Here is a 57,140-nt window from a genome sequence, read left to right as displayed (position 1 = left end):
ATCGACTCCGCAGTGGCAGACGGCCCGCAGTCGGTCATCCTCGAACAAGTCTCGTTCGGCATCGCCGTGCGGATGGCGGTGATGAGTATCGTCGCCCAGAACAACGGAAATAACGGGTAAGCGCGCCATGAAACTGCATCTGAAGGGTGGCCGCGTGATCGATCCTGCAACGCGTCTCGACCGCGTGCAGGACGTCTTTATCGCCGACGGCGAACTGCTGACGCTCGATGCATCGCCGGCCGACTTCACGGCCGAGCGCACCGTCGACGCGAAAGGGCTGGTCGTCGTGCCGGGCCTCGTCGATCTGTCCGCGCGGCGGATGACGGCGTCGAGCGAAGCGACGGCGGCGCTTGCCGGTGGCGTGACGCGCGTGGTGTGCCCGCCCGACACCGATCCCGTACTCGACGAGCCGGATCTCGTGGAGATGCTGCAATTGCGCGCCCGCGCAACGCATCTCGCGCAGGTTCATCCGCTGGGCGCGCTGACGGTCGGCCTCGCGGGCCGCGAACTCACCGAAATGGCGCAACTGACGCAAGCCGGATGCATCGGGCTATCGCAAGCGAACGCCGCAATGGCCGATAACCGCACGCTGCTGCGCGCGCTGCAATACGCCGGTACGTTCGGGCTGACGGTCTGGCTGCGGCCGCAGGATGCGGCACTCGCGGCGGGTGGCGTGGCCGCGAGCGGTGCGGTGGCGTCGCGTCTCGGGTTGGTCGGCATTCCGGTCGCGGCCGAGACCATCGCGCTGCATACCATTCTCGAACTCGTCCGCGTGACCGGTACGCGCGTGCACCTGTGCCGCCTGTCGTCGGCGGCTGGCCTGGCGCTTGTGCGCGCGGCGAAAGCCGAAGGATTGCCGGTGACGTGCGACGTCGCCGCGCACCATCTCCATCTCACGGACATGGACATCGGGTACTTTGACGCGCAATACCGGCTCGATCCGCCGCTGCGTTCGCAACGTGATCGCGAAGCCGTGCGCGAAGCTACCCGAGACGGTACGATTGACGCTGTTTGCTCGGACCATACGCCGCTTGCGCCCGACGCCCGACTCGTCCCGTTCGCTGAAGCCGAGCCAGGGGCAACGGGCCTCGAACTGCTCCTGTCGCTGGTGTTGAAGTGGGCCGACGAGTCGCGCGTGCCGCTCGTCGACGCGCTCGCCCGGGTGACGCACGGTCCCGGCCAGCGATTGGCGGCGGTGGCGCCGGGGGCTGGCCGTTTGTCGCCGGGCCACGCGGCGGACGTTTGCGTGTTTGCGCCGTCGACGTACTGGACCGTGTCCGCGCCGCAGTTGCGCAGCGCCGGTCATAACACCCCGTTTCTGGGATACGAACTCCCGGGCCAGGTACGGCTCACGCTGGTCGGTGGCCACGTGGCGTACGAAGCCCCTTGCGTCTAGGATGCGATTGCCGTGCTGTTGATCAAAAAACTTCGTCTTGGCCTGCATCTCGCGCGCGGCATGTTGACTGCGGCGACGCTGTTTCCGTTTCTGTCGCAGGCGCAGAAGGATCGTCGCATCCGTGCATGGTCGCAGAAGCTGCTGAAATTGTGCGGCATGCGTCTGGAAGTGGAGCAGCACGCGCCGGTGCCGGAAGGGGGCGTGATGCTGTTGTGCAATCACGTGTCGTGGATCGACATCTTTGCCCTCAATGCGTGGCAACCGGTGCGTTTCGTCGCCAAGGCGGAGATTCGTCACTGGCCGCTCGTCGGCTGGTTGTGCGTGCAGACGCGTACGATCTTCCTGCAACGCGAGCGCCGTGCCGATGCGCGCCGAATCATGCATTACCTGGCCGATTGTCTGCGCGACGGCGACGTCATCACCGTCTTCCCTGAAGGCACGACGACGGACGGCCGCAGCCTGCTGCCGTTCCATGCGAATTTGTTGCAAGCACCGGTCACGACGGGTAAGCCGGTCCAGCCGCTGTGTCTGTTCTACACGGACGCGGCAAGCGGACGCCACACGATGGCTCCGGCCTATATCGGCGAGACGAGCCTGATCGAATCCATCGACATGATTTTGCGTGCGCCGCCGATGACGGTGCGACTGTCGATCGGCGCACCGCAATATCCGCAAGATGGCGAGCATCGCCGCGAGTTCACGTTGGGCGCGCAGCAGGCCGTGGGCGCTGCATTGCAGGGCTTCCTGCCCGAAGCCGTGTTGCCGGAAAGCGGCTCGGTCGGTTCGCGTGCGTCGGGACTGGGTGACGACGAGAGCGATGCCGTGCAGGCGGTTCAGGCCTGATTTGGCCGAACGGAATGAAAAACGGCGCCTGCGGGGCGCCGTTTTCGTTTGATGCTGAGGGGGACGTGTCGGACGTTCGCTGCGTCGATCACTCGCCTTTGCGTTTGGTCCCTTTGTCTGTCTTGTCGGCCTTCTCCAGTTTGCGCGCGGCCTTTTCGACCTTACTGAACTTATCGAACTTATCGAGCTTCTCGGCTTTCGCCGCCTTCAGTGCGTCCTCTGCCTTGTCGGCCGTCTTCATCTTGCTGCGCTTCTTGTCTGCGAAGGCAAGCGGGTCGCGAATCTGCGGGCAGTCGATCTGAATCAGCTCGCGCCCGGCGGGCGCGTCGGCGAGTTTCACCGCCGTGAGCTTGCCGCCCCAGACGCAGCCTGTGTCCAGACCGAGGATGTTGTCGCGCATCACCAGCCCGAGCGCCGACCAATGCCCGAAGACCATCGTGACGTCTGCCGTGCGACGGCCCGGGGCGTCGAACCACGGCTTGAGCGTTTCGGTCGAGGCGTCGGCACCTTCCTTGATCTTGAAGTCGATCCGTCCGTCGGCTGAGCAAAAGCGCATCCGCGTGAGCGCGTTGATCGTGAGTCGTCGGCGGTCTTCGTCGCTCAGGTCCGGCTGCCACTGGTCGGGCTGATTGCCGAACATGCGCGAGAGGAATGTCTTCCAGTCGTCGCTGCGCAGTTGCGTCTCGACATCGCGCGCGAGCGAGACGACCTGCTCGGCGTCCCACTGCGGCAGCACACCGGCGTGCACCATCAGATGCCCGTGGGCGAGATGGGCCAGCGGCTGACGGCGCACCCAGTCGATGAGCGCGTCACGGTCGGGCGCGTTGAGAATGTCGTCGAGGGTGTCGCTGCCATGCGCCTGACGCACGCCTGCGGCCACGGCCAGCAAATGCAGATCGTGATTGCCGAGTATGGCGGTGACACGATCGCCCAATGCAATGACCTGACGCAGGGTATCGAGCGAGCGCGGGCCGCGATTGATCAGATCGCCGGCCAGCCAGAGATCCGCGTCCTGCGGGAGGCGCTCGAGTAGTTGTTCAAACGACGTTTGGCAACCTTGGAGGTCGCCGATGGCATAGATGTCACGCATCGCAATGGTGGCGCTGTCTTGTCTTGTTGTCCCGATCAGGGGGCTTCCGTGTGCCGCGGCCGCGCACCTTGTCAGGTGCGTCGCCCCCCGTGGTCATTCATTTCTTGTAGATCAGCCAGCGCGGCACTTTGAAGCGGACGATGCTCAGGTACAGCCACACATACGTCACCATGAAGGCGACGCAGCACAGTGCGAGCACCACGCTATGCCGCCAGAAGACCGTCGCCGGGATCACTGCCAGCAAGCATAGCAGCCAAAGGTACGGAGAGGTCAAGGAATTGCGCTGTGTGAGCGCACTCGCCGTGCGTGCCCCGGCCGCCCAGCGCATCAGTCGTTTGTAGACCAGCATGTGCAGATGGACGCCGTCGGGGATGCCGGGCGACATGCCGCGCACGAAGCGCTTGCGATAGATCGAGAAGCAAACTTCGAAGGCCGGGTAGATCACCATCAGCGCGGGATACCACGGCGAGACCTGCGGGTTGCGCATGACCAGCAGCACGGCAATCTCGGCCAGCATGAAGCCAAGGAAATAGGCCCCGCCATCCCCCAGAAAAATCAGTCCGCCGGGGAAGTTGAAGATGAAGAAACCCAGGATGGCGCCCACCATGATCATCGACGTGGTAAGCACGATGGGGTCCTGCACCTGAAACCCGACATAGCCGAGCGACGCGAACATGATCATTGCGACCATGGCGGCGAGTCCGTTGAAGCCGTCGATGATGTTCACGGCATTGGCCATGCCTGCCACGCACAGCACGGTGAGCGGCACCGACACGGCGGCCACGATCAGGGCGCGGTCGACCACGCCGATGTCGACGCGGGTGATGTGAATGTCGAGCACGAGCCACGCGAGCAGCGCCGCGAACATCGTGCAGACGAGGCGTACCGTCGGCGATACCTTCTTGGTCAGATCTTCGATGAAGCCGGACAGGAACGCAGGCAGGCCGCAGGCGACGAGCAGCAGAATGTCGCGCGACACTTTGGGGTAGGAAAAGCCGAGCGCCGTGGCCGCGACGAGCAGGCCGGCGAGAATGCCGACACCGCCGATGCGTGGCACCGGACGCACGTGAAACTTCTGCACGCCGGCGACATCGCTATCGCCGGAGAAGCGGGAGTGAACGTGCGCGTAGCGAACGATCAGCAGCGTCGCGACGAACGACACGACGAGGGCGATGGCAAGACTCAGCATGATACGGGAAGGGATCCGAGAATCCGAAAATACTCTGCAATGACGATATGTTCGTCGAATTCGCGCGCTACTTTAGCACGCCCGGCGTCACCCATTTGCGCGAGCGCGGCCGAGGATGTCCCGGCCACCGTGCGCAGACAGGCGGTCAATGCGGCGGCGTCGCGCGCAGGCACGAGATGCCCGGTGACGCCGTTATCGATCACATCGCGGCAGCCCGGCACGTCGCTAGCGATGAGCGGCCGGCCCATCGCACTAGCTTCGAGCAACGTGCGCGAGAGGCCTTCGCGGTACGACGGCAGCACCACGCAGTGGGCGTTCGCGATGAAGGGTCTCACGTCGCTGGTCGTGCCGAGGTACTCGACGACGCCTTCGCGTTGCCAGGCCTCGACTTCGCTGCGAGTGATGGCCGTGGGGTTCTCGACGTCTGCGGCGCCCAACATCTGAAACGCGATATGTGGCATTTGCGCACGCAATGTTCGCGCGGCTTCCACGTACTCCAGTACGCCTTTGTCGCGCAGCAGTCGCGCGATGAGCAGGAACCGCATCGGCGACGGCGCCGTGTCCTTCGCGGTGTCCGACGCGGGCCACGGGGCTTGGGCGAAATGGGTGAGGTCGACACCTTCGCCCGGGAGCAGACGTGTCTTGGCGAGGGCCACGAGTCCTCCATCTACAAAGGCACGATGGTCTTCGACGTTGAGAAACCAGTTCTCTACCGTGTGACGGAACGCCACACGGTAGAGCTGCCGCGCCAGTCGCGTCGTCAGCGATTCACGAATGAAGACATAGCCCAGGCCGGTCGTCATCGACACGGCAGGGATGCGTGCGAAGTGCGCGGCGATGGAACCGTAGATATTCGGCTTGATGGTGTAGTGAAAGACGACGGCGGGCCGCACCTCCCGGTACAGCCGATAGAGCCGCCACATCAACCCGAGGTCTTGCACCGGGTTCTGACCTTTGGCCGCCATCGGCACGCAGTGGACGATGCAACCCATTTCGGCGAGCCGAGCGGCGAATTCGTCGTTGGGCGCGGCGACGTGCACCGGGTGGCCCGCGGCTAGCAAAGCGGCGATGGGGCCACGCCGGAAGTTGTAGATCGACCAGAAGGTGTTGGAGCAGAGCAGGACTGGAGATGCTATTGATGTTGCCATGACGAAATCAGTTGCCCGCGCGTGGCATGGCGCGCAGGTGCGAGTAAATGTCGAGCCATCGCGTCACGATGGCGTCGAGCGAGAAGTGCGTGACGATGCGCTCGCGGTTGGCCGTGCCGATAGCCTGACGTGTTTCGGGACTGACGCGCAGTTGGCGAAGCAGGGCGTCGCCGAGGGCCTGCGCATCGCCGACGGGCACCAGCATGTTGTGTGCGCCATCGTGTTGGGCATCGCCCAGCAGTTCGCGAACCCCGCCGCAGTCCGTCGACACGATGGGCAGGCCGCTCGCCATCGCTTCGCCGACCACCAGCGGCAGCCCCTCCCACGCGGACGACATGGCATACACGTCGGCCGCTTGCATCCACTGTGCGATGTCGTTGCGACGGCCGAGCAACGTCACGGCGTGCGCGAGGCCGAGGGCGTCCACGTGCGCCTGCACAGACGCACGCAACGGGCCTTCGCCCGCGACGAACAGTCGCGCTCGCGGCAGGGCGTTTGCGACGTGCGCGAAGGCGTCGATCAGCGTTGGATAGTCCTTCGCTTCGACCATCCGTCCGGCGGCGAAAACGACCAGGGCGTCAGCGTCCGGCAATACGTCGGACGCATCGCGCCAGGCCGCGCGTGCCTGCGCGTCCGGATGGTAGCGCCCGGTGTCGATACCATTGGGCATGGTGACGATGCGCGTGGCGGGCGCGGCCCGTTGCGCGACGAATGCGGCGACAGCGTCGTCGCTCACATTGGTCGTCAGATCCGTCCATCGATCGGTGAATTGATACGCGAGCATGCGCGCGCGGCCGCCTTCGTTGCGGCTGTGGGCGCTCGTCACCAGCACCGGCACGGGCGCAAACCATCGTGCGACACGTGCCATCAGGTTGGCGTGGACCATGTGGGCGTGCACGACATCCGGTCGCCAAGTCCTCAGATACGCCGCAAACCGGGCCAGCGCCCCGATCAGCGACCCCGGCGATTTGCCCGCTTTCAGTTCGACGAGCGTGAACTGCGGCGACGTCAGTAGCGCAATGGCGCATGGGCCCGTCAGCGAGACGAGCGTGACGTCGTGGCCGCGTGCGAGAAACCCCCGCGCGAGATCGGCGACCTGCGTTTCCGCGCCGCCGAGTTGCAGCCCCGTGACGAACAAAACGATCTTCATCGCGTGGCCTCCGTGGCGGGGAGATTGTTCGGCACATCGTCCGTCCATAGCGCTTCCCAGCGCTCGGCAATGGCATCCGCACGGAAGTCCTGCGCGTGCGCGTAGCCGGCCAACCCGAATTGACGGCGCAGCGCGGCGTCGCCGATCAGTCGACGCAGTGCATCGGCCAATGCCGGAATATCGCCGTCGTCCACGACGAGGCTGTCGACGCCGTCGTGCAGCAGGGCGCGCGGTCCGGCGTCGGCCGCGAAGGCGACGACCGGTAGCGCATACGCCTTGGCTTCGAGCAGCACCAGTCCGAAACTCTCGCGTCGCGACGGCAGGCAGTAGATCGACGCGCGTGCGTAGTGTTGCGCGATGTCGGACACGGCGGGCAGCAGCCGGACGGTGTCGCCAACGCCGGCGTCGCGCGCCTTCGCGAGCAGCGCCTCACGCAATTCGCCATCGCCGACGATATGCACCTGCCAGCCCGGCGCGTCGGCGGCGATGCTCGTCCACGCATCGATCAGTCGATCGAAGCCCTTATCGGCGATGAGACGGCCCACGGCAAGAATGCACCGCTCGTCGCCGTGTGCAGGCGGCGTGCCGGGCATCGTGATGCCGAGCGGATTGGCCACCGTGACGAATTGCGCATGCGCGTCGGGATGATGCGTCTGCCAGGCGCTGCGGTCCGCATCCGTGAGCACGACGACCGCGTCGTAGCGACGCGCGGCCAGCGCACGGGCCCATCGACGTGCGCGACGGCCGAGGTCGCTCGCATACGTGCTGTGCTCCCACGCGATGCGCCGTAGCGGCAGGCCCAGCGTTGCGGGCACGGTGAAGAGCGCGAGCATCGGGTCGACGTCGATCATCACCTCGATGCCATGCTCGCGAACATAGCGCCGCACCTGCCGAACGATGGACACATAGTGACGTTTGAACGCCCGGCGTGCAGCGAATAGCGCGTGATGCGCGACACCGGGGGCGAGCGGGAAGACGGGGGTGTGACCCCACAGCGACAGCACGTGGACGCGATGGCCGCGCGCGGCAAGGGCGTTGGCCAGCGTCGCTGTGGCGCGTTCGGCGCCGGCGAAGGCGGCGAGCGTGCCCGTGAACAGGCAGATCGTGCGTGCGCAGAGCAAAGGATTCATGACATTGGAGCCGGAAGTCGTCATCGTCTCAATCCCGCCGAAGCAGCCACACGCCGAGCATCAGCGCGGCAGCGTAGCCCGCGCCATAACCCAGCGCCCCGGCCAGTGCACCGAGCTGCGGTGCCAGACTCCGCACGACGACGAATGCCACGACGCCCGCGCACAGCCATTTCGCGATCACCCAGCGGCCAGCGCCGCGACGCACGAGCGTGAGGTTCAGGGCGGCGTCGGCGAACACGAGAATCCCCATGAGCGCCGAGACGCGCAGGATCTGCGCCGATTCCGCGAACCCTGCGCCGTATATCAGATGCACGATCCACGGCGCGAGCACGGCGATCGGTATCGCCAGACTGGCACCCGCGGCGACCATGAGCCAGACGGCGCGGACCGTGTTGCGTCGCGCCGTCAGGTTGTCCATCGTCTGAAAAATCAATTGCGGTGCGAGGGAGTTTGCAATGATCGGTGCGACGAGCACAAAGTTCTCCGTGACCTGCATGGCGGCTGCGTAAGCGCCCAGTTCCGAGAGCGGAATGATCGGCTTGAGTACGAGCTGGTCGATGCGCTTGAACAGGATCATCAGCATCAGCCCGCCCCAGAACGTCGATCCGCTTGCGAGCAGATCGAGCAGCAGGCGGCGGCGCCAGACGACTGCTGTCTTCGGCGAATGCCGCAGGTAGTAGCGCACGAGCAGTGCGGCGGCCACGACCGCCTCGACGGCGTAGACGACAGCGAAAGCCGCCACGTTCGCATGGGTGACGAACAGCACCGCGACCAGCGCAAGCTTCACGAACAACGCGCAGAGGTTGGCCGTCACACTGGGCCGGTTGAAGGTGCGGGCTTGCAGCCAGGCGATCACGATGCCCGACGGCTCGCGGAACCACAACGCCACCCCGAGCCAGAGCGCCACGACGACCAGATCCGATTCCGCAAAGCCGACGACATAGATCGTGAGGATCGTATAGGCGACGGCGGCCGCCGCCAGCCGCAGCACGAAGGCATGCGCAATGACCGTGCGCTGTTCGTCTTCCGGCTTGCCGACCAGTCGGGGCACCACGACCTCGCTGCCGCACAGCAGCGTCAGCGACGCGGCGAGAAACACGAGCGATTGCGCGTACTGAAACAGGCCGAACTGGGCCGCGCCGAGACTGCGCGCGAGCAGGCCCGAGACGGCAATGCCGCCGGCGATCTGTGCACCGCGCTCGGTGAGCATCCAGAGGATGTTGCGAAAGATGGTCCGATAGGTTCGGTAGGGCATGGGGCGCTCGCGCGTCTCACTCGTTATCGAGATAAGCAAAACCGGCCTTGTGAGGCCGGTGCGGTGAACCGAAACTGGGACTGTCGGCGCTCGCCTGCCGGCGGGGCTACGGTCGGTAAGGCGAAAGTAGGCGCTGGCTGACAAGGGTTTTGGGAAATGCCGCAGTGCGGCGAAGTCCCGTATAATTTTAGCGTAATGCAGCCGCTCCCGGCCGGGCTTCCCGCCGGGATTTGCGTTTGTGATGCTAGCGGCTCCGATAGCTCTTTTTGGGCGCTTGACGGCGATTTTCGCCGACTGCTCAGCTTTCTCCCCCTCGTTTCCGAGAGACTCTTTCCCATGACGCAAACCACGCAAGTTTCGCCTGCGATTTTCAAGGCTTACGACATTCGCGGCATCGTCGGCAAGACGCTGGATGCCAATGTCGCGCACCTGATCGGACGCGCTTTCGGCACGGCGCTGCGTCGCGAAGGTGGCAACGCGGTCGTCGTCGGCCGTGACGGCCGCCTGTCCGGCCCCGAACTGGTCGGCGCACTGTCCGACGGCCTGCGCGCCGCTGGCGTCGATGTGGTCGATATCGGCGTCGTCGTCACCCCGATGGTGTACTTCGCCACGAACGTGACGCTGCACGGCCGCGTCGTCGACTCCGGCATCATGGTCACAGGCAGCCACAACCCGCCCGACTACAACGGTTTCAAGATGGTGCTGCGCGGTCGCGCGATCTACGGCGACGCGATTCAGGGTCTCGCCAAGCTGATCGAGGCGCAGGACTTCGAAACGGGGCAGGGCACCTACACTGCCGACGAAATCGGCGAGTCGTATCGCGCGCGTATCGTCAACGACGTGCATCTGGCGCGTCCGATGAAGATCGCCGTGGACTGCGGCAACGGTGTGGCGGGCGCGCACGCCCCGGCGCTGTTCCAGGCGCTCGGCTGCGATGTCGTCGAACTGTTCTGCGACGTCGACGGCACGTTCCCGAACCACCACCCGGACCCGGCGCATCCCGAAAACCTTCAGGACCTGATCCACACGCTGCAAACGACCGATGCCGAAATCGGTCTGGCGTTCGACGGCGATGGTGACCGTCTCGGCGTGGTGACCAAGGACGGCCAGATCATCTATCCGGACCGTCAACTGATGCTCTTCGCCGCCGAAGTGCTGAGCCGTAATCCGGGCGAGAAGATCATTTACGACGTGAAGTGCACGCGTAATCTCGCGAGCTGGGTGCGCAAGCACGGCGGCGAGCCGTTGATGTGGAAGACGGGCCACTCGCTGGTCAAGGCCAAGCTGAAGGAAACGGGTGCACCGCTCGCTGGCGAAATGAGCGGCCACGTGTTCTTCAAGGACCGCTGGTACGGTTTCGACGACGGTCTGTACACCGGTGCGCGTCTGCTCGAAATCCTCTCGAAGTCGGCCGACCCGAGCGCTGTGCTCAACGCGTTGCCCAACTCGATCTCGACGCCGGAGCTGCAAATTCCGCTGGCCGAGGGCGAGAACTTCGCGCTGATCGACAAGCTGCGCGAGACCGCCAGGTTCGACGGTGCGCAGGACATCGTCAAGATCGACGGCGTGCGCGTCGAGTACCCGGACGGGTTCGGTCTTGCGCGTTCGTCGAACACCACGCCGGTCGTGGTGCTGCGCTTCGAAGCCGACAGCGACGCCGCCATCCAGCGTATTCAGGACGATTTCCGCCGCGCGATTCTGGCCGTCAAGCCCGACGCCAAGCTGCCGTTCTGAAGCCGCAGGGCCGCCATGAGCCTGCGCTTCACGGCCGCCTGAATGGTCACCTAAGCCTGACCTGAGGGTCACCGGGCCGTCGTTGGACGATGGCCCGGAATGGCCTTGTAAGGCGGTTGTCGCGTAGTTCATGGCCGGGCGAGGGCGTCAATCATGATTGGCGGGCCGGGACGGGGTAAAATCGCGGTTTTGCTCACGAGGCCCGGCCGAACCGCCGGGGCGTTCGGTTGCAGGTTCTGATCGTCAAAGTCTCGTCGCTCGGCGACGTCGTCCATAACATGCCCGTGGTGCAGGACATCCTGCGCCAGTATCCCGACGCCCAGATCGACTGGGTCGTGGAAGAGGGATTCGTCGACCTCGTCAAACTCGTGCGCGGTGTGCGCCGGGTCATTCCGTTTGCCTTGCGCCGTTGGCGCAAGAAGCCGTTCGCGGCACGCACCTGGCAGGAGATCGGTGCGTTTCGTCGCGCGTTGCGTGAAACCCCTTACGACTACGTCATCGACACGCAGGGTCTGGTCAAGACCGGCTGGATCGCACGCACCGCACGTGGTGCGGTCTGGGGACTGGGCAACCGCACGGAAGGGGCCAGCTACGAATGGCCGGTGCGCTATCTGTATCGGCACATGGTGCGCATCGAGCCGCACACGCACGTGGTGACGCGTTCGCGCCTGCTGGTGGCCGAGGCGATGGGCTTCAAGCTGCCGGGCGAGATCGACTTCGGCATCGCCACCGAGCGGGCCGATCACAGTCAGTGCCCGGAGCGACCGTACGCGGTGTTCGTCCATGCGACTTCGCGAGACGACAAGACCTGGCCGGAAGACGACTGGGTCGCACTGGGTCGCGATCTCGCTTCGCAGGGATTGCTCATCGTGTTGCCGTGGGGCAGCGCTGCCGAGCGTGAGGTGTCGTTGCGTCTGGCCGCTGCGCTGGGCGAGCACGCCTGGGTGCCGCCGAAGATGAACCTGTCGCAGGTCGTCGGCCTGATCGATCGCGGGGCGATCACCGTTGGCGTTGACACTGGGCTGGTACATATCGCCGCAGCGCTGAATCGTCCGACCATCGAGCTATACAATTTCAGCACCGCGTGGCGCACCGGCGGGTTCTGGTCGCCGCGCATCGTCAATCTCGGCGACGCCGAACACAAGCCGACGCTCGTGCAGGTGCGCGACGCCGTGCAGGCGCTGGCACCGGCGCTGACCTCGCCGCCGATGTCGTCGCCTGCCGGGGTGCCGAGTGGCACTGCCGCGTCTGAGGAGGACTGAATCGCATGAATCAAAACACCCAAGCTAACGACGCCAGCGAATCGGGCGAGCGCAGCCAGATCGTCACCGTCGCCTCGGGCGACTGGCAGGGCGCTCAGTTGCCGGTTGCGCGCGAAACGCTGGTGGCCGACGTCGAAGCCGGCAAGGTGCTGTACTTCCCGCATCTGGCCTTCGCCCTCGACGCCGCCGAGCAAACGTTGCTCGATCCGAAAATCGCCGATCCCAAGCGCAAGAACATCAGCCTCGACCCGAAGACTGGCGTGCTCGTGGGCGTTGCCGCCGACGACGCCACGCAGCGTGCCGTTCACGCACTGGTCAAGCGCTACTACACGCAGGCGTGCAGCCTGATCGACGGGCTGATGCCGGAGTATCGCGGCAAGCTGCGCGCCGCACCGACGAGCCTGCGACTGCATCAGGTCGAGACGCGACAAACCTCGTGGCGCAAGGACGACAGCCGTCTGCACGTCGACGCTTTCCCCTCGCGTCCCAACTACGGCGAGCGCATTCTGCGCGTGTTCACCGATATCAACCCGGCCGGTCAGCCGCGTGTGTGGCGCGTGGGCGAGCCGTTCGAGGACGTCGCGAAACGCTTCCTGCCGAAGGTGCCGACACAGTGGCCGGGCTCGGCGTGGCTGCAAAACGCCGTGGGCATTACCAAGCGCCCGCGCAGCGCCTACGACCACATCATGTTGCATCTGCACGATGGCATGAAGGCCGACATGGGGTATCAGCGCGACGCTGACCAGCAGACCATGCCGTTCCCGCCGGGCAGCGTCTGGATCTGCTTCTCGGATCAGACGTCGCATGCGGTGATGTCCGGCCAGTTCATGATGGAACAGACCTTCTTCCTGCCCGCCGACGCGATGGTGCACCCCGAGTGCTCGCCGCTGGCGGTATTGCAACGTCTTACGCATCGCGCGCTGATCTGAATGTTGCTGCGTCTCGTCTATCGCGCGCTCTGGTGGATCGTCGCTCCGCTGGCGGTGGTTCGTCTGTGGTGGCGCGGCCGGTTCGAGCCGGGCTATCGCCGCCACATCGGTGAGCGTTTCGGCTTCTACAGTACGCCGCCGTACACCGGCCGTCCGCTGATCTGGGTGCATGCGGTCTCTGTCGGGGAGACGCGTGCCGCGCAGCCGCTTATCGACGCGTTGCTGGCGCGCTATCCGTCGCACGGCGTCTTGCTCACGCACATGACGCCGACGGGACGCGCCACGGGCGAAAGCCTGTTCGGCGATCGCGTGGTGCGGTGCTATCTGCCGTACGACATGGTCGGTCCGATCCGGCGCTTCCTGAAGCACTGGCGGCCGAGCGTCGGCATGGTGATGGAGACGGAAGTCTGGCCGAACCTGATCTTCACTTGCCGCGAAGACGGTGTGCCGCTGGTGCTGACCAATGCCCGCATGTCGGCGCGCTCGTTCCGTCGCGCGGCGCGCTTCGGCGACGCGACTAAACCCGTCTACGGCGGATTCAGTCGCGTGCTGGCACAAAGCGACGCCGATGCCGAGCGTCTGCGCATGCTGGGGGCCAGCGACGTCGATGTGATGGGCAACCTCAAGTTCGACATGACGCCGCCGCCTGCGCTGCTGGCGCTGGGCGCACGCTGGCGCGAGCGCTTCGGCGACCGTAAGGTGTGGCTGGCGGCGAGTACGCGCGACGGCGAGGAAGCGCAGGTGCTTCAGGCGCGTGCGATGCTCGCGTCCGCCTCCGACGTGGGACGTCGCTCGCTGCTGGTGCTGGTGCCGCGTCACCCGCAACGTTTCGACGAAGTGGCGGCGATGCTCGAAAAGGTCCGCCTGAATTACGTGCGCCGCAGTGCATGGCCGGACGACGACACGCCGCTGCCAGCCGACGTCGACGTCGTGCTGGGCGATTCGATGGGCGAGATGGCCGCTTACTTCTCGGCCGTCGACGTCGCGTTTATCGGCGGGAGTCTGCTGCCGCTGGGCGGCCAGAATCTGATCGAAGCATGTGCGGCGGGCACGCCCGTGGTGTTCGGGCCTCACATGTTCAACTTCACGCAGGCCAGCGAAAACGCGTTGGCAGCTGGCGCAGCGCGGCGTGTGAGCGATGCCGGTGAGCTGGCGTCGACGCTCGCCGACCTGCTGATCAACGACGACAAGCGGCTGGCGATGCGCACGGCGGCGTTGCTGTTCGCGAAGCAGCATCAGGGGGCGACCGCCCGTACCGTCACCGCACTGGGACGCTGGCTCGATACCGGATTCGTTGCACCGCAGGAGTGAATCGATAAGCCGTTGCAACGCCGACGTCGGAAAGCAAAAAGCCTCGCATGCCAGAACGGTCATGCGAGGCTTTTTGCTTTGATGCAGACGATGTCAGCGACGTAGCGGCGCTGTCGTACCCGGTCGCACACCGCGCGCTGGCAGAGCGGTGCCTGCGTTTGCCGGGGTCGCTTCGCGGGCACCGGCCATGGCGGCGGAGGCGTCCGGATTCTCGGTCAGCAACGCGTTGAGCAATTGCAAGTCCGTATCGACGAGCGTGGCGGCGCTGGCCTTCAACTGGAGGCTGGAGAGCAGCGTGCTGTAGCGCGCCTTGGCGAGATCGCGCCGCGTGGTGAAGAGCTTGTCTTCGGCGTTGAGCACGTCGGCGTTGATACGAATGCCGACCTGGTAGCCGAGCTTGTTCGATGCGACCGACGACTGCGCCGATTGTTCGGCCGCTTCGAGCGCCCTGACCTGCGCCAGTCCGCTCGACACGCCGAGGTACGACGTGCGCGCGCTCAGCACGGCCAGACGTCGTGCATCGTCCAGATCGCTCTGCGCCTTGTCTTCGAGCGCCAGCGTCTGACGCATCTTGCTCTGCACCGAGCCGCCCGAGAAGATCGGGATGCTGACCTGAATGCCGATCTGCCCCGCCGAACTCGGCCCCGTGCCCTGACTCGACGGACTGGACATCGCGGACGACAACAAGCTGTTAGCGTTGCCGACGTTCGAATGCGCACCGGCGGCCACCAGATCGACGGACGGCATATAGCCCGACTTCGCCTTCGACGTTTCGCGTCGCGCGATTTCCAGCGTGAGCGATTGCAATTGCACGCCGTAGTTGGCTTGCTCGGCTTGCGTGACCCAGTCGGCGACGTTGTTCGGTTCGGGCGAGGGCAGTGTCGAACCGGCACGCAGCGTGGCGAGCGAGCCCACGGGATGGCCGACGATGCGCGCGAACGCGGCACGGCGCACGTCGAGCGTGTTCTGTGCGGCGATTTCCTGAGCGGTGGCCTGATCGAAGCTGGCTTGTGCTTCGTTCGAGTCGACGATGGTGGCGTTGCCGACTTCGAAGTTGCGTTTGGCCGACGCAAGCTGTTCCGCGATGGCCTGCTTGTGCGTGCCTGCGAGGGCGAGATCGTCCTGTGCGGCGAGCACATCGAAGTAGGCCGTCGCCACGCGCAGGATCAGATCCTGCTGCGCCTGCGCGAATGCGGCCTCGGCGCTCGCAACCGTCAGCTTGCCCTGCTGGTAGGACTGCCAGCTATCCCAATGGAAGATGGGCTGCGTCAGTGCAAGGCTGTAGCCGCTGCTGCCGAACGTGTTCGAGATGTTGCCGGAGCCGTAGTGCGTGTTGACGGCCCCGTAGCGCGCTGTGACCTGCGGCAAAAGCGCGGCGCGGGCTTGCGGCAGCGCTTCGATGTTCGCGAGGTACGACGAGCGTGCGCTGGCGATGAGCGCGTCGCGGCCCTGGGCTTCGCTGTAGAGCTGGAGCAGGTCGGTCGCGCTCGCGGGTGCTGAGTGACCAATGAGGGCAGCGAGCATCGTCGCGATGGCGAGGACGCTCGCAGAGCGGGCATTGAGGATGCTGCGGGTGTTACGGGGTGGGCGTGCGGACGCACGCTTGTCCGCGCGCAGCCGCGCGGCCAACCTCGGGGGGCGCATGGCCCTGACTCAGTAAGTCGGCATCGACGGATCGACCTGGCGTGCCCAGGCATCGATTCCGCCGTCCAGATTGAACATCTGGGTAAAACCTTGTTGTTCCAGGAACATGGCGGCGCGGGCGCTGCGCATGCCGTGGTGGCAAATGCACACGATGGGCGCATCGGCGTCGAGTTCGCCCTGACGCGCCGGCACGTCGCCCAGCGGCACGTTCTTGCTCTGGGCGATGTGGCAGGTCTGCACTTCCCAGTCCTCACGCACGTCGAGGAGCGTGGGTTGGCTGCGGTCCCCGTCCTCGAGCCACTGGGCCAATTGCGCCGGTGTAATGTTTTGCATGATGTTCTACGTGTGTCGAATCGATGGCGTCCGGCTCTCGTCGAGCCGCCTGGTCGTCCCCAAACGAACAAGCATGGAACCGGTCCGCTCGCGGCTTCAGGGAGCGCCGTTCGCTGTCGAAGGGCGCGTCCCCGGCAGCCGGGCTTTAGAACTTGAAGCTCGACGGTTGCGGGGCGACCAGATAGGCCACCTGCGTCTCGAACAGGTTTTCGCGACGGAACTCGGTCTCGGACATGCGCGTGATGAGCACGGCTTCCATGACCGGGCTGCCGCCCACGAAGGCAGCCAGACGGCCGCCGACCTTCAGCTGGTTCTGGAACGCTTGCGGCAGTTCGGCCAGCGCGCCCGAGATGCAGATCACGTCGTACGGTGCGGCGGCGCTCCAGCCCTGCGCACCGTCGGCGTTGACGACCTCGACGTTGGTCACGCCATTGGCGCGCAGCGTTTGCTGGGCCGACTGCGCGAGGTTCGCGTCGAACTCGACGGTCGTCACGTGATGCGCGTTGTAAGCCAGCAGGGCGGCCATGTAGCCCGAACCCGTGCCGATTTCGAGCACGTTCTCGTTCTTCTTCGGCGCGAGCGCTTGCAGAATGCGCGCTTCGACGCGCGGGAACATCATGTGCTGGCTCTTGTTCGGGATAGCGGCACCCGAGAGCGGCAGTTCGACGTCGGTGAACGCGATGTCGCGCAGTGCCGTCGGCACGAAATCTTCGCGCTTGACGACTTCCAGCAGCTTGAGCACGTCCTGATCGAGCACGTCCCAGGGACGAATTTGCTGCTCGATCATGTTAAAGCGGGCCTGTTCGTAATTCATTTCGATTACTCGTGGGTAGTAGGCAAACACAACCCGGCATTTTACCAGTTCCGGACGGCAGCCATGATGACGTGTGAACTTTTGCCGCAAATCGGCACGCAAGCCGGGCAGATATGACCGGCCCGGGGCTCAGGCGGCTTTGTCCGGCGGTATTGAAAGCGCGGGCGAGTCCGCCCGAACCTCTGTGCCACGCTGGGCGACGCACTGTAAATACGCCCCGCACATCGTGGCCATCTGGTCGGCGATCTGGCGGGAGAGCGTCTCCGAGCAGGCGCCCACGGGCGCGCGGTTCTCCAGAATGGCCTTGATCGGCCCCGACATGGAGTTGAGGAAAACGAAGGCCACCGTCTCCGGATCCTCGAAGCGCGCGTTGTGTGCGGTCTTCAGCATGCCGACGACGGCCGCGTGCATGCGCGCCGAGGCCCCCGCGAACACCTCCCGCCCGTCCAGATCCTCCGAGAGCCGGTACAGCGCCTGCGCCTCTTCGATATCGCGCATCTTCGCGCCGACATAGGCCTTCGCCAATTCCTGCGCCATCGTTTCCAGCGGTTTGCCATGCGACGCATGACACGTCTGCTCGACCGAATCGACGATACGGTCGATGTGACGCTCCAGCACCGCGTAGAGCAGCACCTGCTTGTTCTGGAAGTACTGATAGAGGGTCCCAACGGACACCCCGGCGCGCTCGGCCACCCGGGTGGTGGTCAACTGACGCCCGCCATCGAGCAGCAAAACCTGAAGCGCGGCTTCGAAAATGGCGTCGATGGTGACCCGCGATCGCGCCTGTTGCGGCGATTTACGGGGTGTTGCGGGTGGTTGACCGGCCGGTTTCATATGCGAATAGAAAATCTGAAGGATTCTTCATAAACTCGATGCTAACAAATTTGCGTGCGGCCGGGCGCAGAACAACGGGAATTCGACGGGAGCAGTGATGAAACGGGACGCTATCGAACATACGGTACGCGAGGACGCCGAACGCCATCTGGGAAGAGTGGCGCTGGTGACTGGCGCGACCCGGGGAATCGGATTGGAAGTGGCGCGTGAGTTGGCCGAAGCGGGCATGACGGTGCTGGTCGGCGCACGCGATGAAGCAAAGGGGGACGAAATCGTCGCCCCGCTGCGCAAGGCGGGTTTTCAGGCGGAAACGCTGGTGATCGATCTGCTGCGCCCGGAGACGTTGCACGCGGCGGCCTACCGGATCGGGCGTTATCACGGACGGCTCGACGTGCTGGTCAACAATGCGGGCGTGACCGATCCGCGCGACGACACGCCGGAGAAGGCGTCCATCGAGGCGGTCGAACGGGTCTTCCAGACCAACTTCTTCGGCACCTTGCGCGTCACACAGGCGATGCTGCCGTGGCTGTCGCGCTCGGACGGTGCGCGCATCGTCAACGTGTCGAGCGGCCTCGGCTCGCTTGCGCAGAACAACGATCCGGCGTGGGAGCATGCGGCGTTCCGGCAGATCGGGTTCAACGCATCGAAGGCCGCGCTGAACATGTTGACGGTGCAACTCGCGCACACGTTGCGCGAGACATCGATCACGGTGAACTCCGTCGACCCGGGCGCACCAAGCGATCTCACGGTCGACGCGAGCGGCAGGCGCGGGCGTCAGGGGCTGGCCGAAGGCACGCGCAGCGTGGTGATGCTCGCGCTGGGCGAACGCGGCCCGGTGACCGGTGGTTTCTTCGCGCTGTCGGGCACGCTACCCTGGTGAATGCTGTGGTGAAGGCTGTGGCCAATGCCGAGGGCAAGCAGGTCGGGTAAAATCCGCCCCCATGAATTGCCGACCCCATTGCGCGGCCTGTTGCATCGCGCCTTCCATTTCGACGCCGATTCCCGGGATGCCCGACGGCAAACCGGCGAACACGCGTTGCGTGCAGTTGGATGAGGCGGATCGCTGCCGCATCTTCGGTAGCCCGCAGCGTCCGGCCGTGTGCGGATCGTTGCAGCCTTCGGTGGAGATGTGCGGCGACGATCGCACGCAGGCCATCGCCTGGTTGTCCCATCTCGAAGCGATGACTGCGCCCATGACCGCCTGAGGGCGCCATCGGGTAGTGGCAGCGCCGGACAAACCTCAATTCCTGTCGTATCCGAGTGCTATAGTCGCGCGTGTCGGGCCGAATGCGCCCTGAAGCGGAACGCGAAATGCCGGGTAGCACTCATCCAGATCGTCCCATTCCTCAGCAGTGCGATGCGAGCGCGTCGGTCACTGTCTCGCGCCGTCGCTGGCTGACAATGACCGGTGCGGCTGCGCTGGCTGCAGGCCTCGCAGCATGCGCAGGCTTGCCGTTCGGCAACGATTACACTTTTTCAGAAAGCCAGTTGCAGCGGGCGCTCGAACGCAAGTTTCCGTTCGACCGTCGTGTGCTGGCCGTGCTCGACGTGAATCTCACGCATCCGCGTCTGACGCTGCTGCCTGATCGCAACCGTCTCGCCGTGTCCGTCGATGCCACCGTGACGCACCCGCTGGGTGGCGCGCCGCTCACCGGTACGCTCGCCATCGACAGTGCGCTCGCGTACGATCCGGCCACGCTGTCGGTCGTGCTGCGCGACCCCGAGGTGGAGACGTTCACCATCGACGGTCTGCCCGAGCGCTGGTCGCGTCAGTTGAACGCGGCCGGGGCACTCATCGCGACGCAGTTGCTCCAAGGCGCACCGATCTACACGTTCAAGCCCGAGCAACTCAACATCGGCGGCGCGATGCGTCAGCCGGGGGCGATCACCGTGCTCTCGCACGGCGTGAACGTCAAGTTCGACACGCCCTGACGTCCCACCGATTCCGCGCGAACGCACTCGCCTGAACCTACGAAAACGCTCTTAATCCACGACTCCTCAGGAACTCATTGCATGGACTTGTTGCTGGCGCTCAAAGCCGTCATTCTCGGTGTGGTTGAAGGTCTGACCGAATTTCTGCCGATCTCGTCGACCGGGCACTTGATTCTGGTCGGCAGTCTGCTCGACTTCAATGACGAGAAGGGCAAGATCTTCGACATCGTGATTCAGTTCGGCGCAATTCTGGCGGTGTGCTGGGAGTTTCGCGCAAAGATTGCGCAGGTCGTGTTCGGGCTGGGTAGCGATGCGAAGGCGCGTCGCTTTGCGGTGAACGTGATCGTCGCGTGCGTGCCCGCCATCGTGCTGGGGTTGTTGTTCGGCAAGCATATCAAGGCGGTGCTGTTCAACCCGCTGGTCGTGGCCACCGCGTTCATCGTTGGCGGCGTGATCATTCTGCTGGTCGAGCGCCATAACCGTAGCAATGTCGAAGCGGGCAAGCTGCCGCGCGTGAATTCCATCGACGAGCTGTCGACGCTGGACGCCCTGAAAGTCGGCTTCGCGCAATGCCTCGCGCTGGTGCCGGGCACGTCGCGCTCGGGGGCGACGATCATCGGCGGCATGATGTTCGGGCTGGAGCGTCGTGTGGCGACCGAGTTCTCGTTCTTCCTTGCGATCCCGATTCTGTTTGGCGCCACCATTTACGAACTCTACAAGTCGCGCTCCATGCTGGAAGTCACGGACTTCGGTCTGTTCGGCATCGGCTTCGTGTTTGCGTTCATCAGCGCGTTCATCTGCGTGCGCTGGCTGCTGCGCTACATCGCGTCGCACGATTTCACGGCGTTCGCCTGGTACCGCATCGTGTTCGGTATCGTGGTGCTGGCATCGGCGTACAGCGGACTCGTGGTTTGGGCTGACTGATTGCACGTCGCCGCACGTTGCATGCAAGAAGGGCACCGAAAGGTGCCCTTTTGCTATCCGTCAGTACCGACGCGACGACGTCGATGCCGCTCAGCCGCGCTTGCGGAAGACCAGATCCCACACGCCGTGACCGAGGCGCAGGCCGCGGTTCTCGAACTTCGTCACGGGACGGTAATCCGGACGCGGCGCGTAATCGGCCGCTGTGTTCTCGAGCGACGCTTCGCCGCCGAGCACTTCGAGCATCTGCTCGGCATATTCCTGCCAGTCCGTCGCGCAGTGCAGGTAGCCGCCCGGCTTCAGACGCGAGGCCAGCAATGCCACGAACGGCGGTTGCAGCAGACGGCGCTTGTGGTGACGCTTCTTGTGCCACGGATCGGGGAAGAACACGTGGACGCCGTCGAGCGACCCTTCCGGCAGCATGTGCTGGACGACTTCCACAGCGTCGTGCTGGATGATGCGCACGTTCGAGAGCGGTGTCGTTCCGATGAGCTTGAGCAGCGCGCCCACGCCCGGCTCGTGTACTTCCACGCCGAGGAAATCGTCAGCCGGGCGCACCTTCGCGATGTGCGCGGTGCCGTCGCCCATGCCGAAGCCGATTTCCAGAATGCGCGGTGCGTCGGCGCGATCGAAGGCCGTCGGCCAGTCGAGCGTTTCAGGCGCGTACGGCAGTACGAACTTCGGGCCGAGTTCTTCGAAGTAGCGTTTCTGCGCTTCCGAGCTACGTCCCGCGCGACGCACGAAACTGCGGATGCGGCGCGGGTGCGCTACACCATCCGGGCCGACGTACGTGTCGTCGTCTTCCGAAGAGGTCGTTTGCGACGCGTCGAGTTCAGCGTCGTCGTGGGCCGGGAGCGAATCGTCGGCTGGCGGTTGTCCGTGGTTCGTCATGGGAAACAAAAAGCCGTCTGGAACGACGGCTTGTCGAGGAAACTGCGGCGGGCGGTGCGGACAGCGCCCAACACGATGATTTTTCAAAGGATTTTCCCGCGCCTTGGCGGCGGGAACGGGCTCGATTATCCACCGGAACGCCCTTCACTGGCAAGTTGGCGCCCGCTTCGCGTCCCGGCTTGATGCTGCCTGACGTCGCGAGGGCACGCCACCGTCAGCGGGCCTTGGCGCGCGACGGTTTGGCGCTGGCTGCCACGCGGGCCGCGCTCTTGTTGCCAAAGACGCCCGTCGTTTCCATGTCTTCGAGCCAGGAGAGGGCGTCGGCGTGACGCAGGAAGTGACGCAGATAGTCGGGCGACACGTCGTGCATGAGCGAGAGCGCACGATGCACAAGATGGCTGGAATTGAGCGGACCCGCGTTTTCGGGCACCTGCGCAAGCGACTGGCGCAGATTGCCGTCGGTGCTCAGCTTCGACCACGTTTCGCGGAAGTATTCGAGGACGTCGAGGTCTTCGAAGGCGTCGTCCGTCGCGATGACGGTCGGCGTGATGGCGACGGGAATCGGTGCCGGTTGGGTGACGGGGCGCTTCGCGGGCGCGGGCGCGTCAGAGGCCTTCGCCGTGGACGACGGTGCCGTCGGCTGAACGCTACGCGTCGGCCTCGATGTCGCGGGCGATGCCGACGACGTTGGCCGTTCGCCGGTGCCCATCTGTCGCGCGATGTCTGCCGTCAGCGTGACAAGCGGTGACGCGGCACGTGATGCTCCGGGATCGCCTGCGGTAGTCCGGGCATTGGCAAGCGACGTAGCGAAGTCGTCCACCAGCACCTTCAGACGCGCTTCAAGCACGCGCCGCACGTCGCCTCGATAGGTGAGCATGCGCGTGCAAAGCGCTTCGATACGATGAAAGCGAGTCGGGTCGCGCTTGTCGGCACCGGCTTCGCGCCAGGCGGCGAGTTGCGTAGTGGTCGGATCGACCGGATCGGCATGCGACACGACAAGCGTGTCGTCTTCGGCGGCGTCGTTCGTTGGAGAGGGCGTTTGCATGCTCATCGCCGTACCGTCACGCTTTCGGTTTGCCAGCGTTACCCGCGCTGCTGCGCGGCATCGGTGCAATTTCTACGCGGCGGTTCTTTGCGCGTCCGGCTTCGTCGGCGTTGGACGTCACCGGCTGTTCCGCACCGAACGCGGCCGAGAACACGGAGGACGGCGGCACCCCGGCGGCGATCAGCTCGCGCGTGACGGTCAGCGCCCGTTGTGCAGACAACTCCCAGTTGTCGGTAAAGCGGCGGTTCGTCTCGCGCACTTGCTGGTCGTCGGTGAAGCCGCTGACCATGAGAATTTCGTCGCTCGCGCGCAGATAGGCGGCCAGCGGCGCGGCCAGACTGCGCAGCACTTCGCGGCCCTGCGGCTGCAACTGATCCGAGTTCAGCGCGAAGAGCACGTTGCCGCTGATACCGATGCGCCCGTTCACCAGCGTCACACGCCCGCCCGCGAGCGGTCCGGCGAGCGCTTTCTCGAGCGTTTCGCGGCGCTGCGTCTCGACCTGGCGCTCCTTCACTTCACGCTCCAGCTTCGCGGACAGTTCGATCTGCACGCCGATCACGCCGAGCATGATAAGCACGAACGCGCCGAGCATCACCGACATCAGATCGCCGAAGACGGCCCACGTCGGCGCAGCGGCGCCTACGTCGCCCGCCTCTGTGATATCCGCGTCGAATTCGTCTCTCATGCTGCCACGCTACCCGGTTGCATACCCGTTTGCCCGCGCGTCTGCGCGAGATCCTGAAGGTTCTCGAGGATCTGCTTTTGCGACATCACGCTCAGCTCGACCACTTCGCGTGCCTGTGCGACGTAGTACCCGAGTTGTTCGTCGCTGCGCGCCATCGACTTGTCGAGTGCGGCCTCGATGCGTTGCAGATGTTCCAGCAGTTGCGTGTTCGATTCGCCGAACGACTGCACGGCGGCACCGAAGGCGTCGCCGAGGCTGGCGATTTCCACCACGCTGCCGGTGACCTGTGCGGACGCTTCCGTGAGCTTCTCCGTTTGTGCGGCGATGGCGTCGCCGAGGTTCGCGCTCGCGCGCTCGAGCAGTTGCGCGGAGGTCGTGACGAGTTCGTCGACGGCGGCACGTTGTTCGTTGCCCGCGTGCTTGACGGTGTCGAGCAGCGTGCCCAGCGTGTCGAGCAGTCGCGAGCGCTCTTCGAGCATGGCGTTGTCGCGGACCATGCTGTCCGAGAGCTTTTGACGCAGTTCGCCGATGATTTCGGCGGCCGCCTTCGGGGCTTCCGAAGCTGTCTGCACCAGACGCGAGATTTCCGCGATGGTGTCGCTGGCGTTGGCGCGCGTCTGCTCGGACATCTCCAGCGCGGTGCGGGCAAGCGTGTCGCAGATCGCCTGTTGCTCGCTGGCCGTTTGTGCGCCGACCTGCTGCCATTCCGAGCGCAGCGTGGACAGCGTGCCTTCGAGCGTTTCCGTCCAGACGGACAGGCGCTGCGATTCGCGCTCGGCGGTAGCGTCGTGATGCGCGGTGTTGGCGGCGCTGAGCGCTTGCAGCAGCGACGCACTGTGTTCGGTGAAGGCGCTGGTCGTCGCCGCGACGAGTTGCTGATTGCCGTCGGCCAGACGCTCGCTCGTCCGCGCGTGTTCGGCGATGGCGTCGCGCCAGGTCTGGGCGACGTTGGCGGACGTCGAGTCCAGTTGCGTCGAGACGTTTTGCAGCAGTTGCGTGGCCCGCGATTCGAACGTTTCGGCGAAGCGTGCGAGGGCGGTGGCGAGATCGGTGGCGAGTGCATCGTTCGCCGATTGTTGCGCGGCGAGGGCCTGCTTCCATTCGCCCGACACGACCGCAGCCGTCGCCGACACGCTGTGCATTGCCCCTTCCGTGCGCTGGCTTACGCCGTCGATCAAATGGGCGGCGCGTTGCTCGAAGGTTTCCGTGAAGCGGGCGAGGGCGGCAGCAAGTTCGGTGTTCAGTGCGTCGTTGGCCTGCTTTTGCAGTCCGATCGATTGCTCCCATGCCGATGCGACGCGCTCATGTGCGCCGCTGACATTGCCGCTCGCGGCGTCGAGCTTGGCTGCGACATCCGCCAGCAAGGCGCTTGAGCGTGCTTCGAACGTCTGCGCGAAGCGCTCCAGTGCCGCGCCGAGGGACTGTGTCAGCGTGTCGTGCGATTGCTGTTGCTGGCCGAGCGCTTGCTCCCACGCCTGGGCGACGGTGGTCTGCGCCGTGGCGATGCTGCCCGTTGCGCTGTCGAGGCGCGTGATGACCTCGCCGAGCAGGCTCGCGGAGCGCGCCTCGAACGACTCGGTGAATTGCGCAAGCGTTGCGCCGAGTTCTCTGGCGAGCGCGTCGTTGGTTTGCTGCTGCGTGGCGAGCGACGTTTGCCATGTCTGCGCGATGCCCGCGTGTGCGGCGTTGACCTGTCCGGTCGTCGTGTCGAGTCGTGCCGCGACATCGTCGACCAGCCTGGTCGAGCGCGTCTCGAAGGTCTGTGCGAATTGCGTGAGCGCCGCGCCGAGGTTTTCAGTGAGCGCGTCGTGAGTGCGTTGCTGCGTGGCGAGCGACGTCTCCCAGGTCTGGGCGACGTTCGCGTGGGCGGCGTCGATGCGGCCCGTGGTGGCCTCCAGGCGAGCCGCGACATCGTCGACCAGCCTGGTCGAGCGCGTCTCGAAGGTCTGCGAGAAGTGCGCGAGTGCCGTGCCGAGGTTTTCGGAGAGCGCATCGTTGCTGCGCTGTTGCGCGGCGAGCGACGTTTCCCACGTTTGCGCGACACCGGTCTGTGCGCTGCTGACCTGTGCAGTTACGGCCTCGAGTCGTGCGGCCACGTCGTCGACCAGTCGCGATGAGCGGGTCTCGAACGTCTGCGTGAAATCGCCGAGTGCCGAGCGCAGATCGGTGGCGAGCGTTTCATTGGTGCGCAATTGAGCGTCGAGCGAATCTTTCCAGACGCTGGCAACGCGCGCCGTCGTGGCTTCGAAGCGATCGGACAGGCCGTCCATACGGTCTTGCACGGCGCTCGACACGGTCTGATGCCACGTGGCGGTTTCGCGCGCGAGGCTCGCCATCGTCGCTTCGACTTCCGGACGAATCGCTGCACCGGCGGCGCTGGCCGTGGTGGCGACGCTGTCCTTCAGATACTGCTGCATCGCGCTGGTGAGTTGCGCGTAAGACGCATCCGTCTTGGCGTGCAGCGCGTCCTGATTGGCGACGAGGCGCTCGCCGAGCGCCTGACTCTGGCGCTCCATCGCGGCCATCATGTCTTGCAGACGGTCGACCAGTGCGGGCATGACCGTCGCTTGTTGCTGAAGCAGTTGCAGCGTGGTTTCGCGTTGATGCTGCTGTGAGAAGCCGCGCAGTGTCGTGACGATGCGTGCGTCGAGCGATTGCACGACCTGTGCGCGTTCCTTGCGCGCGAGTGCGGCGAGCAGGCCGAGCATGGCCGACGTCGCGACACCGGCGACCGACGTCCCGAATGCGAAGCCGAGTCCCTTGACCGGCGAGGCGAGCGAGGCACGAATCGCTTGCAGATCGGTCGCGCCTTCGAGCGCGATGCCGGTGCCGCGCAGCGTGGCGGCCATGCCGAGGAAGGTGCCGAGCATGCCGAGCAGCACGAGCAGGCCGACGAGGTACGGCGTGAGCGCCGGGCCGGGCAGGCCAACACGTTCGCCTTCCACGCGCAGACGCACGGCGGTGCGCAGACCGACGGGCAACGTCTCAAGCCACGCGGGCAGGGACGCGGGCGGTGCGCCTAGACCGGAGACGGCACTCGCAAGGGCGTTCGTCGACTGGTGAAAGCGTTTGAGTTCTAGCGCGCCGAAGAGATAGACGGCAGCGATCAGCAGGGCGATCGCGAGCGCGAGGGTATTGGTGCCAGCATAGCCGATGGCGATCCAGCCGACGACGGCAAGACCTGCGACAAAGGCAATGAGATCAACGAGGTAGCGTGGCAAACGGGTCATGTTGTCCGGGTTCACTAACGTTTTCGCCGGGAGCGACCGAGGCGAGGGCAGCAATCAGCCCTTCAATCGGTTCCAGGCGGATATCCAGTTCTGCGAGCAAAACGCTCTGCATATCCCGGTGGAAGGTGTCTAGCCAGGTGCCGGCGGGCGAGAGCGGCGGCGCACCGGGCACGCGCGGGGCCGCCATCGCGGCCTGCTCGGTGTCGCGCAGACGCACGAAATGCCCTTCGAGCAGATTCGGCACGCTCGCGAGCAGTGTGCGCTCACGTGCGCCCATCACGCGTTCCATGACGGCGTCGACGCTGGCGAGACGCGCGGCGTCCGGCGACATCGTGGCCAATTGAGCACGAAGGCGGGTGCGCAGGGCGCTGATCGCCGTGTCCATCGTCTGCTGCGACGTCGCGTAGCGCTGGCGATACGCCGGAAACTCCGCGAACGAGGCGGCCCGTTGACGCTCGGCCGCGCTCAGCGCACGAATCTGCCCGCCGGGCGCGGCCGCTAGCCCGCAATCGCGGGCGATGGCGGCGGCGAGGTCGACGCGCACACGTGCGAGTTCGTCTGCCGGGCTTTGCGCAGCCGAACGCGCGCCGGGCGTTGCCGCCGACGGGTTGGCTTTGAGAGCCGACGACAAAGCGATGGCGTCGGTCCAGCCCAGCCACTGGCTCAGACGGTCCGAGAGCGACGGCGCGGCCTCCGGGGGCGCGAACGAACTCAGGCGGGCCAGCGAGCGTATGAGTGTTGGGGCGCTGATAACGGGACGCCGGGACACTTGCACCATTCCACTGGGGGGGTCGAAAACCCAGCAGTTTACACTGCGCGCGCCCCGCGTCCGCCACTGGCTGCCCTATCGGGGGATTGACGCGCGAGCAAAGCGCCCGAGTGCCCACTGAAACCCCTGCGCAAGCCCCGCCGGACGCCGACTGTGATTTATCTCAGTTTTCAGGTACCGACCCGAGGTTTATCTTTCACTCAACCCGCGACAAACGCGAAACAAACGAAACGAAACCGGAGGTGTGAAATGACTGCAATCGGACCGATCTGCGACGCACTGGTAACCGTAGGCACGTGGGCTGGCCGGGCTGCGCCGGTGGCCAAGTTCTTCAACGACGTGATGGCGCTGTTCTGAAATTTCCCGCGACTAACGCAAAACAACGAATCAAAACTGGAGGGGTGACATGCCCGCAATCGGACTCATTTGCGACGGACTGGTCATGATCGGAAGCTGGGCACGTGCTGCGGCACCTGTCGCAAAGTTTCTCGCCGACACGGTCAATATCTTCATGTAATGCGCGATCACCGCGACGGAATCAATCTATAGCTGGAATGGGGGCGAGCGCCTGGGCGAGTCGCGCCGCCCCCTTGAAGCGGTTCATTGCCGATGTGATAGCCACCTTCTTCTGAGTGGCATCAGGTCGTCGAGCAGGCCGTTTCGGGGGGCTGTGCAAGCCCCGTCCGAAGGTAAGGCAACAAACTGGCGAGACCGGCGGCGGCCATCGCCGCGCCAATCCACAACGGTGCGCGCATGCTGTAGCCCGCATCGATCGCGGCCCCACCGGCCCACGTCCCGAATGCGAGGCCTGCCGTGATCACCGACGTATGCATCGTATTGACGAGCGGCCCCGGCGCTGCGGCGCGCATCACTCGCGCGACCATCGCCGGATTGAGCGAGACCCCTGTCAGGCCGATAGCGGCAAACGCAGCGATGCCGACCGGCGTCAGTTCGGCCCAAAGCGCAAAGCTGATCAGGGCGAGTGCGAGCACTGACAAACCTGCGACCAGCACCGTGAGCGTGTGACGGTCGGCGAAGCGACCGACGACGGCGTTGCCGATGATGTTCGCAATGCCATACATCGCGAGCAGATTCGGAATCGAGGTGGCGGACACACCGGCCACATTCAAAAAGATCGGCGAGAAATAGCTGAACGCGGCGAACGTCGCGCCGATGATCAACCCGCTGGTCGCAAACGCGGCCCACAGCGGACGATTCAGCAACGAACGGAATTCACCGGACAGGCTGACGACTTCAGCATCGGCCCCGTCCTGCTTATGGTCGGCCGGTGCCCACAGCGCAATCGCGACGGTACATAGGGCCGCGAGCGCAGCGACGAGCCAGAAGCTGGCGCGCCAGCCGAAGTGTTGCTCGATGAAGGCGGTGAGCGGCACGCCGACCACCGGCGAGAACATCAGTCCGCCGAGCACGAAGGAAGCGGCGCGGCCGCGCACCGACGGTGCGACGAGGTCGGCACAGAGCGTGAGCGCGACACCGAACGTTGCAGAGCTGGCCACGCCCATGATGATTCGCGCGACGGCCATCATTTCATAGCGGGTCGACATGGCGGCCAGCACGCCGCCGGCCACGTTGATCGAGAGCAGCCAGATGAGGGCGCGCTTATGCGGCGTGCGCAACGCGAGCAACACGGCGGTGAGCACCGGGCCGCCGATGGTCATGCCAACGGCATAGAGCGAGATCAGATTACCGATCTTGCCGATGCCGACGTTCATCGCATCGGCCAGCGCGGGCATCATCCCGGCGACCATGAATTCGGCTGTCGTCATGGCGAAGACGGTCAGTCCTAACAAGTAGACGACGGGTGGCATTGCGGATTTTTGCGTCATATTATTTAACGTTCATTCCATATTCGCGGGCGGAATATCGACCCGCGAGGGGGAGTCAATTGTTGGGTGTTGTGGGTGACGTGCTGCGCGAGAAAGTGGGGAGGGGCGGACTGGACGTGGTCGTCCGTCAGAGCTGAGCCAGTATGCCTTCCATGATGCCTTCGAGGAACGCGCGGTCGCAGACGGTGCGTCCCAGCGCGCGCAGGCCGTAGTAGCTCGCCAGGAACGTGCGGGCAACGATGACCGGGGAGCGCTCGGTGGACAGTTCGCCGTTGTGTTGTCCGACGGCGATCAGATGTACGAGCACCTGTTCGAAGCGGATGAAGTAGGCCTGGCTGATCTGGCGGACGCGTTCGTCCTTGGCGCCGCGCTCGAAGGCCGCGAACAGCGACATACAGCCGCGTTGCTTCTCGGGATCGAGGTCGTCGTCGATGCCCCATTGCATGAGCGTGCGCAGGCGGTCCTTGACAGGGCCGTTGCCGTTGAGAATGTCGACTTGCTGTTGAAGGCCGAGCGTCTGATAGCGCTCAAGGGCTTCGTGATAGAGATTGAGCTTGCTGCCGAAGGCATTGTAGAGGCTACCGCGTCCGAGGCCGGTGCATTCGACCAGCGCCTGCGCGGAGGTGCCTTCATAGCCGTTCGTCCAGAAGACGTCCATGGCGGCGTCGATGACAGCTGCGTCATCGAATTCTCTGGGTCTTCCGCTCATGATGGACCTCGTCATTCTGGAGGGATGGAAATAGCCGGTGCCACGTGGCACTTGTCCGATGGCATGACTATAGGTGATTTTTTACCATTCGTTCAAATAACCGGATGTCGGTTGTGGATTTGGGTGGATGGCTGGGGAGAGGGAGACGTCGAACGACGTTGGAAAACAAAAAAGCCGTCACAAGGACGGCTTTCTCGAAAATTCTTTGGAGCGGGCGATGGGAATCGAACCCACGGCTCTAGCTTGGGAAGCTAGGGTATTACCATTATACGACGCCCGCGAAGAGCGCCATTTTACGGGGGGTTGGGGGCGTTTGGCAATCGTGCGGTGAGTGCTGCGCACGACTGGAGGAATGGGAACAACGTGTCGGGGCATCCGCCAACGTCGGTTGTCACGCATAAACCCGTGGATATCGAGCGCCACCGCGTGTTCGCATCGAAAATACGCGGCATCGCACCGCAGGACCGCTAGGCCGTCCCCGGCACCACACGGCCGCCACCGATCAACTTATCATCGATGCGCCTGCGACCCCGCAGGCGATGCCTACCAGCGACCAAGTGGCGGGCAGCTCGAAGATCGACGCGTCTTCCATTCCGCCCGGAATGCAGACGCTGTTCACCACTACCGCTGTGTTGTAGGCCATGTGCAACAAAATGCCCGGGAGGATCGAGCGGGTCCGTTCGTACATCTTTCCCAGAATCAACCCGATCAAGGGAAGGGTCACGACCTGATAGATGTTCAGGTGTGCCAGCCCGAAGACCGCCGCTGAGTGCGCGATAGCCGTGCCCGACGGGTACTGCGTCAGGAATCCGCGAAGGACGATGCCCCGGAATAACATCTCCTCGACCACCGGCGCGAAACGGCAATTCCCCAAATCATTCCCCTTCCTCATGTGCGGTCGCGATCAGTATTTTTGCGTACCGATCGCACGTAGCATTGCGGATTCATCGATGTTTTTTATCGGATATATCTAACCCGTAATTCAAAAGGAGATGGTTAGTTAAACAAAATAGATAAAGGGAGACGTAGATGAATGGCATTCCTCTTTACCCGCGTTGGGTGGCCGCAATCGGTTTGGCGACACTGTCCTTTGGGGCGATGTCGGCGAATTCGACAGGCTCGCATAGCCCGTATTGCGAAACCGTCGCGCAATGCGTGAATCCGATGGCCACCGGCGGCATGGTCACATCGTCGAACTATCTGGCGACGCAAGCCGGATTGAAGGTGCTTCAGCAAGGCGGGAACGCCGTCGATGCGGCGATTGCCGTCGCGTCCACGATCGCCGTCGTCTACCCCCAGATGAACACCATCGGCGGCGACAACTTCTGGCTCATCTACAACGCGAGAACCCATGAGCTTCGCGCACTGAACGCCAGCGGCCGAGCGGGCGAACGCGCCACCCTTCAGTTCTACAAGGACAAGGGTCTGACTTTGATCCCGCCACGCGGCTATCTGTCGGTCAATACCGTGCCCGGCGTTGTCTCCGGATGGGACGAGGCATATCGATACGCCCACACCAGCATGGGACGAAGCCTCCCGTGGCGCGACCTGCTGCAAGACGCCATCCATTACGCCAAAGAGGGTTTCATCGTCACGCCGTCGCTCGCAAAGTGGTCGGCTATCAACGTCGATACGACCGATAACGTGTTTCGCAACCTTCAACAGTTCGACGGCTTCCGGCAAATCTTCCTGAAACCCGACGGCACGCCCTACCAGTCAGGAGAGCGCCTCAATCAGCCGGAACTGGCGAACACGCTCAAGCAGATTGCCGAGCAGGGTGCACAGGTGTTCTATAAGGGCGAGATCGCCGAGAAGATCGTCAAGGACCTTCAGGCCAACGGCGGAGTGCTCACGCGTGAAGATTTCGCCCGTCATCGCGCCGATTGGGTGAAGCCGATCTCGGTGAAGTACCGGGGTTTCGACGCCTACAATTTTCCACCGAATACACAAGGATTTGCCTCACTGGAAATCCTGAACATCCTGAATCGATTCGACGTGAAGGCGTTGGGGGAAGGCTCGGCCGACTACTATCATCTCCTCGTAGAGGCGACCAAGCAGGCCTTCGCAGACCGCGACAAATATCTGGCCGATCCGGACTTCGTCGATATTCCGCTGGCCGCCCTGCTCTCCGTCAAGCACGGTGCGGCGCAGGCCGCGCGCATCGACATGCGCCGCGCCAACAATGAGGTCGAGCCGATGGACCCGAAGGGCGATACCGTCTGGTTCGGTGTCGTCGATGGCGACGGAAACGCCGTCTCGCTGATCCAGAGCATCTATTACGACTTCGGCTCCGGCATCGTGCCGAAGGGAACCGGCATTCTGCTGCAGAATCGCGGCTCGTTCTTCTCGCTCGACCCGAGCCACATCAATCACATCGCGCCCCACAAGCGTACCTTCCATACGCTCAACCCCGCCATGCTGATGAAGGACGGCAAGCCGTATCTGGTCTATGGAACGATGGGGGGCGAGGGACAGCCGCAGACGCAGGCGGCGATCGTCACGCGCATCGTCGACTTCGGCCTCTCGCCACAGGCTGCGATCAATGCGCCGCGCTGGTTGTACGGCCGGACCTGGGGCGTGTCGTCGAACGATCTCAAGATCGAATCGCGTGTACCGGCGGCAGTCTCGGAGGCACTGAAGCAGCGAGGCCACCCCGTCAAGGTCGTCGAACCCTTCACCGATACGATGGGTCACGCGGGTGCAATTCTGATCGATTCGGCCTCGGGCGTGCTGCAAGGCGCAGCGGATCCGCGCGGCGACGGATTGGCGGCAGGCTACTGAGCCCAACGCTCGTCGGACCTCGGTATGAAGAGGTCCGGCGCGCGACGCGGATGCAGAAGTGCTTACCATCCCGGCAGCCGCCCAATCTGTGTGTTCCGCGCGAAGCGAACGACCATCACTCAAATGAATGATGTCTGCACGCGCACGTCCCTTTTAAGATCTCCGTACATAAAAATTCGACGCCGGGGGCACATATGCGCAACAGTCGTTTGCGACCACTTCGACTTGTGGCGACAGCGAGCGCTGCGCTTATTTTGGCCGGTTGCGGTCTGCCGGGTCCGACGCATAAGGGCGGTGCCCTCGTTGCGCTGGACGGGCGTCCCGACTGCGGTGTGTACGGCGTCTGGGAACGTTACACATGGTCCGGGGAGTGCCAGGGCGGCTTGACTAGCGGTCAAGGCACTCTGCTCGGCTACGGTGGCTCCACGTTAATGCTCCGCTACGACGGGGAGATGAAGGCCGGTCTTCGCGACGGCGTGGGCGAAATGTGGATGAACGCCGAGAAGTTCAACGGCGGCCCGACGACCCGATCGGGACGTTTTTCACGCGGCAACCTGCTGAGTGGTGCCGAAACGAATAACTACAGCGTTCGTAGCTATGCGGACGGCAAAAACGCCAGCACGGTCTACACCGCCAGCGAAAGCGAATCCTCTTCCGGGATAGGGGGAGCGCTGGCAGTGGTTGGCGCGATGATGCAGGGTGTTGCTGCGGGCGGAGGCAAAAACGCCGCACAGCTCGCGGCGCTGGGAGGTGCCATGCAGGGTAACGCCCAGGCGACAGGCGCGCAGAGTGGCTCGAGCAGCGCGATGAACTCGAACAACGACCTGAACCCAACCGTGCCTGCCGTGAATCAGTGCGTTCGTACGTCGCGCACGAAATACTCGGTCAATTTCACCAATACGTGCGACTTCCCGATAGCGGTCCGTTACTGCTTCACCAGTCTGTCCGGCGCAAGCCAGGTGGACGCCAGCAGCGGGGCACTCAAAGATGCGCTCTGTGGCGCGAAGACCGCCTATCCAAGCGCGACGCCGCCGATTGCCCCCGGTGGAAGCGACGCGCAGGCAGCGCCGAACAACACATTGCCGATCCAATTCATCGCCTGTCCATCGAGCGACATCCGCGCGCAAAACAACATTGCGTGGGACGGCAACTCACTACGCGGCACCTGCGGCGGCGTGATCGGCAAGAACGGTGTGCCGAATGGTTCGATCAGGAAGACGGGGGCCGTACGTTAGCGATAGTGCGAGGCGCGTACGCCGCGTCATTCATATGGAAAATGCGTACGGGGCCGGAGCGCGCACTACCCATCGATCTTATCGATGAACGCCAGCACCTGCGCTTCGGCCCTCACCCAGGCGTCATCTGGCGAGTGACCCGATAGACCGGTAATTTTGGAGAAGTCCGTGAAGAACACGCCGTTCTCCATATGACCTACCGATGCGACCGCTCTCCATCCCGAGACCCCGTTTGGTGCTACGCGAATCATGTACGTTCGCTGGCGATACTGTTTATGCAACTGCGTTGGCATGTGGCGAACTCCGACTGCTGGAAACTAATCCTAGCACGTGAATACGTAACGTGCGTTTAACGACCTGACCTCGGCTTTCCGCCCGCAAACTCAAGAATCGTGTCGTAAAGCTGCTGAGCCGCGCTGGACAGCACCAGTCCCCGCCGACGAATCAAACCGACGGTTCGCGTGACTTCCGGTTCCACCAGCGGCACGCTCGTCAGAAGCGGATGCGCCCCCGGCGGCATCGCCAGTCTCGGCACCGCCGCAATCCCCAAGCCTGCTTCGACCAGACTTACCACGCTCATCACATGCCGCACTTCGCAGAAAGAGCGCGGCAAATCGGGCGTGCCCGCCAGCGCCAGATCCAGCACGAACCGGTTGCCGCTCGCCTTGGCCACCGTCATGAAGTCGTATTCCTTTAACTCGCACCACTTCACTTCCGTGCGTTTGGCCAACGGATGCTCATGTCGGCAAGCGAGCACAAACGGTTCCTTCAGAATCGGCTCGAACTCGATCGTGTCCTCCTGCGCACCGAGATAGTTCAGTCCGAAATCCGCTTCGGCACGCACCACACTCGAGAGCACGTCGCTCGCCCCGGTGTCCATCACGCGGATCAGTACGCGCGGGTACGTCTCGTGAAACTGACGCAGTACCTCCGGCAGGAAGTGACGCACAGCCGACGGCACGCACGCGAGCGTGACTTCCCCACCCAGACGCGTCGCACCGTCCGCCAGACCGCGCAGGCTTCCGTCGAAATCGTTCAGCAACTCGCGCGCCTTGCGGGCGAAGTCGCGGCCGAACGCGGTCAGGTCGACGCGACGGGTCGTGCGATCGAGCAGCCGCACGCCCAGCGTGCTTTCCATCTTGGCGATGCGACGCGAGAGCGCCGATTGCGACAGATGAATTTCCTCCGCCGCCGCCCGAAAGTTGCCGCGCTCCGCAATCGCCACAAAGGCCCGCAGGTCGCTCAATTCCAGATTCATGCGTTCAGTGCACTAATGGTTGTGATTTTTGCGATTCTAATGCGTCGCGAGATGGCCGATCATTTTGGGCTGCCCCAATGCAGGGCAACCGGTCGCCATTCACCAAAGTACACACAACGATTTCACGGAGGAAAGACATATGAGCACTTTTACCCGACGCTCGGCCCTGAAGGCTGGCGCTTTCGCCTCGCTGGCCGCCGCGCAAGGACTGGTTCAGCGCAGCATCGCCGCGCCCGCCCCCGGCGCGGCATCCGTCGCCAGCGCCACCGAAAATGCACAGAGTGGCATAGGCGTGACCCGCACGCTGGCACGTTACATCGTCAACGCACGTTACGAAGACCTGCCCGCCAACGTGCGCAAGGAGGGCACACGCACGCTGCTGAACTGGATCGGTGTGGCTGTGGGCGGCTCGCATCATGAGACGGTGGATCGTGCCGTCGCGGCGCTCACGCCGTTCTCCGGTCCGGCGCAGGCGCATCTGCTTGGCCGAAAGGAACGCTTCGACATCATGAATGCGGCGTTCCTGAACGGTGTGGCGAGCCACATTTTCGATTACGACGATACGCATCTGAAGACGATCATCCACCCGGCCGGTCCGGTGACGTCGGCCTTGCTTGCGTTGTCCGAATATCACCCGATCTCGGGCCGCGAGTTCCTCAACGCGTTGGTGCTGGGTGTGGAGACGGAATGCCGCATCGGCAACGCCGTCTATCCGAACCATTACGACGTGGGCTGGCACATCACCGGCACCGCTGGCGTATTCGGCGCGGCCGCTGCCGCAGGCAAGGTGCTGGGGCTGACCGAGCAGCAGATGGTCTGGGCGCTGGGTCTGGCGGCGTCGTAGCCGGTGGGGCTGCGCGAGTCGTTCGGCTCGATGAACAAGAGCTTCAATCCGGGACGTGCCGCCAGCAACGGACTCTTCGCCGCGTTGCTCGCCGCGAAGGACTACACGAGTTCGGACGGCATGATCGAAGCCAAGCGCGGCTGGGCGAACGCCATCAGCACGAAGCAGGACTACCGGGAGATCACGGAAGGTCTCGGCCAGCGCTACGAGGCGGCGCTCAACACCTACAAGCCGTTTGCATGCGGCATCGTGATCCACCCGGCCATCGACGCCGCCATCCAGCTACGCAACGAATACAAACTGACGGCAGACCAGATCGCGAGCATCGACCTGAAGGTCAACCCGCTCGTCATCGAACTGACCGGCAAGAAGACGCCGCGCATCGGACTGGAAGGCAAGTTCAGCGTCTACCACTCGGTCGCGGTGGCGATCATCGAAGGCGCGGCGGGCGAGCGTCAGTACAGCGACCGGGCGGTGCAGGATCCGGCGGTCATCGCACTGCGCGACCGGGTGACGGCGACGGTCGTGCCGTCGATCAAACCGGAGCAGGTCGACATGACCATCACGCTCAAGGACGGACGCACGCTGCACAAGTTCATCGAGCACGCCATCGGCAGTCTGGAGGTGCCGATGACGGATAAGCAACTGGAGACCAAGTTCCTCGATCTGGTGAACGGTATCCTGCCCGATGCGCAAGTGCGCCGCCTGATCGACGCTTGCTGGCAAGTCGAGTCGCTGAAAAACGCGGGCGACATCGCCACGCTCGGCTCCGTGCAGCGCCAAGCGTGACGTAGTTCACGGACGCGACGTGCCGTCCGGCACGTCGCATTGGGCATCACCAGCGATACCGATACCCGACCTGTCCATAGACGTTACGACGGTAGTCGCCGCCCATGTTGCGCGCGTACTTCACACCGGCGTACAGCGGGGACGTGCGGCCCAGCGTCGCTTCGACGCCTGCGCCGAGTTCGTACCACGTCTTCGCGAGGCTGCTGTCGAACGTCGCACCGCGGACGCAGGTCGCACCCGGCCGCTGTTGGCCTGTGCGTCGATGCCGTCGCTGCTGCTCGTGCTGCCGGGTTCACCGTCGAACGGATGATGCCCACGGTACCGCCGCTGACACAATGCGGTGCCGAAGCGCTTACGTGGCCCGACGTTTCATCCGTCAATACAGACCGGCAGCCGTGTTCTTCTGAAGGTCCCGGTCGTAAGTCTCTGCGTCGAAATGACCGCCGCTCAGACGTCGATGCATCGCACCGGTGCTCGGCAGACATTCGCGCGCGATCTGCGTCGCCTGATCCCACAGATGAGAGCGGACGATGGCTTTCGCGCAATGGAAATACACGCGATCGATCGACACGACGATGACCGTTTTGGGCAGCTTGCCGTTCACTTCGAAGCGCGCAAGCAGGTCGGGGTCGACCGAAATGCGCGCCCGGCCGTTCACGCGCAACGTCTCGCCGATGCCGGGAATGAGGAACAGCAGCGACACGCGCGGATCGGCAATGATGTTGCGCAGATTGTCGATGCGATTGTTGCCGGGACGATCCGGTACGGCGAGCGTGCGTTCGTCGAGAATCTGGACGAAGCCGGCCGGATCGCCCTTGGGCGAGCAGTCAGTGCCTTCGTCGCCGACGGACGCCAGCACCACGAACGGACAGGCTTTCACGAACGCCTGGTAGTCCTCGTTGAGGTAGGTCAGTTCCTTCCAGACCGCGCGTTCGCCCGGCTCGCCGTAGATCGCTTCGAGTTGTTCGACGCTGCTCACATCGTGATTCATGTCATGGCCTCATCACTTCCGGTGTCGGTTACACCGGGCAGTATAGAGGGTGATATTGACGCGCGTGCGGCAGTCATTGCACACATTCGCACATCAGGCGGCATCCCCTCCCGAGAACCGCAGTCCGGCAATGCCCACGATGGCCAGCGTCAGAAAGCCGACGCGGCTCCACGTCAGCGATTCCCCGAACCAGAAGACACCGATGGCCACCAGTCCAACCGTCCCGATACCGGTCCAGATGGCATAGGCCGTGCCGATGGGCAGCGCACGCAACGCCAGCGCCAGCAGGTAGATGCTGGCGAGCGCGGCGGCAATGGCGAGCGCACTCGGCAGCACGCGCGTCCAGCCCTGACCCAGCTTGAGCGCGAGCCCCATGGCGATTTCAAGTGCCGCCGCGAGTAGCAGGTAAATCCAGGCCATTGCATTCATCGTGTCATGCCTCCTTCGCTTCGGCCGCCTCGGCCGCTTCGGACGCTTCGGACGCTTCGGACGCGCCGCGATTGGCCGCAATCGCCTTTTGCACTGCGGGACGCGCCTCGATGTCCGTGAGCCATTGCCGCACATCGGGGAAAGGCGTCAGGTCGAGGTCGAGTTCGTCGTGCGTACGCAGCCAGGCGAAGGCGGCAATGTCGGCAATCGAATACTCGTCCGTTGCGAGATAGGCCGATCTGGCCAGCTTCATGTCCACCACCCCGATCAGCCGCAGCGACTCTTTGCGATAGCGCTCGATGGCCTCGGCGTTGCGCGTCCTGGCGCCGTGCAGAAACCATCAGAGTTGACCCAGCATCGGGCCGATGCCGCCGATCTGAAAGTGCAACCATTGGTTCACGGCTATCGCTTTCGCCTGCGTCATCGGTTGCAGCACGCCGGTCTTCGTCGCGAGATAGGTCAGGATCGCGCCCGACTCGAACACCGTCAGATCGCGCTCGTGGTCGACGATCACCGGGATCTTGCCGTTCGGATTGAGCGACAAAAACGCGGGTTGCTTCTGTTCTCCCGCAGAGAGATCGACGTTCACCTGTCGATGGTCCAGACCGGCTTCGTGCAGATACAGACTGACCTTCAGGCCGTTGGGCGTGTTGGCGGTGTAGAAGGTGAGCGGCGGGTGGATGGAATTCTTGACGTTCATGGCATTCCTCAGGACGTTGTCTTGATTTGCGATTGCAAATACAATGATCGCAATTGCAATCGTATGTGTTTCCACGACGAATCACAAGATGTGAGGAATGCCATGAGGGAATGGGGGAGCCGGGGCCGTGCCGCGAAGGACGGACGAAGCGCGCCAGACGAGGCCACGCGGCAGGCGGCGCTCGCCTGCATCGGCAAGCTGCGCGCCGTGCGCAGTGCGGGGCAGACGCCGGTGTCGCCATCCGGTGCGCTCGCGTCGTTGACACGGGCGCTTTCGGAAGGCGAGACGTCCGACAAGGTCTGGATCGTCGATTCGGATGCGCAGATCGCACCACCCCCGCCCCGCGATCCGGCGTCGAAGCGCAAGCGAAACAGCCAACCTGTGGCGCTTGCGAGCGCCATCGTCACGTGGTTCCGCTCGGCGCCGGCACGCGAACGTCCGTTGCTATACCTGCTGCATTCGCCGACGTTGCGCGGTGTGTTGAGCGCGGGTATCGAAGCGGCCGGACTGAAAGACGCTCAGAACGCCGGGGCAGGGCGGCGCGGCATTTTCCTCAACGACGCCACCGTATGGTCGCCGGACCGGTTCAAGCGCGTTCGCCCGGAATTGCCGATGTGGCTCGCGGCGCAGGCCGAATGGCTGCCGTACGATCCGGCGTCGGCGCATGAGCTCAAGGCGTTGCTATGCGCGGCACTCGACGCGCTGTATGTGCGCGGTGAATCCGGCTTCTGTTATCTGAGCGCGCATGAAGTCCCCCTCGCGCCGTCGCGTGCACTCACGCGCAGCGATGCGCGCAATGCTTTCAAAGGGATGTACCGCCTGCGTACGTTACCCGACACAAATCCTCCCTACGTCGTTCGACTGTGCGGGGCGGGCAGGGCGTTGGCGAATGTGCTGGAGGCCGCGCGCTGGCTGCAACTCGATTGGGGTGTCGCGTGCGAGGTGTGGAGTTGCCCGAGCTACACGCGCCTGGCGCGCGAGGCGTGCGAGGCCGAGCGTATGGCGTTGCACGGCCCGGATGCCGCTGCGGACGTGCCCCATCTCGTGCAATGTCTTGGCGACGCCAGTGCGCCGGTGCTGGCCGTCACCGGTTACGCCCGGCACATCGCCAATCAGATCGGCGCGTTCGTACCGGCTCGCTTTGCCGCACTGGGCAGCGACGACACCGACATCGGGGCAGCGACGGACGACAGCGGCGAGCGTTTAGGCACCGGGGACGCACCGGGCGTGCGATGGATCGTACTCAACGCGCTGCGTCTGCTGGTGGACGAGGGCACGTTGCCGCGTACCCGTATCGCAGACGCCACGCGTCGCTACGGTGTGGTCTGAAATCGCGCACGGAAGGCCCCACTGGGCCTATCGCGCCTTGGTCTCCGACAGAAACGCCTTCGCTGCCGTACTCGCCCGATCCAGCGCTTCGGCCACGGGCGCGACGTCCTTCTCGCGAAACTGACTCAGGAACAACTCCGCCACGGCGGACTGATAGACCTTCCACATCTTCTTGCGAAGGGTGCGTCCCTTGTCGGTGATGGTTGCGTAGGCCGCGCGTCCGTCGTCCGGATCGCGCATGCGGGTCACGAGCCCTTCCTGCTCCAGACGGTCGATCAGGCGCGTGAGGTTGTAGCGCTCGATGGCAAGCACGTCGGCCAGTTCGTGCATGCGCCGCGTGCCTTGCGGGCCGCTTTCCAGCCCCCACAGCGTGTCGTACCAGGCGTAGGCGGGCAGGTCGGCCTGCGCCAGACGGCGCTCGATCTCGCGAATCATTGTGCGGTGCGCGCGCACGAAGGAGAACCAAAGATCGGGGTCAGGCGTGCTCATGAATGTCCTTGTCGATGTCGCATGTGAGTTGCAGATGCAATTGTACATGGCTAGAATGACCGGCACGACGATTGCAAATGCAATCCATTCGGCACTTTTTGCTCGCTTATTGCTCTCGTAATCGCTATCGCGAACCCCCGTCGCGATCCCTACTGTGGTTCGTGATCTCAAGGAGACATGTCATGACTCAATTGCCAGTGGCGGCGGGTGCCGACACCGATATCCAGGAAACGCGCGAATGGCTCGACGCGCTCGAAGGCGTCACCACCGTTGAAGGTCGCTCGCGCGCCCACTTCCTGATCGACCGTCTTGCCGCGTGGGACTTCGCGCAGCACGGCGACTTTCATACCCGTGCGACGACCGACTACGTCAACACGATTCCCACGTCGCGCCAGCCCGCGTACCCGGGCGACCTCGCCATCGAGCGTCGTCTGAACGCCTTCATCCGCTGGAATGCGATGGTGATGGTGCTGCGCGCGGGCAAGCATTCGAACGTGGGTGGCCACATCGCGACGTACCAGTCGGCGGCCGTGCTGTACGACGTTGGCTTCGACCACTTCTTCCGTGGCCGCACCGATACGTTCGACGGCGACATGATCTACGTGCAGGGGCATTCCGCACCGGGCATCTATGCACGCGCATATGTCGAAGGCCGCATCACACAGGCGCAGCTCGATAACTACCGTCGTGAAGCGGGGCGCAGTGGGATCTCGTCGTACCCGCATCCGCGTCTGATGCCCGACTTCTGGCAATTCCCGACGGTGTCGATGGGTCTCGGCCCGATCACCGCCGCGTATCAGGCGCGCTTCATGCGCTATCTCGAATACCGTGGGCTGAAGCAGCATCAGGGCCGCAAAGTCTGGGCGTTCCTTGGCGACGGTGAGATGGATCAGCCTGAATCGCTCGCCGCGATCTCGCTGGGCGGACGCGAGCGTCTCGACAATCTCGTGTTCGTCGTGAACTGCAACCTGCAACGGCTCGATGGCCCCGTGCGCGGCAACGGCAAGGTCATCCAGGAGCTGGAAGGCACGTTCCGGGCGGCGGGCTGGAACGTCATCAAGGTGGTGTGGGGCAGCGGCTGGGACGCGTTGCTGGAAAAGGACGTCCACGGTCTGCTGCGCGAGCGGATGATGGCGTGCGTCGACGGCGACTATCAAACGTTCAAATCGCAGAACGGGGCTTATGTGCGCGAGCACTTCTTCGGCAAGTCGCCCGAGTTGCTGGCGATGGTCGCGCATCTGAGCGACGACGAGATCTGGCAACTCGCACGCGGCGGACACGACGCGCTGAAGGTCCACGCCGCTTACGCGCAGGCGATGAAGACGGAGGGGCGTCCGACCGTCATTCTCGCCAAGACCGTGAAAGGCTTCGGTATGGGCGAAGTCGGCGAGGGGCAGAACGTCAATCACCAGTTGAAGAAGATGAGCGCCGACGCGGTGCGCGCCTTCCGCGACCGCTTCGATCTGCCGGTGAGCGACGAGCAACTGGCTGAGATGCCGTATCTGCGCCCCGATCCGGAAAGTCCCGAAGGTCGTTACTTCGCGGCGCGACGCGCCGCGATGGGCGGTCATCAGCCTGCGCGCTTCGGCTTGCGCGCGCCACTTGCCATTCCGCCGCTTAGCACCTTCGCCGCACAACTCAAGGATTCGGGCGAGCGCGAGATGTCGACGACGATGGCGTTCGTGCGCATCCTCACGACGTTGCTCAAGGACAAGGAAATCGGCAAGCGCGTGATTCCTATCGTGCCCGACGAATCGCGCACGTTCGGCATGGAGCCGCTATTCCGCCAGATCGGCATTCACTCGTTCCAGGGACAGCGCTACACACCGCAGGACGCCGGGCAACTCAGCTACTACAAGGAAGCGCTCGACGGTCAGATCCTGCAAGAAGGCATCAACGAGTCGGGGGCGATGGCGTCGTGGATCGCGGCGGGCACGTCGTACAGCACGCACGACTTCGCCACGATCCCGTTCTATATCTTCTATTCGATGTTCGGCCTGCAACGCGTGGGCGACCTCGCCTGGGCCGCTGGCGACGCACGTACACGTGGCTTCATGCTCGGGGCGACGTCCGGTCGCACCACGCTCATGGGCGAAGGTCTGCAACACGACGACGGTCACAGCCACGTGCTCGCGTCCGTCATCCCGAACTGCGTCGCGTACGACCCCACGTTCCAGTACGAACTCGCCGTGATTCTGCACGACGGCATGAAGCCGATGTACGTCGACGATCAGGACGTTTACTGCTACGTCACGCTGCTCAACGAGAATTACGCGCACCCGGCCATGCCCGAAGGCGCGGAAGCGGGCATTCTCAAGGGGCTGTACTTGCTACGCGAAAGCGACGCAAAGGCCGATGCCCCGCGCGTACAACTCATGGGCAGTGGTGCGATTCTTCGTGAGGTCATGGCGGCGAGCGAATTGCTGCGCGACGACTTCGGCGTGCAGAGCGATCTCTGGAGTGCGACGAGCCTGACGGAAGTGCGTCGTGAGGGGCTGGCCGTCGAGCGCTGGAATCTGCTGCATCCGGACCAGACGCCGCGTGTGCCGTACGTCCAGCAATGTCTGGCGGATCGCACGGGGCCGGTGGTGGTCGCGACGGATTACATGAAGATCGTCGGCGACCAGATTCGTCCGTTCGTGCGTGAGCGTCGATTCGTCACGCTCGGCACGGATGGCTTCGGCTGTTCGGATACACGCGAATCGCTGCGCACGTACTTCGAGGTGGACCGTCACTTCATCGTGCTGGCGGCGCTCGGTGCGCTGGCCGACGAGGGGCGCGTGCCGCGCGAGCGTGTCGCCGAGGCGATTCGCAAGTACGGTATCGATCCGGAGAAGCTGGACCCGGCAACGGTTTGATGGGGAAGTAGAGAAGCAAGCAGCGCGAAGGTGAAGCGCGGTGCGGGGGCGTGTCGCGCTTCACCTGAACGTTTGGCCGTCAGGCGACGTGTGCGGCGTATCCCGTCACGCCGGTGGCGATCTCGTCCTTGAGCGTCAGCGCAGGAATCTCGTAATCGCCGAAGTTCTGGCGACGATAGGGGATCGGCGCAATCGTCGCGAGCGTGTCCAGACGCTTGCCGAAGTCGCGCGTGATCGTGGCGAACGCTTCGGCGTCGACCCGCGACGAGCGGAACGTCACGAACGGCGGCAGCACGTCGAAGCCGGGATAGAACAGCACGCCGTGCTGAATCGGGAACAGGATATCGTCGATGGGCCCGTTGATACCGCGCGCGCTGTAATGCGAGTCCCAGCCGCCGGTCGTCACCACGAGCATGGCGCGTTTGCCCGACAGCGAGCCTTCGCCGTAGCGGTCGCCCCAATGCGCACTCGAATGCTCGCCCACGCCATAGGCGAAGCCATACGCATACACCCGGTCGAACCAGCCCTTCATGATCGCGGGCATCGAGAACCACCACAGCGGGAACTGGAAGATCACCGTATCGGCCCAGCGAAGCTTCTCCTGCTCGTGGGCGATGTCGGCGCGCTGCGTGCCGTCGAGGAATGCCTGCTTCGAGTCGAGCGACGCGTGAAACGGCTCAGCCGGATTGCGTTGCGGCGCGTCGTGCACGTCGATGGTCGTCTTCCACTGCATCGCGTATAAATCCGAGACCTGCACGTGATGACCGGCAGCCTCCAGATGCTGCACGGCGAAGTCGCGCAGCGCACCATTGAGCGAGCGTGGTTGGGGATGGGCGTAGACGATCAGGACATTCATTTTCAGACTCCGTGGCCTTGCGGCGTATTCGATCCATCGCTTCATTCGGATGGGGATGAATGCAGCTTAGAGACGCACGCGGTATATTGGAAATGAATTCCTGATATGGCAGGTATAACGATGGTTAATTTGCGACGTCTCGATCTGAATCTGCTCGTCACGCTCGACGTACTGCTGGCCGAGCTGAACGTCACACGTGCGGCCGAGCGGTTGCACATCTCCCAGCCAGCGGTGAGCGTGCATCTCGCGAAGCTGCGCGAGGTGCTGGAAGACCCGTTGCTGCTGCCGGGTCCGCGCGGCATGCGACCGACTGCGCGGGCGCAGGCGCTGCGCGAACCTTTGCGCGAAGCGCTCGAATCGCTCACGCGGGCTGTTGCCCCGGCAGCACCGTTCGAACCGGCGAATGCCGATGTGACGTGGCGCATCGCCGCGACCGACTACACCGAATCGACGATTGTCCTGCCGCTCATGCAACGCCTGCGCACGCAAGCCCCGAAGACGCGGCTGGCGGTCTACGATCTGGTCCCTTCACGGCTGTCGCGTCAGGCTGAGCAGGGCAACATCGATGTTGCCTTTCATACGACGGAGAACGCGCCGGATGGCTTGCACCGCAAGGCGCTCTTCACCGAGCGTTACGTGCTGGCGGGACGGCGGGGGCATCCGAAGCTCAAGCGTCGCCCGACACTCAAGCAGTTCTGCGCCCTCGATCACAGCATCGTTTCGCAGGACGGCGGCGGCTTTCACGCCGCCACCGACGACGCGCTTGCCGCAATGGGCCTGTCGCGACGTGTCGTTTTCTCCGTGCCGCATTTCCTGTTCCTGCGCGCGGCACTCGCGAGCACCGATCTCGTCGCGATGGCCCCGGAGCGTCTCGTGCGCGACGACCCTGCGTTGCAAATCATGGTCCCGCCGCTCGGTCTGCCCGGCTTCGAGATTTCGATGTACTGGCATGAGCGCGTGCACCGCGACCCGGCCCATCGCTGGCTGCGGGAAACCCTTGCCAGCGTGGTGTGACGATTCAGCGACCAGGCGTCAGCGTGCGTCGCTCGTAGTCCCGCGATCCCATCTCCGCGAGACGGCTGATCGTGCGCGACAGATCGCGCCAGTCGCTTAGCGCATCGAGGGCGGGAATGAGCGGGGCGTCGGAGGCGATCAGCAGCGTTCGCTGACGGTCGTAGCAAATGTCGACGAGCCAGACAAAGCGTTGCAGCGTGTCCGGGCGGCGCAACTGCTCCACGCGCAGTTCGTCGACGATCAGCGCTTGCCACTGCTCGGCCAGACCGAGGTAGTCCAGATGCGAGCGATGGGCCACGCACAGCGCCTCGAAGTCGGCCCACACCACGCGCTCGCCTGCGCTGCGCACCGCCAGGGCGCGACCGGCCACCGTGACGTCCGACGGGGCATTTGCCGGGCGGCCCTCCAGCACTTCGTAACACGCGGGCAGGACCTCATGCGCGGCTGCCAGCGGCGCAAGCCAGCGTGGCATCGACGCCGCATCACCCCCCATCCGGTAGTCGGTCGCGCCGTCGAAATGCACGATGGCGAAGCGCTGAAGAATCACGGCGATGGTCGGCTCGAAACGCTCGTGAAATTCAGGGTCGGGCAACAAGTGGGCGGGTGCGTAGTTCGATGTCAGCACCAGTCGCACGCCGCGCGCGAGCGCGATGTCGAGAAAGCGTCCGATGAGGAAGGCGTCGGCAATGTCGTGGACGTGGAATTCGTCGAAACACAGCAGTTCGACGCCATCGAGCCAGCGGTTGGCGACCGCTGCGAGCCGGTCGTCGCACTTTGGCTCGCGCACGAGCCGACGGTGCATGTCGCGCAGGAATTCGTGAAAGTGCACCCGGCGCTTCTCGCCTTCGGCCACCGCGAAGGCGGCATCCACGACCAGGCTTTTGCCGCGTCCGGGCAGGCCGTAGCAATACACGCCGTCATGCGTCGTCGTCCCACGCGGTGCGCCGGGGGGCGAGAGGCTTGCGAGCAGGGCGATGGCGTCGCGTTGACGACGGTCGGGGGCGATGTGGCGCTCGGCCAGCGCTTGCGTGATACGCGCGGCGTCGATCATGGACGCAGGACTTCGGAAGGCAAAGGCCGATGCATGGGGATCATGCGCTCGGCCGACGAGCGCCACTATACCGGCGCGCTGCATGGCAGGCCAATACGGAATTTCGTGCGCCGCCATCGCATTTCGGCATCGCGGCGGCGGTCTTCTGCGGCCTGCGATTGCTGCTAGAATTGCCGCACGGCCGATGCTGCCTGCCGCTCGCACCCGATCCGGGGCCGGTGAAAGCATCGCAGGCATCGCATGTCCGTCCCGTTCTGCGGGCGACGCGCATCAGCAACGCGAGCACTGATCGACTGCGTCGCCATTGAACGCTATCAAGGATGGCTAACATGCGAACCTTTCTCGACGCCAAAATCATGGCCAGGTCCCTGCGCGAACGTCTCGCACGCGAGGGCATCGACATCTCCCACGCACAGGCACTGGAATCCGTCGCTGCACAGTTCGGCTTTGCTAACTGGAACGTGCTTGCCGCCAAAGTGGCCGCTGCAGCGGTCGGCGACGGTATCGTGTTCGACACCGTCGCCCCGATTCACCGGATCTTCGACGAAGCGAAAGCGCGCGAATTCTACGTCGACTTCCTCGGTTTCAAGATCGATTGGGAGCATCGCTTTGCCGACGGACTGCCGCTGTACTGTCAGGTCTCGCGCGCAGGCATGACATTGCACCTGTCCGGCCACTTCGGCGATGCCAGCCCGGGGGCGACGACGTTCGTCTTCATGCGCGGCGTCGAAGCCTATCAGCGCGACTTGTCGGGCAAGCGCTATCCGAATATGAATCCCGGTATCGAAGCACTCGACTGGGGTAAGCAGATGACGGTGACGGATCCGTTCAATAACCGCATTCGCTTCTGCGAATCGAACGACTGACAAAGGAAGGCCGGTATGACCCAAGATTTCGATCCCGCGCGCTATTTCCGGCGCATCGGCTATACCGGCCCCCGCGAAGCCACGCTCGACGTGTTGCGCACGGTGCATTCGCTGCATCCGCTCGCGATTCCCTTCGAGAACATCGATCCGATGCGCGGCAAAGCGGTGAACGTGGATCTGCCATCGGTCGTCGCCAAGCTGGTCGACGGCGAACGCGGTGGCTACTGCTTCGAGCAGAATGCGCTGTTTGCGAGTGCGCTCAAGTATCTCGGGTTCGACGTCACGCCGCTGATCGGACGCGTTTGCTGGGGCCGCACCTTCGAAGCGGAAGCACCGCTCACGCATATGCTGCTGCGCATCGAACTCGACGGCGAATCGTGGCTGGCGGACGTGGGCTTCGGCTCGGTCACGCTGACGGCGCCGTTGCGTCTGAACGCGTCGGGCGAGCAGGCCACGCCGCTCGAAATTTTCAGTCTGACGCCGGTGCCGACGGGCGACGGTCACACCGTCGGCGAATATCGTCTGAGCGTGAAATCGGCGCAGACATGGCTGCCGACGTATCGCTTCGCGCCGCGCCCCGCCGAGTGGATCGATTACAAGCTCGGGAACTGGTACACCTCGAGCGCACCGGACTCGATCTTTACGAATCACCTGATGGCGTGCCGCGTGTTGCCGCAGGGGCGTCTCGCGTTGCTCGATACCAAGCTTGTCGAGCGCGGCCCGAAGGGCGACGTGATCGCCGAGACGAAGATCGATTCGGCCTTGCATCTGGTCGACGTGCTGGGCGGGCGCTTCGGCCTCAATCTGGCCGACGTCGATACCGACGAGTTGTTCGCGCGAGCGCTCGCGGGTGCTGCCAAAGCGGTTGTGCGCTGAGCCACGGAAGCCCAAAGTAAAAGAGCCTTGCAAACCGTCCGTCTGCAAGGCTCTTCTTTCATGCCTCCTTCAAAAGGCGCGCATCAATGTGCCGACGTCGTGCCCGGCCACATCCGCACGGCCAGTGCGCCGAGCGCGGACAGCGTGGCGAGCGATGCGACGCCCGTCCAGCCCCAATGCGCCAGTGCCTGCGAGCCAAGCACCGAACCGAGCGACATGCCGATGAACACGCAGACGAACAGCACGGCGTTCAGACGGCTGCGGGCAGCGGGTTCGATCCCGTACACGATGGTCTGATGCGAGATCAGGGCGACCTGTACGCCGAGGTCGAAGCCGATCGCACCGAGACCGATCAGCCACAACTGGGCATGCGGGCTCAGCAGCGGCGCGAACAGCATCGCCGCGAAGGACACGGCCACCAGACCTGCGCCCAGACGCGTCACGATCTGCGGGCCCTTCTTGTCGGCAATGCGACCGGCAATCGGCGCACCGAGCGCACCGGCAGCACCCGCCAGCCCGAATGCACCGGCAGCGGCTGCACCCAGATGGAACGGCGCTTCGTGCAACATCACGGCCAGCGTCGACCAGAACGCGCTGAAGCCGACCGAGAGCAAGGCCTGTGCGAAGGCCGCCCGGCGCAGCGCCGGGTGGCGACGCCACAGACTCGCGACCGAGCCGATCAGTTGACGATAGGACATCTGCGTCGTCGGATGGAACGACGGCAGACTGCGCCATGCCACCACCCCGAAGGCCGCCACGCTGATCGCTGCAACCACATACATCGCCCGCCATCCGAAATTCTGCGCGACGAAGCCCGACACGACGCGTGAGAGCAAAATCCCGAGCAGCAGGCCGGTCATGACGGTGCCGACGACGCGTCCCCGGATCGATTCGGGGGCGAGGGTGGCCGCCGCTGGCACAATGTCCTGCGCCATCGTCGCCGTCAGGCCGATGGCAAGGCTCGCGACGAGCAAGGTGCCGATACCCGGTGCAAACGCCGCCAGCAATAACGCCAGCGTCAGAATCGCACCTTTGACGAGCACGATGCGGCGGCGGTCGATGATGTCGCCCATCGGCACGAGGAGCAGAATCCCAAGGGCATATCCGAGTTGGGTGAGCGTCGGCACCCAGCCCACGGTCGTGTTGGCCGCGTGGATGTCGTCGGTCATGATGCCGAGCATCGGTTGCGCGTAGTACAGCGAGGCGACGGTCAGGCCCGTGCCCGTTGCCAGCAACAGAATCAGTCGTGCGGACAATTCCGGCTGTGGGCGGGGGGCGGCACGACTCGCGTCGGGGGCATTCGAAATCTGAGCGGAACTCATTACGTAAGGCTCCAGTAGGAAGGTACGGGGCGTAGTGTCTCGCTTGGTGCGGTGCAGCGGTAGACCTATAATCCGTACAACCTTTATACGTGTGACGTATGACAGAGCCTCTCGATCCCTCGTCTTCCACTGCACCGTCGGCGCTGCGTCCCGGCGGCGCAGACCGCGTCGAACTGATGCAGACCTTCGTGCGCATCGTCGAATCCGGCAGTCTGTCGGCGGCCGCGGCGCAGCTCGGCACCACGCAGCCGACGGTTAGCCGACGGTTGCAAATGCTCGAACGCTCGCTGGGCCTGCGACTGCTTCAGCGCTCGACCCATCGCATGAAGCTCACCGAAGACGGCGAACGTTGTTTCGCGCGTGCCAAGGAACTGGTGACCAGTTGGGAGGCGTTCGAGGCCGACCTGCGCGGCACCGGCGCCGAGCCGGAGGGGACGCTGCGCGTGTTGGTGCCGCACGCATTCGGGCAGGACATGATGATCGGGCCGCTGGCGGACTTTCTGGATCGCTATACCGGCATGAAGGTGCACTGGTTCTTGCAGGATCGCGAGCCGGACTTCATTGCGGAAGGCATCGATTGCGCGATCCACGTGGGCGAATTGCAAGACCCGTCGAACGTCGCCATTCTGCTCACCGACGTGCCGCGCATCGTCGTGGCGTCGCCCGAATTGCTCAGGGGACGTCCGATGCCCGAGCATCCGTCGGAACTGACGGCGTTTGCGTGGCTCGCGCTCACCACGTTCTACCGGACCGACATCACGCTCACGCACCGCGAGACGCATGAGAGCGAGCGCATCACATTCGACCCGCGCATGAGTACGGACAACCTGTTCGCGTTGCGCAGTGCCGCATTGCGCTGTCTGGGGGTGGGGGTGGCGTCGGCCTGGGTGATGGCCGAAGACATTGCGCAGGGCCGCTTGATCCAACTCGTGCCGAAATGGCGCTCGACGCCGCTGCCGATGTATCTCTTGTACCCGTACGCGAAGTATTACCCCGCGCGCCTGCGGCGTTTCGTCGAAGCGATGCGCATCGCGATTCCTACCGTGATCGAGGAAGAGCAGCGCAAGATTCGCTAAGCGCGCGGCGTCAGGTCAGCAGTAGTTGTCCGGCCTTGCCTTGCAACAGGGCGTCGTTGCGCTGGGCGGCGTCGCGCAAGTAATCCCACAGCACCGTAATGCGTTTGAGCGTGCGCAGTTCTTCGTGGCAGTAGATCCAGAAGCTGCGCGCGACGACCACGTCGTCGACCAGCAGCGGCACGAGTCGCGGATCTTGCGCCGCCATGAAGCACGGCAAAACCGCCAGCGCTTCGCCCTGCAACGCCGCCTGATACTGCGCGATGACGCTGGTACTTCGCAGCACGACGTTGCACCCGGGCACGATGTCTTCCAGATAGCGCAATTCGTTGCTGAACGCGAGTTCGTCCACATAGCTGATGAAGCGGCGCCCGGTCAGGTCGGCGAACGTCGATACGTCGCCGTACTGCGCGAGATAGCCGGGCGTGGCGTACAACTGCAATCGGTAGTCGCACAGCTTGCTGCACACGTACGGTCCCAGTTGCGGACGCTCGATAGTGATCGCCAGATCGGCTTCGCGCTGGGACAGGCTGACGAAGCGCGGCACCGGCAGGACGTCGAAGTCGATGGCGGGATATTCGCGCTGAAAGCGTGAGAGCACGGGCGTGACGAAGTACGTGCCGAACGCTTCCGTCGACCCGATGCGCACATGACCCGAGAGCGTTTGCCCCAGGCCCGCAACCTGCTCGCAGGCCGATTGCAGCGCCGTCTCCATTTGCTCGGCATGCACGAGCAGTTGCTGACCCTCGGGCGTGAGCGCAAAGCCGGCGTTGCGCGACTTGTCGAAGAGCAGCGTGCCGAGCGCCTGCTCCAGCGCACGCACCCGTCGCGACACCGTCGTGTGGTCCACGCCGAGCCGTTGCGCCGCCGCGCCCACGCGCTGCGTGCGCGCCACTTCCAGAAAGTACCGAAGGTCGTCCCAGTCCGGACGCGGTTCCGCACCCGACGCCCCGGCTATGCCGGATGTTCGTGCCGCTCTCGTCGCGCCGCTGTGCGCCATACCCCCGCTCCTATGTGAAGTCGCTATGTGCATTTATGCACAAAGTAGATGCAGATTTTCGCTATGCAAAGCAAATTCGCACAAATACAATTTATGAGCGCCACGCATAGACGTCGGCGACGAAAGCATAAAAGACCTGAAGGAGACAAAAGCGATGAAGATCAAGCCGTGGCTGCTCGCGCTGGGACTCGGTGCGGGCTTGGGATTGTCGTCAGCCGGAACGTTTGCGCAGTTGCCGGACCGCCCCGTCAAGGTGGGCGTGCTCACCGATATGTCGGGTACGTATTCGGCGATGGGCGGGGCGGGGTCGGTCGTGGCTGCACAAATGGCCATCGACGACTGTCTGGCCGCCGAATGTAAAGGGATGAAGGTCGAACTGGTGTCGGCCGACAACCAGAACAAAGCGGACGTCGCCGCCAACAAGGCGCGCGAATGGTTCGATCGCGACAACGTCGACGCGATTGCCGATCTGACGAACTCGGCGGCGGCGCTCGCTGTGCAAAAGCTCGCGATGGACAAGCAGCGTGTCGTGCTGTTCTCCGGGCCTGCCACCACGCGCCTGACCAACGAAGACTGTTCGCCCACGGGCTTTCACTGGATGTTCGATACGTACTCGCAGTCGGCCGCCACCGCCCGCGCCGTGGTCGGCGACGGCGGTAAGTCGTGGTACTTCATCACCGTCGACTACGCCTTCGGGCACTCGCTGGAAAAAGACGCTGCCGATATCGTGAAGACGCTCGGCGGCACAGTCGTGGGCCAGTCGCGGCACCCGCTCAATGCGTCCGATTACGCGTCGTTTCTGTTACAGGCGCAAAGCTCGAAGGCGCAGGTCGTGGCGCTCGCCAACGGCGGGCAGGACACCGTCAATGTGCTCAAGCAGGCGCGCGAATTCGGCATCGTGCAGCGGGGGCAAAAGCTCGCTGCACTGCTGGTGTTTCTGTCGGACGTGCACGCCCTCGGCCTGAATACGGCACAAGGGCTGCTGTTCACCGATGGCTTCTATTGGGACTTCGACGACGCTTCACGCACGTGGTCCGACCGCTTCCAGAAGAAGTACAAGAATCTGAAGCCGACGATGGTGCAGGCCGGGGTGTATTCGAGCGTGCTGCATTACCTGCGCTCGGTCGCGGCGGCAAAGAGTGTGGATGCGAAGGTCGTTGCGCAAAAGATGCGTGAATTGCCGATCCGCGATCCGATCATGCACAACGCGTCGATTCGTCCGGACGGTCGCGTGATTCACGACATGTATCTGTTCCGCGTGAAGTCGCCCGCCGAGTCCAAAGGCCCGTGGGATTACTACACTAAAGTGGCCACCGTCCCCGCGACGGAAGCCTTCCAGCCGCTGTCGAAATCGACCTGTTCGCTCGTGAAGACGAACACGGCAGCGAAGTAACCGACATCGGGCCGTCGCCCGACGGCCTTCAACCCTTACCCGAATCCCTGCATTCGTTTCGATCTGGAGAGCGTGTCATGTCCCTACCCACCATTCCCCTGCTCATCGATGGCAAGCGTGTCGAATCGAAGACGTCCCAGTGGCGCGACGTCGTGAACCCGGCCACGCAGGAAGTCGTCGCGCGCGTGCCGTTCGCGACGACCGAAGAACTCGATGCGGCCGTGGCTTCCGCCAAGGCGGCCTACAAGGGCTGGCGCAACACATCGCAGGCCAATCGCATGCGCGTAATGCTGCGCTTCCAGCAACTCCTGCGCGATCACACGAGCGAACTCGCCGAACTGATTACGCGCGAACACGGCAAGACGCTGCCCGACGCCGAAGGCGAAGTCGGACGCGGTCTCGAAGTCGTGGAGCACGCTTGCTCGATTGCGTCGCTGCAACTCGGCGAGTATGCGCAGAACGCGGCCGGTGGCGTCGACGTCTACACGCTCATCGAACCGCTGGGTGTGTGCGCGGGCATTACCGCGTTCAACTTCCCGGTGATGCTGCCGTGCTTCATGTTCCCGCTGGCCGTCGCCACGGGGAATACGTTCGTGCTGAAGCCTTCGGAGCAAGACCCGAGCGCGTCGCTGCGCCTCGCGGAACTCGCACTCGAAGCCGGTCTGCCGCCGGGGGTGCTCAACGTCGTGCATGGGGGGCCGGACATCGCGAACGCGATCTGCGATCACCCGGATATCAAGGCCGTGTCGTTCATCGGCTCGACGCATGTCGGCACGCACATCTATCGTCGCGCGTCGGAAGCAGGCAAGCGTTGTCAGGCGATGATGGGGGCGAAGAATCACTGCGTGATCCTGCCGGACGCGGATCGCGAGCAGGCCATCAACCATCTGCTCGGCGCCGCCTTTGGCGCGGCAGGGCAGCGCTGCATGGCGACGTCGGTCGCGGTGCTTGTGGGCGAAGCCCGCGAGTGGGTGCCGGAACTGGTCGAGCGCGCCCGTGCGCTCAGGGTCGGGCCGGGCACGGATCGCAAGGCGGACGTTGGGCCGCTCGTCTCGAAGCAGGCGCGCGCGCGCGTGGAGAAGCTGATCGGCGCAGGCGCGGAAGAGGGGGCAAAGCTGCTGCTCGACGGGCGCGGTCACTCGGTCAAGGAAGCACCGGACGGCAACTTCGTCGGTCCGACCATCTTCGACGGTGTGACGGCCGAGATGTCGATCTATCGCGAGGAAATCTTCGGGCCGGTGCTGTGCATGGCCGGGGTCGAGACGCTCGACGAAGCCATTGCCTTCGTCAACGCGAACCCGAACGGTAACGGCGTAGCGCTGTTCACGCAGGACGGCGGCGCGGCGCGTCAGTTCCAGAATGAGATCGATGTGGGGCAGGTCGGCATCAACCTGCCGATCCCGGTGCCGGTCGCATGGTTCAGCTTTACCGGTTCGCGTGCGTCGAAGCTCGGCGATCTCGGCCCGAACGGCAAGCAGGCCATTTTGTTCTGGACACAGACGAAGACCGTCACCGCACGTTGGCAGGCGCGCGGCACCGGCCCGTCGGGTGTGAACACCACGATCACGCTGAAGTAACGCGCCTTTTCCACGGATTTCGGAGACAGACGATGGCTACGGAAACTCAACAAGGGACGCTGCGCGTGGCGTTCATCGGCCTGGGCAATATGGGCGGTCCGATGGCGGCGAATCTGGTGAAGGCCGGACACGCGGTGCGCGGCTTCGACCTGTCTGGCGCGGCGGTGGAGCGTCTCGCAGCCGCGGGCGGCAGCGCGGCGACGTCGATTGCCGAAGCGGTGCGCGACGCGCAGGTCGTCATCACGATGTTGCCTGCGGGCGAGCACGTGCTCGCGGCGTACGACGGCCCCGAAGGCGTGCTCGCGAATGCCGCACCGGACGCCGTGCTGATCGACAGCAGCACGGTGCCGCCGGAGATTCCCCGTCAACTGGCCAGGCTTGCGCGCCCCGGCACGTTGCTGCTCGACGCCCCGGTTTCGGGCGGCACGGCAGGTGCGGCGGGGGGCACGCTGACGTTCATGGTCGGCGGCGATGCGGCGCTCGTCGAGCGCATGCGGCCGCTGCTGGGCAACATGGGGCGCGCAATTCACCACGGCGGCCCGCTCGGCGCGGGGCAGACGCTCAAGCTGTGCAACAACATGTTGCTGGGCATCTTGATGGCGGGCACGAGCGAGGCGCTCCGCCTGGGCATTGCGAACGGCCTCGACCCGAAGGTGCTCTCTGCGGTGATGCAGCAAAGCTCCGGGCGCAACTGGACGCTGGAAGTCTATAACCCCTGCCCGGGCGTGATGGACAATGCGGCGTCCTCGCGCGGGTACACCGGCGGCTTCGCGACCGACCTGATGGCGAAGGATTTGCGTCTCGCCCATGGTGCGGCCGAGTCGAGCGACGTGGCGACGCCGCTGGGCGATCTCGCGCGCCGCATCTTCGAGGTGCATCGCGCCAATGGTCATGGCGGGCTCGATTTTTCGAGCATCTTCCAGGACCCGGTCACGCTGGCGCAGGCGCTGGAGGTGAAGTAACGCGCTGTGTCGAGCGGTGCAAGGCGAATGGCAAGCACAGCGAACGCCCGTCGGCCTTCCGGCTGACGGGCGTTCGCCATTGCGACGATTTGACGCGCCTGACCCACGGCACGAGGTTCGGAGATTTCAATGACGCCAATATCGGCGTATCATCCGGCCGCAACGGCTACCCCCACAGCCGGTTCCTCAGTGCTTGCGAGCGCCATTCCTCATCATGATCGTCCGTCCCAATCTGCATTGGCTGCGCATGCTGTTCGTCGTGCGCGGCTCGATCTTGCCCAAGATCGCCCCGCAGCTCATTTTCACCACGATCATTTCGATTGTCGTCACGCTGGCGCACGGGCGCATCTTCGAATGGAAGATCCCGCTCACGTTCATCCCGTTCTCGCTGATCGGCATTACGCTCGCGATCTTTCTCGGCTTTCGTAACACCACCAGCTACGCGCGCTATTGGGAAGCCCGCGTGCTCTGGGGCAGTGTGCTCAACGAGACGCGGGCGCTGTCCCGCCAATCGATGACGCTCGTCTCGGACACCTCCGATTCGCCGCGCTTCGTCGCTTATCTCATCGCCTTCGTGCACGGTATGCGCCACCAGTTGCGTGGCACGGACCCGCGCGCCGACTTCGAGCGTCTGCTCGATCACGAAGACGTGGCGTGCCTCACACGCAAGCAGTTCAAGCCGATCACCCTTTTGCTGATGGCGGGCGAGTGGCTGCGCGAGCGTCGCATGCTTGGGCAGATCGAAGCGCCGCTGGCACAGGCGATGGAGATGCATCTGGACCGTCTCGGCGAAGCCATCGGCGGCTGCGAACGCATTGCCACCACGCCGATTCCGTTCACCTACGGCGTGATCCTGCACCGCGTGACGTATCTCTACAGCCTGCTGCTGCCGTTCGGGCTGGTCGACTCGATCGGGCCGATGACGCCGGTCATCGTCGCCTTCATCTCGTACACGTTCTTTGCGCTCGAAGCGGTGAGCGCCGAGATCGAGGAGCCGTTCGGTCTGGAAGCGAACGATCTGGCGCTCGACGCCATGTCCGAGACCATCGAGCAATCGCTGCGGGAAATCCTGCATCGCCAGCACACGGCGCAAGTGCGGGCGCGCGACCACCACATCATCACCTGAACCGTCTGAGTCTTCGGCGGCGCCCCGGCCGCCGACGTCTTTTCCGAAAAATCTAATACTAAAGTCCTTGCTTTAGTATTTAACGCAGCTATACTCAAGCACATGCTTGACCATGACAACACCCTCGATCTGACTTTTCAGGCACTGGCCGACGCCTCTCGCCGAGCGATGCTCGTGCGGCTGGCGCAGGGGCCGGCGTCGGTGAGCGCGCTGGCGCAACCCTTGTCGAT

49 protein-coding genes, 1 tRNA gene and 4 pseudogenes (2 of these 54 cut by a window edge) are annotated in these 57,140 nt (G+C 64.3%); 25 read left to right on the top strand and 29 right to left on the bottom strand.

Features of this window, described 5'->3' with window-relative positions:
- From MB84_RS21020 to MB84_RS21010, 3 genes and pseudogenes are all read left to right on the top strand, one after another.
- Positions 1–120 (top strand): annotated as a pseudogene (locus tag MB84_RS21020) (aspartate carbamoyltransferase catalytic subunit); its annotated part reaches 843 nt to the left of the window's first position; the annotation flags it as partial.
- Positions 121–127: 7 nt separating this feature from the next.
- Positions 128–1,396, top strand: coding sequence for a dihydroorotase (locus MB84_RS21015; protein ID WP_046289760.1), 1,269 nt, complete (start codon positions 128–130; stop codon positions 1,394–1,396).
- 12 nt (positions 1,397–1,408) lie between these two features.
- Positions 1,409–2,239, top strand: coding sequence for a lysophospholipid acyltransferase family protein (locus tag MB84_RS21010; RefSeq protein ID WP_046289759.1), 831 nt, complete (start codon positions 1,409–1,411; stop codon positions 2,237–2,239).
- An 88-nt stretch (positions 2,240–2,327) separates the two neighbouring features.
- Here MB84_RS21010 and MB84_RS21005 read toward each other — a convergent pair whose 3' ends face one another.
- The 6 genes from MB84_RS21005 to MB84_RS20980 form a co-directional block, all read right to left on the bottom strand.
- On the bottom strand, positions 2,328–3,329 hold the full coding sequence (locus MB84_RS21005) for a symmetrical bis(5'-nucleosyl)-tetraphosphatase (protein ID WP_046289758.1): 1,002 nt from the start codon (positions 3,327–3,329) through the stop codon (positions 2,328–2,330).
- A gap of 97 nt (positions 3,330–3,426) precedes the next feature.
- Positions 3,427–4,518: an MraY family glycosyltransferase gene (locus MB84_RS21000; RefSeq protein WP_046289757.1), complete on the bottom strand. Its 1,092-nt coding sequence runs from the start codon at positions 4,516–4,518 to the stop codon at positions 3,427–3,429.
- A complete protein-coding gene (locus MB84_RS20995) occupies positions 4,512–5,666 on the bottom strand; it encodes a glycosyltransferase family 4 protein (RefSeq protein ID WP_046289756.1) in 1,155 nt (384 codons plus the stop codon). Before MB84_RS20995 ends, MB84_RS21000 begins: the two co-directional genes overlap by 7 nt.
- 7 nt (positions 5,667–5,673) lie before the next feature.
- Complete coding sequence (locus MB84_RS20990; protein WP_046289755.1) at positions 5,674–6,816, bottom strand: glycosyltransferase; 1,143 nt, start codon at positions 6,814–6,816, stop codon at positions 5,674–5,676.
- Positions 6,813–7,946 (bottom strand): glycosyltransferase family 4 protein, encoded by a 1,134-nt coding sequence (locus tag MB84_RS20985; protein WP_046289754.1) that lies wholly within the window; start codon positions 7,944–7,946, stop codon positions 6,813–6,815. Before MB84_RS20985 ends, MB84_RS20990 begins: the two co-directional genes overlap by 4 nt.
- A 28-nt stretch (positions 7,947–7,974) precedes the next feature.
- Positions 7,975–9,201: an oligosaccharide flippase family protein gene (locus MB84_RS20980; RefSeq protein ID WP_046289753.1), complete on the bottom strand. Its 1,227-nt coding sequence runs from the start codon at positions 9,199–9,201 to the stop codon at positions 7,975–7,977.
- 336 nt (positions 9,202–9,537) lie between these two features.
- On the opposite strand from MB84_RS20980, the gene MB84_RS20975 reads away from it, so the two are divergent.
- The 4 genes from MB84_RS20975 to waaA all read left to right on the top strand — a co-directional run bounded on the left by MB84_RS20975 (position 9,538) and on the right by waaA (position 14,437).
- Positions 9,538–10,935, top strand: coding sequence for a phosphomannomutase/phosphoglucomutase (locus MB84_RS20975; protein WP_046289752.1), 1,398 nt, complete (start codon positions 9,538–9,540; stop codon positions 10,933–10,935).
- Between the two features lie 278 nt (positions 10,936–11,213).
- Positions 11,214–12,197: a lipopolysaccharide heptosyltransferase I gene (waaC, locus tag MB84_RS20970; RefSeq protein WP_245725585.1), complete on the top strand. Its 984-nt coding sequence runs from the start codon at positions 11,214–11,216 to the stop codon at positions 12,195–12,197.
- Positions 12,198–12,202: 5 nt separating this feature from the next.
- Positions 12,203–13,126: a Kdo hydroxylase KdoO gene (kdoO, locus tag MB84_RS20965; protein ID WP_046289751.1), complete on the top strand. Its 924-nt coding sequence runs from the start codon at positions 12,203–12,205 to the stop codon at positions 13,124–13,126.
- A gap of 3 nt (positions 13,127–13,129) precedes the next feature.
- On the top strand, positions 13,130–14,437 hold the full coding sequence (waaA, locus tag MB84_RS20960; protein WP_046293099.1) for a lipid IV(A) 3-deoxy-D-manno-octulosonic acid transferase: 1,308 nt from the start codon (positions 13,130–13,132) through the stop codon (positions 14,435–14,437).
- Between the two features lie 93 nt (positions 14,438–14,530).
- Here the strand turns inward: waaA and MB84_RS20955 are convergent, their stop codons facing one another.
- The 4 genes from MB84_RS20955 to MB84_RS20940 form a co-directional block, all read right to left on the bottom strand.
- A complete protein-coding gene (locus tag MB84_RS20955; RefSeq protein WP_084009909.1) occupies positions 14,531–16,081 on the bottom strand; it encodes a TolC family outer membrane protein in 1,551 nt (516 codons plus the stop codon).
- Positions 16,082–16,090: 9 nt separating this feature from the next.
- Positions 16,091–16,414, bottom strand: a complete 324-nt coding sequence (locus MB84_RS20950) for a rhodanese-like domain-containing protein (protein ID WP_046289750.1) — start codon at positions 16,412–16,414, stop codon at positions 16,091–16,093.
- Between the two features lie 145 nt (positions 16,415–16,559).
- On the bottom strand, positions 16,560–17,228 hold the full coding sequence (locus tag MB84_RS20945) for a protein-L-isoaspartate O-methyltransferase family protein (RefSeq protein WP_046289749.1): 669 nt from the start codon (positions 17,226–17,228) through the stop codon (positions 16,560–16,562).
- 129 nt (positions 17,229–17,357) lie between these two features.
- Positions 17,358–18,062, bottom strand: coding sequence for a TetR/AcrR family transcriptional regulator (locus tag MB84_RS20940; RefSeq protein WP_046289748.1), 705 nt, complete (start codon positions 18,060–18,062; stop codon positions 17,358–17,360).
- 97 nt (positions 18,063–18,159) lie between these two features.
- Between MB84_RS20940 and MB84_RS20935 the strand changes: the two genes are divergently transcribed.
- From MB84_RS20935 to MB84_RS20920, 4 genes are all read left to right on the top strand, one after another.
- On the top strand, positions 18,160–18,942 hold the full coding sequence (locus MB84_RS20935; protein ID WP_046289747.1) for an SDR family NAD(P)-dependent oxidoreductase: 783 nt from the start codon (positions 18,160–18,162) through the stop codon (positions 18,940–18,942).
- A 61-nt stretch (positions 18,943–19,003) separates the two neighbouring features.
- Complete coding sequence (locus tag MB84_RS20930; protein WP_046289746.1) at positions 19,004–19,267, top strand: YkgJ family cysteine cluster protein; 264 nt, start codon at positions 19,004–19,006, stop codon at positions 19,265–19,267.
- Between the two features lie 106 nt (positions 19,268–19,373).
- A complete protein-coding gene (locus MB84_RS20925) occupies positions 19,374–19,994 on the top strand; it encodes a DUF1439 domain-containing protein (RefSeq protein ID WP_084010075.1) in 621 nt (206 codons plus the stop codon).
- A gap of 81 nt (positions 19,995–20,075) precedes the next feature.
- Positions 20,076–20,918: an undecaprenyl-diphosphate phosphatase gene (locus MB84_RS20920; RefSeq protein WP_046289744.1), complete on the top strand. Its 843-nt coding sequence runs from the start codon at positions 20,076–20,078 to the stop codon at positions 20,916–20,918.
- A gap of 90 nt (positions 20,919–21,008) precedes the next feature.
- Here MB84_RS20920 and trmB read toward each other — a convergent pair whose 3' ends face one another.
- The 9 genes from trmB to MB84_RS20875 all read right to left on the bottom strand — a co-directional run bounded on the left by trmB (position 21,009) and on the right by MB84_RS20875 (position 30,965).
- Positions 21,009–21,806: a tRNA (guanosine(46)-N7)-methyltransferase TrmB gene (trmB, locus tag MB84_RS20915; RefSeq protein WP_046289743.1), complete on the bottom strand. Its 798-nt coding sequence runs from the start codon at positions 21,804–21,806 to the stop codon at positions 21,009–21,011.
- Between the two features lie 214 nt (positions 21,807–22,020).
- Entirely contained in the window at positions 22,021–22,851 is an 831-nt protein-coding gene (locus tag MB84_RS20910; protein WP_084010074.1) for a DUF2894 domain-containing protein, read from the bottom strand.
- A gap of 16 nt (positions 22,852–22,867) precedes the next feature.
- On the bottom strand, positions 22,868–23,536 hold the full coding sequence (locus MB84_RS20905) for an OmpA family protein (RefSeq protein WP_046289742.1): 669 nt from the start codon (positions 23,534–23,536) through the stop codon (positions 22,868–22,870).
- Positions 23,533–26,757: a DUF802 domain-containing protein gene (locus MB84_RS20900; RefSeq protein WP_046293096.1), complete on the bottom strand. Its 3,225-nt coding sequence runs from the start codon at positions 26,755–26,757 to the stop codon at positions 23,533–23,535. Before MB84_RS20900 ends, MB84_RS20905 begins: the two co-directional genes overlap by 4 nt.
- Positions 26,738–27,544, bottom strand: coding sequence for a DUF3348 domain-containing protein (locus MB84_RS20895; protein ID WP_065225814.1), 807 nt, complete (start codon positions 27,542–27,544; stop codon positions 26,738–26,740). Before MB84_RS20895 ends, MB84_RS20900 begins: the two co-directional genes overlap by 20 nt.
- Before the next feature lie 629 nt (positions 27,545–28,173).
- Positions 28,174–29,382 carry an MFS transporter gene (locus tag MB84_RS20890; protein ID WP_046289741.1) on the bottom strand — a complete coding sequence of 403 codons (1,209 nt, stop codon included), beginning with the start codon at positions 29,380–29,382 and terminating at the stop codon, positions 28,174–28,176.
- A gap of 127 nt (positions 29,383–29,509) precedes the next feature.
- The gene (locus MB84_RS20885; protein ID WP_046289740.1) at positions 29,510–30,091 is read right to left on the bottom strand and encodes a TetR/AcrR family transcriptional regulator; all 582 of its coding nucleotides are present in this window, start codon (positions 30,089–30,091) and stop codon (positions 29,510–29,512) included.
- Positions 30,092–30,297: 206 nt separating this feature from the next.
- Positions 30,298–30,371, bottom strand: a tRNA-Gly gene (locus MB84_RS20880).
- A 222-nt stretch (positions 30,372–30,593) separates the two neighbouring features.
- Positions 30,594–30,965: a CPBP family intramembrane glutamic endopeptidase gene (locus MB84_RS20875; RefSeq protein ID WP_245725426.1), complete on the bottom strand. Its 372-nt coding sequence runs from the start codon at positions 30,963–30,965 to the stop codon at positions 30,594–30,596.
- A gap of 155 nt (positions 30,966–31,120) precedes the next feature.
- Here MB84_RS20875 and ggt point away from each other — a divergent pair, with 155 nt between their 5' ends.
- Complete coding sequence (gene ggt, locus MB84_RS20870) at positions 31,121–32,872, top strand: gamma-glutamyltransferase (RefSeq protein ID WP_046289739.1); 1,752 nt, start codon at positions 31,121–31,123, stop codon at positions 32,870–32,872.
- A gap of 332 nt (positions 32,873–33,204) precedes the next feature.
- The gene (locus tag MB84_RS20865; RefSeq protein ID WP_211279323.1) at positions 33,205–34,107 is read left to right on the top strand and encodes a hypothetical protein; all 903 of its coding nucleotides are present in this window, start codon (positions 33,205–33,207) and stop codon (positions 34,105–34,107) included.
- 349 nt (positions 34,108–34,456) lie between these two features.
- Here the strand turns inward: MB84_RS20865 and MB84_RS20860 are convergent, their stop codons facing one another.
- Positions 34,457–35,365 carry a LysR family transcriptional regulator gene (locus MB84_RS20860; protein WP_046289737.1) on the bottom strand — a complete coding sequence of 303 codons (909 nt, stop codon included), beginning with the start codon at positions 35,363–35,365 and terminating at the stop codon, positions 34,457–34,459.
- A gap of 139 nt (positions 35,366–35,504) precedes the next feature.
- On the opposite strand from MB84_RS20860, the pseudogene MB84_RS31730 reads away from it, so the two are divergent.
- Positions 35,505–36,998, top strand: a pseudogene (locus tag MB84_RS31730) (MmgE/PrpD family protein).
- A 46-nt stretch (positions 36,999–37,044) separates the two neighbouring features.
- Here the strand turns inward: MB84_RS31730 and MB84_RS31725 are convergent.
- From MB84_RS31725 to MB84_RS20840, 4 genes and pseudogenes are all read right to left on the bottom strand, one after another.
- A pseudogene (locus MB84_RS31725) lies at positions 37,045–37,158 on the bottom strand (hypothetical protein); the annotation flags it as partial.
- Between the two features lie 216 nt (positions 37,159–37,374).
- A complete protein-coding gene (locus MB84_RS20850; protein WP_046289736.1) occupies positions 37,375–37,989 on the bottom strand; it encodes a pyridoxamine 5'-phosphate oxidase family protein in 615 nt (204 codons plus the stop codon).
- A gap of 93 nt (positions 37,990–38,082) precedes the next feature.
- On the bottom strand, positions 38,083–38,409 hold the full coding sequence (locus MB84_RS20845) for a DMT family transporter (RefSeq protein ID WP_046289735.1): 327 nt from the start codon (positions 38,407–38,409) through the stop codon (positions 38,083–38,085).
- Positions 38,410–38,422: 13 nt separating this feature from the next.
- A pseudogene (locus MB84_RS20840) lies at positions 38,423–39,118 on the bottom strand (glutathione S-transferase family protein).
- A 102-nt stretch (positions 39,119–39,220) separates the two neighbouring features.
- Between MB84_RS20840 and MB84_RS20835 the strand changes: the two are divergent.
- On the top strand, positions 39,221–40,447 hold the full coding sequence (locus tag MB84_RS20835) for a transketolase-like TK C-terminal-containing protein (protein ID WP_052652630.1): 1,227 nt from the start codon (positions 39,221–39,223) through the stop codon (positions 40,445–40,447).
- A 27-nt stretch (positions 40,448–40,474) separates the two neighbouring features.
- On the opposite strand, the gene MB84_RS20830 is transcribed toward MB84_RS20835, so the two are convergent.
- Positions 40,475–40,936 carry a MarR family winged helix-turn-helix transcriptional regulator gene (locus tag MB84_RS20830; RefSeq protein WP_046289734.1) on the bottom strand — a complete coding sequence of 154 codons (462 nt, stop codon included), beginning with the start codon at positions 40,934–40,936 and terminating at the stop codon, positions 40,475–40,477.
- Between the two features lie 182 nt (positions 40,937–41,118).
- Here MB84_RS20830 and aceE point away from each other — a divergent pair, with 182 nt between their 5' ends.
- Complete coding sequence (gene aceE, locus MB84_RS20825) at positions 41,119–43,794, top strand: pyruvate dehydrogenase (acetyl-transferring), homodimeric type (RefSeq protein WP_046289733.1); 2,676 nt, start codon at positions 41,119–41,121, stop codon at positions 43,792–43,794.
- A gap of 79 nt (positions 43,795–43,873) precedes the next feature.
- Here the strand turns inward: aceE and MB84_RS20820 are convergent, their stop codons facing one another.
- Positions 43,874–44,650 (bottom strand): NAD(P)H-dependent oxidoreductase, encoded by a 777-nt coding sequence (locus MB84_RS20820; RefSeq protein ID WP_046289732.1) that lies wholly within the window; start codon positions 44,648–44,650, stop codon positions 43,874–43,876.
- Between the two features lie 120 nt (positions 44,651–44,770).
- Between MB84_RS20820 and MB84_RS20815 the strand changes: the two genes are divergently transcribed.
- Complete coding sequence (locus tag MB84_RS20815; protein ID WP_065225812.1) at positions 44,771–45,664, top strand: LysR family transcriptional regulator; 894 nt, start codon at positions 44,771–44,773, stop codon at positions 45,662–45,664.
- Positions 45,665–45,668: 4 nt separating this feature from the next.
- Here the strand turns inward: MB84_RS20815 and zapE are convergent, their stop codons facing one another.
- Positions 45,669–46,715: a cell division protein ZapE gene (zapE, locus tag MB84_RS20810; RefSeq protein WP_046289730.1), complete on the bottom strand. Its 1,047-nt coding sequence runs from the start codon at positions 46,713–46,715 to the stop codon at positions 45,669–45,671.
- A 329-nt stretch (positions 46,716–47,044) separates the two neighbouring features.
- Here zapE and MB84_RS20800 point away from each other — a divergent pair, with 329 nt between their 5' ends.
- Together MB84_RS20800 and MB84_RS20795 are read left to right on the top strand one after the other, a co-directional pair.
- Positions 47,045–47,581 (top strand): glyoxalase superfamily protein, encoded by a 537-nt coding sequence (locus MB84_RS20800; RefSeq protein WP_046293092.1) that lies wholly within the window; start codon positions 47,045–47,047, stop codon positions 47,579–47,581.
- 15 nt (positions 47,582–47,596) lie between these two features.
- Positions 47,597–48,457 carry an arylamine N-acetyltransferase family protein gene (locus MB84_RS20795; RefSeq protein ID WP_046289728.1) on the top strand — a complete coding sequence of 287 codons (861 nt, stop codon included), beginning with the start codon at positions 47,597–47,599 and terminating at the stop codon, positions 48,455–48,457.
- A gap of 83 nt (positions 48,458–48,540) precedes the next feature.
- On the opposite strand, the gene MB84_RS20790 is transcribed toward MB84_RS20795, so the two are convergent.
- Complete coding sequence (locus MB84_RS20790) at positions 48,541–49,779, bottom strand: MFS transporter (RefSeq protein WP_046289727.1); 1,239 nt, start codon at positions 49,777–49,779, stop codon at positions 48,541–48,543.
- Positions 49,780–49,877: 98 nt separating this feature from the next.
- Between MB84_RS20790 and MB84_RS20785 the strand changes: the two genes are divergently transcribed.
- Positions 49,878–50,855 carry a LysR family transcriptional regulator gene (locus MB84_RS20785; RefSeq protein WP_046289726.1) on the top strand — a complete coding sequence of 326 codons (978 nt, stop codon included), beginning with the start codon at positions 49,878–49,880 and terminating at the stop codon, positions 50,853–50,855.
- Positions 50,856–50,865: 10 nt separating this feature from the next.
- On the opposite strand, the gene MB84_RS20780 is transcribed toward MB84_RS20785, so the two are convergent.
- Positions 50,866–51,852: a LysR family transcriptional regulator gene (locus MB84_RS20780; protein ID WP_245725425.1), complete on the bottom strand. Its 987-nt coding sequence runs from the start codon at positions 51,850–51,852 to the stop codon at positions 50,866–50,868.
- A 154-nt stretch (positions 51,853–52,006) separates the two neighbouring features.
- Between MB84_RS20780 and MB84_RS20775 the strand changes: the two genes are divergently transcribed.
- The 5 genes from MB84_RS20775 to MB84_RS20755 all read left to right on the top strand — a co-directional run.
- Complete coding sequence (locus MB84_RS20775; protein WP_039393011.1) at positions 52,007–53,245, top strand: ABC transporter substrate-binding protein; 1,239 nt, start codon at positions 52,007–52,009, stop codon at positions 53,243–53,245.
- A gap of 77 nt (positions 53,246–53,322) precedes the next feature.
- Positions 53,323–54,822 (top strand): CoA-acylating methylmalonate-semialdehyde dehydrogenase, encoded by a 1,500-nt coding sequence (locus MB84_RS20770; RefSeq protein ID WP_046289725.1) that lies wholly within the window; start codon positions 53,323–53,325, stop codon positions 54,820–54,822.
- 32 nt (positions 54,823–54,854) lie between these two features.
- Entirely contained in the window at positions 54,855–55,784 is a 930-nt protein-coding gene (mmsB, locus tag MB84_RS20765; protein WP_046289724.1) for a 3-hydroxyisobutyrate dehydrogenase, read from the top strand.
- Positions 55,785–55,998: 214 nt separating this feature from the next.
- Positions 55,999–56,910, top strand: a complete 912-nt coding sequence (locus MB84_RS20760; protein ID WP_046289723.1) for a bestrophin family protein — start codon at positions 55,999–56,001, stop codon at positions 56,908–56,910.
- A 102-nt stretch (positions 56,911–57,012) separates the two neighbouring features.
- A protein-coding gene (locus MB84_RS20755) for an ArsR/SmtB family transcription factor (RefSeq protein ID WP_039401336.1) crosses the window boundary here: on the top strand, positions 57,013–57,140 show its beginning. 229 nt of this gene lie beyond the right edge of the window; the window shows 128 of its 357 coding nt (coding positions 1–128); its start codon is at positions 57,013–57,015; the stop codon falls past the right edge of the window.

The organism is Pandoraea oxalativorans (genome assembly GCF_000972785.3).
Classification (GTDB): domain Bacteria; phylum Pseudomonadota; class Gammaproteobacteria; order Burkholderiales; family Burkholderiaceae; genus Pandoraea; species Pandoraea oxalativorans.
The sequence above is the reverse complement of the archived record's forward strand: the minus strand, read 5'-3'. Positions and strand labels throughout refer to the sequence as shown.

Excerpts from the sequence above, each read along its gene's own strand:
- MB84_RS21015 (WP_046289760.1), top strand. The coding sequence starts at position 128 with ATGAAACTGCATCTGAAGGGTGGCCGCGTGATCGATCCTGCAACGCGT.
- MB84_RS21005 (WP_046289758.1), bottom strand. The coding sequence starts at position 3,329 with ATGCGTGACATCTATGCCATCGGCGACCTCCAAGGTTGCCAAACGTCG.
- MB84_RS21000 (WP_046289757.1), bottom strand. The coding sequence starts at position 4,518 with ATGCTGAGTCTTGCCATCGCCCTCGTCGTGTCGTTCGTCGCGACGCTG.
- MB84_RS20995 (WP_046289756.1), bottom strand. The coding sequence starts at position 5,666 with ATGGCAACATCAATAGCATCTCCAGTCCTGCTCTGCTCCAACACCTTC.
- MB84_RS20990 (WP_046289755.1), bottom strand. The coding sequence starts at position 6,816 with ATGAAGATCGTTTTGTTCGTCACGGGGCTGCAACTCGGCGGCGCGGAA.
- MB84_RS20985 (WP_046289754.1), bottom strand. The coding sequence starts at position 7,946 with ATGAATCCTTTGCTCTGCGCACGCACGATCTGCCTGTTCACGGGCACG.
- MB84_RS20980 (WP_046289753.1), bottom strand. The coding sequence starts at position 9,201 with ATGCCCTACCGAACCTATCGGACCATCTTTCGCAACATCCTCTGGATG.
- MB84_RS20975 (WP_046289752.1), top strand. The coding sequence starts at position 9,538 with ATGACGCAAACCACGCAAGTTTCGCCTGCGATTTTCAAGGCTTACGAC.
- waaC (WP_245725585.1), top strand. The coding sequence starts at position 11,214 with ATGCCCGTGGTGCAGGACATCCTGCGCCAGTATCCCGACGCCCAGATC.
- kdoO (WP_046289751.1), top strand. The coding sequence starts at position 12,203 with ATGAATCAAAACACCCAAGCTAACGACGCCAGCGAATCGGGCGAGCGC.
- MB84_RS20955 (WP_084009909.1), bottom strand. The coding sequence starts at position 16,081 with ATGCGCCCCCCGAGGTTGGCCGCGCGGCTGCGCGCGGACAAGCGTGCG.
- MB84_RS20950 (WP_046289750.1), bottom strand. The coding sequence starts at position 16,414 with ATGCAAAACATTACACCGGCGCAATTGGCCCAGTGGCTCGAGGACGGG.
- MB84_RS20945 (WP_046289749.1), bottom strand. The coding sequence starts at position 17,228 with ATGAATTACGAACAGGCCCGCTTTAACATGATCGAGCAGCAAATTCGT.
- MB84_RS20940 (WP_046289748.1), bottom strand. The coding sequence starts at position 18,062 with ATGAAACCGGCCGGTCAACCACCCGCAACACCCCGTAAATCGCCGCAA.
- MB84_RS20935 (WP_046289747.1), top strand. The coding sequence starts at position 18,160 with ATGAAACGGGACGCTATCGAACATACGGTACGCGAGGACGCCGAACGC.
- MB84_RS20930 (WP_046289746.1), top strand. The coding sequence starts at position 19,004 with ATGAATTGCCGACCCCATTGCGCGGCCTGTTGCATCGCGCCTTCCATT.
- MB84_RS20925 (WP_084010075.1), top strand. The coding sequence starts at position 19,374 with ATGCCGGGTAGCACTCATCCAGATCGTCCCATTCCTCAGCAGTGCGAT.
- MB84_RS20920 (WP_046289744.1), top strand. The coding sequence starts at position 20,076 with ATGGACTTGTTGCTGGCGCTCAAAGCCGTCATTCTCGGTGTGGTTGAA.
- trmB (WP_046289743.1), bottom strand. The coding sequence starts at position 21,806 with ATGACGAACCACGGACAACCGCCAGCCGACGATTCGCTCCCGGCCCAC.
- MB84_RS20910 (WP_084010074.1), bottom strand. The coding sequence starts at position 22,851 with ATGCAAACGCCCTCTCCAACGAACGACGCCGCCGAAGACGACACGCTT.
- MB84_RS20905 (WP_046289742.1), bottom strand. The coding sequence starts at position 23,536 with ATGAGAGACGAATTCGACGCGGATATCACAGAGGCGGGCGACGTAGGC.
- MB84_RS20895 (WP_065225814.1), bottom strand. The coding sequence starts at position 27,544 with ATGGTGCAAGTGTCCCGGCGTCCCGTTATCAGCGCCCCAACACTCATA.
- MB84_RS20890 (WP_046289741.1), bottom strand. The coding sequence starts at position 29,382 with ATGACGCAAAAATCCGCAATGCCACCCGTCGTCTACTTGTTAGGACTG.
- MB84_RS20885 (WP_046289740.1), bottom strand. The coding sequence starts at position 30,091 with ATGAGCGGAAGACCCAGAGAATTCGATGACGCAGCTGTCATCGACGCC.
- ggt (WP_046289739.1), top strand. The coding sequence starts at position 31,121 with ATGAATGGCATTCCTCTTTACCCGCGTTGGGTGGCCGCAATCGGTTTG.
- MB84_RS20860 (WP_046289737.1), bottom strand. The coding sequence starts at position 35,365 with ATGAATCTGGAATTGAGCGACCTGCGGGCCTTTGTGGCGATTGCGGAG.
- MB84_RS20850 (WP_046289736.1), bottom strand. The coding sequence starts at position 37,989 with ATGAATCACGATGTGAGCAGCGTCGAACAACTCGAAGCGATCTACGGC.
- MB84_RS20845 (WP_046289735.1), bottom strand. The coding sequence starts at position 38,409 with ATGGCCTGGATTTACCTGCTACTCGCGGCGGCACTTGAAATCGCCATG.
- MB84_RS20835 (WP_052652630.1), top strand. The coding sequence starts at position 39,221 with ATGAGGGAATGGGGGAGCCGGGGCCGTGCCGCGAAGGACGGACGAAGC.
- MB84_RS20830 (WP_046289734.1), bottom strand. The coding sequence starts at position 40,936 with ATGAGCACGCCTGACCCCGATCTTTGGTTCTCCTTCGTGCGCGCGCAC.
- aceE (WP_046289733.1), top strand. The coding sequence starts at position 41,119 with ATGACTCAATTGCCAGTGGCGGCGGGTGCCGACACCGATATCCAGGAA.
- MB84_RS20820 (WP_046289732.1), bottom strand. The coding sequence starts at position 44,650 with ATGAATGTCCTGATCGTCTACGCCCATCCCCAACCACGCTCGCTCAAT.
- MB84_RS20815 (WP_065225812.1), top strand. The coding sequence starts at position 44,771 with ATGGTTAATTTGCGACGTCTCGATCTGAATCTGCTCGTCACGCTCGAC.
- zapE (WP_046289730.1), bottom strand. The coding sequence starts at position 46,715 with ATGATCGACGCCGCGCGTATCACGCAAGCGCTGGCCGAGCGCCACATC.
- MB84_RS20800 (WP_046293092.1), top strand. The coding sequence starts at position 47,045 with ATGCGAACCTTTCTCGACGCCAAAATCATGGCCAGGTCCCTGCGCGAA.
- MB84_RS20795 (WP_046289728.1), top strand. The coding sequence starts at position 47,597 with ATGACCCAAGATTTCGATCCCGCGCGCTATTTCCGGCGCATCGGCTAT.
- MB84_RS20790 (WP_046289727.1), bottom strand. The coding sequence starts at position 49,779 with ATGAGTTCCGCTCAGATTTCGAATGCCCCCGACGCGAGTCGTGCCGCC.
- MB84_RS20785 (WP_046289726.1), top strand. The coding sequence starts at position 49,878 with ATGACAGAGCCTCTCGATCCCTCGTCTTCCACTGCACCGTCGGCGCTG.
- MB84_RS20780 (WP_245725425.1), bottom strand. The coding sequence starts at position 51,852 with ATGGCGCACAGCGGCGCGACGAGAGCGGCACGAACATCCGGCATAGCC.
- MB84_RS20775 (WP_039393011.1), top strand. The coding sequence starts at position 52,007 with ATGAAGATCAAGCCGTGGCTGCTCGCGCTGGGACTCGGTGCGGGCTTG.
- MB84_RS20770 (WP_046289725.1), top strand. The coding sequence starts at position 53,323 with ATGTCCCTACCCACCATTCCCCTGCTCATCGATGGCAAGCGTGTCGAA.
- mmsB (WP_046289724.1), top strand. The coding sequence starts at position 54,855 with ATGGCTACGGAAACTCAACAAGGGACGCTGCGCGTGGCGTTCATCGGC.
- MB84_RS20760 (WP_046289723.1), top strand. The coding sequence starts at position 55,999 with ATGATCGTCCGTCCCAATCTGCATTGGCTGCGCATGCTGTTCGTCGTG.